Origin of the sequence: Micromonospora sp. URMC 107, from assembly GCF_051386315.1 — a bacterium.
In the GTDB taxonomy this organism is placed as follows: domain Bacteria; phylum Actinomycetota; class Actinomycetes; order Mycobacteriales; family Micromonosporaceae; genus Micromonospora.
This window is the reverse complement of the sequence record NZ_JBPQTK010000046.1, coordinates 1-41,777: the sequence shown is the minus strand read 5'-3', so window position 1 is coordinate 41,777 and position 41,777 is coordinate 1. Positions and strand designations below refer to the sequence as shown.

The window sequence follows — 41,777 nt, the reverse complement described above, 5'->3', positions numbered from 1 at the left end:
CCCGACACCGGTGCCCGCGCGGCGGATGGGCGTGGCCGCCGGCGTACCGCTGCTGCTGGCCGGGCCGGCCACGGACCCGGCGGCGGCGTTCTGGGCCGCGGCGGCCCGGGAGGCCCTGCACCTGGCCGCCCGCGGCCTGCTGCTGCCCGCCGTGACCGCCGCCGGACACGACACCTGGCGGGTCGGAGCACTCACCGCCGACGACGAGGCCCGGCAGGCGCGCCTCGCCGCCGCGATGCCCGCCACCGCCCGCGCCACGCCGGTGCCCGGGCGCACCCCGACGTGGCTGCCCGACCCGGCGCGGCTGCTGCGCGACTTCCTCGACGCCGTCGCCGACACCCTGCCCCGCGACGACGCGGCGACCGGCGCGTGGGCGGCGCCGGCGCCCACGCCGGTCGGGCGGCTGCGCGACTGGGCCGCCCGGGTCGCCGTCGACGCCGACGCGGCGGTACGACTGTCGCTGCGCCTGGAGCACCACGCCGAGCGCGACGAACCGTGGCGGCTGGTGGCGCAGGTGCACCGCCGCGCCACGCCGGGGCTGCTCGCCGACGCCGCCGCGCTGTGGCGCGACGCGGTCCCCGGGTTCCCGCCCGGCTCCCGCGACGCCACGCTGCTGGCCCTGCGCCACGCCGCGCGGGTGTGGCCGCCCCTGGCGCGGCTGCTGGAGACCGCGGTGCCCGACACGTTCACGCCGAGCGACGCGCAGGTCGTCGACCTGGCCACCGGCGCGGCGGCCCGGCTCGCCGCCGACGGCGTCGACGTGCACTGGCCGGCCGGCCTCGACCGGGACCTCACCGCCTCGGCGGTGCTGCGCGCCCCGGCCCGCCGCGCCGGCGGGCCCGGGCCGCTCGGCGAGCCGGGCGAGCTGACGCTGCACTGGCGACTGCACCTGCACGACACCCCGCTCACCGCCGCCGAGCTGGCCCAGCTCGCCGACGCGCACCGGCCCGTGGTGCGGCTGCGCGAGCGGTGGGTCCTGGTGCCCCCGCAGCTGGCCCGCCGCGCCCGCGAACCACACGCCGGGTCGCTGGCCGCGATGCCCGCCCTGCGCGCCGCGCTGACCGGCGCGACGCACGTCGACGGCGAACGCGTCGACGTGAGCGCCGAGGGCTGGCTGGCCGAGGCCGCCCGGCGGCTCACCGACGGCGACGCCGCACCCCCGGTGCCCGTACCGGCCGGGCTCGCCGCGACCCTGCGCGACTACCAGCGCCACGGGCTGCGCTGGCTGGCCGGGCTGACCGCGCTCGGCCTCGGCGGCTGCCTCGCCGACGACATGGGGCTGGGCAAGACCGTCACGCTGATCGCCCTGCACCTGCACCGCCAGGGCGACCCCGCCACCGCCGGCGCCACCCTCGTGCTGTGCCCGGCGTCGCTGCTGGGCAACTGGGAACGCGAGATCCGCCGCTTCGCCCCCGGCACCGCCGTCCGCCGCTTCCACGGCCCCGAGCGCACCCTCGACGGGCTCGACGGCGGCTTCGTGCTCACCACCTGGGCCACCCTGCGCCGCGACGCCGCCCGGCTGGCCACCCGACGGTGGCCGCTGCTCGTCGCCGACGAGGCCCAGCACGTCAAGAACCCGCACGCGGAGACCGCGACGGCGCTGCGCGCGATCCCCGCCGCCGCCCGGGTCGCCCTGACCGGCACCCCCGTGGAGAACGACCTCACCGACCTGTGGGCCATCCTCGACTGGACCACCCCCGGACTGCTCGGCACCCTGAGCGAGTTCCGGGCCCGCTGGGTCAGGCCGGTGCAGACCGACCGCGACCCCGACGCCGGCCGGGACCTGTCCCGGCTGGTCGGGCCGTTCCTGCTGCGCCGACGCAAGAGCGACCCCGGCATCGCCCCCGAGCTGCCCGCCAAGACCGAGACCGACCAGCCGGTCGCGCTCACCGCCGAACAGGCAGCCCTCTACCAGGCCTGCGTCGCCGAACTGCTCGACGCGATCGCCGACGCCGACGGCCTCGCCCGGCACGGGCTGGTGGTCAGGCTGCTCACCGCGCTCAAGCAGATCTGCAACCACCCCGCCCAGTACCTGCGGGAGACCGCGCCGCGACTGGCCGGCCGCTCCGGCAAGCTGGACCTGCTCGACGAGCTGCTCGAGGCGATCCTGCCCGCCGGCGGCGCGGTGCTGGTCTTCACCCAGTACGTGGCGATGGCCCGCCTGCTGCACCGGCATCTGGCCGACCGGGGCGTCGGGGCGCTGCTGCTGCACGGCGGGCTGCCCGTCGCCGCCCGCGACGACCTGGTCCGCCGCTTCGACGCCGGGGATGCCCCGGTGTTCCTGCTGTCCCTGCGCGCCGCCGGCACCGGCCTGAACCTCACCCGCGCCGACCACGTCGTGCACTACGACAGATGGTGGAACCCGGCCGTGGAGGACCAGGCCACCGACCGGGCGTACCGGATCGGGCAGACCCGGCCCGTGCAGGTGCACCGGCTCATCGCCGAGGGCACCGTCGAGGACCGCGTCGCCGCGCTGCTCGCCGGCAAGCGGGAACTCGCCGAGGCGGTCCTCGACGCCGGGCCGGCGGCACTGGCCGCGCTCAGCGACACCGAGCTGGCCGACCTGGTGACCCTCGGCGGCCACCGATGACCCCGCGCGGCTTTCCCGCCTTCGCGCCCGGCCGGGCGCGGCGGCCCCGTACCTGGTGGGGCACGGCGTGGAACCGGGCGTGGGAGGCGGGTGCCCTGGACGCCCGGCCGCTGCGCGCCGGGCGCCGGCTCGCCGCCGCCGGGCACGTCGGTCCGATCACCGTCAGCCCCGGCCGGCTCGCCGCCGCCGTGCACGACGGCGACACCGAGCAGGCGTACGCCACCCGGGTACGCGTCGCGCCGCTGCCCGCCGACGACTGGGACCGGCTGGCCGCCGAGGTGGCCGCCCGCGCCGGGCACCAGGCGGCGCTGCTGGCCGGGCACCTGCCCCGGGACCTGCCCGAGGTGACGGGGGTGCCGCTGCTGCCGGAGCTGGGCGAGGTCGTCCCGGAGTGCGACTGCCCGCAGTGGGAGCACCCGTGCCGGCACGCCGCCGCGCTGTGCCACCAGGTGTCCTGGCTGCTGGACGCCGACCCGGCCCTGCTGCTGCTAATCCGGGGCCGCGACGCCCGCGCGCTCGTGCCCGCCGCGTCCCACGGCGACGGGCCCGCGCCGGCGGGCGCCCCCACCGCGCGGGCCGCCGACGCGGGGACGGCCGCCGCCGACGCGTACGCCCGGGCGGTGCCGTCGCTGCCACCCGCACCGCCGCCGGTGGTGGGTGCGCCCGTCCTGCCGCTGCTGCCGCCCGGCCCGGGCGTGGACGTCGACGCGCTGCGCGCGGCCGTGGCGGTGGCGGCCGGCCGCGCGGCGGCGCTGCTGCGGGGTGAACGGTGATGCCGCCACTCGGGAATCCGTGTTCTCTCCCGACGGCGGCCGTCGGTCAGGCCGGCGGCGGCAGGCCCGCGTCGGCGATGCGCTGGCGCATCGATCGCCGGCCGACCGCGGCGAGCACCTCGTGCAGCAGGTCGGCCAACGGCACGGGCAGCTCCGCGTCCAGTTCGCGTATCGCGGCGCTCGTCGCCGCCCACTCGGCCTCGATCACCGGCAGCAGCTCGCGGGCCCGGTCGCTCAGGTGCACGACGCGCTGGCGGGCGTCCGCGCCGGGGACCAGGTCGACCAGGCCGGCGCGGGCCATCTGGGCCACGGTCTGGCTGGCCGCCGAGTGGGTGACGCCGACGCGGCGGGCCAGGTCGCGGATGGGCAGCGGCCCGTCGGCGACCAGGACCCGCAGCGGTGGCGAGAACCGGGGCCGGTAGTCGGCCAGGCCCCGCTCGGCGTAGACCGTGGCCACGTCGTTGTCGAGTACGTCGAGGACGTGCCGCAGCAGCGTCCCCAGGGCCTCGCGTTCCGGTGCGTCGCTCACCCCGCTAATGTAACAGCGCTGTTGCATTGGAGGGTGAGCGGGAGGAATGGGTGATGGCCGAGCGATATCCCCTGGTAGAGCCGTACGCGCACGGGATGCTCGACGTGGGTGACGGCCAGCTCGTGTACTGGGAGACCTGCGGCGACCCGGGTGGCAAGCCCGCCGTCGTGCTGCACGGCGGGCCCGGCTCCGGCTGCACGCCCGGCTGGCGGACCTTCTTCGACCCGGCCCGCTACCGGGTGACCCTGTTCGACCAGCGGGGCTGCGGTCGCAGCACCCCGCACGCCGCCGACCCGGCCGTGGACCTGTCCACCAACACCACCGACCACCTGATCGCCGACATCGAGCTGCTGCGCGCACACCTCGGCGTGCAGCGCTGGCTGGTGCTCGGCGCCTCCTGGGGCGCATCCCTCGCCCTGGCGTACGCGCAGCGGCACCCGCGGCAGGTCAGCGAGCTGGTGCTGTTCAGCGTCACCGCCGGCACCCGCCGGGAGATCGAGTGGCTCACCCGGGACATGGGGCGGATCTTCCCGGCCGAGTGGGCCCGCTTCCGCGACGGCGTGCCGCCGGCCGAGCGCGACGGCGACCTGGCCGACGCGTACGCCCGGCTGCTGGCCGACCCGGACCCGGCGGTGCGCGAGCGGGCGGCGCGGCAGTGGTGCGACTGGGAGGACACCCACGTCGCCACCGCCCCCGGCCACCGGCCCGACCCCCGCTACGACGACCCGGTGTTCCGGATGCTGCAGGCCCGGCTCGTCACCCACTACTGGCGCAACGGGTGCTTCCTGCCGGAGGGACAGCTGCTGCGCGAGGCGGAGCGGCTGGCCGGCATCCCCGGCGTGCTGCTGCACGGCAGGCTCGACATCAGCAGCCCGCCGGAGGTGGCGTGGCAGCTGGCGCAGGCGTGGCCCGACGCCCGGCTGGAGCTGCTGGACGCCGCCGGGCACGGCTCGGGCAACGGCATGGCCGAGCGGGTCGTGGCGGCGCTGGACGACTTCGCCGACCGCCGCTGACCGGTCGGGGCCGGCTCGCCCCGCTACGCCACGGTCTCCCTGCCGTCGCGCACCACGAACTCGCCGGCGGCGGTGGCGCCGAACCCGGTCCGGCGCAGGGTCAACGCGACGGCCCCCGCGCCGCCGCCGGCCAGCGTCGAGTCGGTGATCCGGTAGGACGCCGGGGTCGCGCCGTCGGCGAACAGGCGCTTGCCCTCGCCGACGACGACGGGGAACTGGAGCAACCGGTAGGTGTCGACGAGCCCCGCGTCGTGCAGGGCGCGCGCGAGCTGCCAGCTGCCGTGCACCTGAAGCTCGCCGCCCGGCTGCTCCCGGAGCCGCCGCACCTGCGCGACGACGTCGCCGCCGCGCAGCACGGTGGTCCTCCCCCAGGCCGCGTCGGCGTCGGAGAGGGTGTTGCTGACGACGTACTTCGGCCCCGTGTTGAGGGCGGTGGCCACCAGGTTGTCGGGGTCGGTGACCTGCGGCCAGTAGCCGCGCATCATCTCGAAGGTGCGCCGGCCCAGCAGGAAGGCGTCGGCCTGCCGGAACCATTCGTCGACGGCGTCGAGCTGGCCGTCGCCGCTGTGCGGCACGAGCCAGCCTCCGCGCGTGAAGCCGTTGCTGGTGTCCTCCTCGGGCCCGCCGGGGCCCTGCATGACGCCGTCGAGGCTGACGAAGGTGTGGACGCTGATCTCCATGCGATGTCTCCCGGGCAGGGCCTGCTACCGACGGATTCTACTGTCAAGACAAAAAAAGTTGTCGGCAGGGTGTGGGTCACGCGGGGCGCGGCTGCACGGCTACGGCACCATCCAGGACAGCAGGGGCGTGGCCTGCAACCCGACCAGCAGACACATCAGGGCGAGCAGCAGCACGCTCGGGCCGAACATCCGCCGGAACAGCTCGCCCTCCCGACCGGTGAGCCCGACCGCGGCGGCGGCGATCGTGAGGTTCTGCAAGCTGACCATCTTGCCGAGCGTCCCGCCGGAGGCGTTGGCCGCGGCGAGCAGGACCGGATCCAGCCCCGCCCGCTGCGCCGCGGCCACCTGCACAGCGCCGAACAGCGAGTTGGACGACGTGTCCGAGCCGGTCAGGGCGACGCCGAGCCAACCGAGGACCGGCGCCAGGACGGCGAAGAACCCACCCGCGCCGGCCATCCAGACGCCCAGCGTCGCGACCTGCCCGGCGGCGTTCATGGTGAACGACAGCGCCAGCAGCCCGACCACCGTCAGCACGGCCCAGCGCAGCTCGAACAGGGTGCGTCCGTAGAGTCCGACGGCCTCGCGCGGCGGCACCCGCAGCAGCGCCACCGTGAGCAGGCCGGCCACCAGCAGCAACGAGCCGGGAGCCGCGAGCCAGGCGAAACGGAAGGTCGTCAGGGGCGACGGGGCACCGGACGCGGTGACGACGTGCAGCCCAGGCCACGAGACCGCGAGCGTGCCCGCGTCGAGCAGCCGCTTGACGGTCGGCACCTGGGAGACCGCGAAGACCGCCACGATCGTCACGTACGGCGCGTACGCCCGCCACTGCGACCCCGCCGGCGCAGGCGCGTCGCGCTCCGGCAGCCCCCCGCCGGCCGCCACGGCCACCGGGCGCCGCGCCACCACGGGCCGACGGGTGACGAGCAGCAGGACGCCCATCCCCGCGAAGGCGGCGGTGATGTCGGCGAGCGCGGCCGTCAACCAGTTCGCCGTGACGAACTGGGCCACCGCGAACGCGCCCCCGCACGCCAGCGCCGGGCGCCACAGCTCGCGTACGCCCCGACGGCCGTCGGCGACGGCCAGCAGGACCAGCGGGACGACGACCGCGACCACCGGGACCTGCCGGCCGGCCATCATGCCCAACTCCGTCGCCGGCAGCCCGGTCACGCCGGCCAGCGTGGTGATCGGCAGGCCGAGCGGCCCGAAGGCCGCAGGCACCGTGTTGCCGACCAGCGCCACGGCGGCCGCCCGGACCGGGCCGAGGCCGAGGGCCAGCAGCATCACCGTGGTCACGGCGACCGGCGTGCCCTGCCCGGCCAGCGCCTCGAGCAGCGACCCGAAGCAGAACGCGATCACCAGCGCCTGGACGCGGCGGTCGTCGCTGATCCGGGCGAAGCCCTGCCGCAGCGTGTCGAAGTGCCCCGTGTGCACGGTCAGGCGGTGGATCCAGATCGCGGTGCCGAACGTCCAGACGAGCGGGAACAGCGCGAAGGTGGCGCCCTGGCCGGCCGCCAGCAGCGTCTGCGGCAGCGGCATCCGCCACAGCCACCAGGCCAGCGCCACCGCCACGCACAGCGCCCCGAACGCCGCCACCCAGGCCCGCGTACGCACCACCGCGAGCAGCACGAACAGGGTGAGCAGGGGAAACGCGGCGCAGGCGGCGCTCAGCGCGAGCGACCCGCCGACTGGCTGCAGGGGTTGCTGGTACATCGGGACCGCCTCGGCTGCGGACGCCCTGACCCGGATGGGTTGGGTACGGCCCATCCCACCGGACGCGGCCACCGCGGCGCCTCTCCCAACGTGCGCAGACCGGCGCGTGGCGGACCGGAGCCGGCCGGTGCACGTCCCGGGGCCGCCGCCCGCCGCGCCCGGCGCCGGTCAGCGGGCCGCGAGCGCGGCGCCGGTCAGCGGGCCGCGAGCGCGGCGCCGGTCAGCGGGCCGCGAGCGCGGCGCGCACCGGGGCGGCCTTCGCGGCGGCCTCGGCGACCTCGGCGTCGGGGTCGCTGCCCCAGGTGATGCCCCCGCCCGCCCACACGTGCACCCGGTCGGCGTCCACGGCGGCGGTGCGGATGGTCAGGCCCAGGTCGATGCGCCCCGGGGCGACCCAGCCGAGCGCGCCCATGCTGGCGCCCCGACCGACCGGCTCCAGCGCGGCCACGCGCTCCAGCGCGGCGAGCTTCGGAGCGCCGGTGACCGAGCCGCCGGGGCAGACCGCGCGCAGCAGGTCCGCCAGGCCGAGCCCGTCGGCGACCGCCGCGGACACCGTCGACTCCGCCTGCCACAGGTCGCACCACCGGCGTACGGCGAACAGCTCGTCGACCCGCACGCTGCCGGTACGCGCGACGCGGGCCAGGTCGTTGCGCTCCAGGTCGACGATCATCACGTGTTCGGCGCGTTCCTTGGCCGAGGCGAGCAGCTCGGCGCGGCCGGCGGCGGTGGCCGGCCGGGTGCCCTTGATCGGCCTGGTGATCAGCCGCCCGTCGGCCAGCTCCACCAGGGTCTCCGGGCTGGCGCAGCCGATCGCCCAGCCCGGCCCGACGAGGGTGCCGCCGTAGCGGGCGCCGGGCAGCGCGGCCAGCCGGCCCAGGGCCGGCAGGGGGTCGCCGGTGTAGCGGGCGGCGGCGTGACCGACGAGGTTGACCTGGTAGACGTCGCCACGGCCGATCGCCGCGCGGACCGCCGTCACGGCGTCGGCGTGCTGGCGGGGCGTCCAGCTCTCCGCCCAGTCGCCCCGCCACCAGGGCGCGCCGGGCGGCGCGGTGGGTCGCGGCGCGGCCGGGCCGTGGCCGTAGACGACCACGGCGACCTCCGGCAGCGCGGGGGCGGGGTTCGCGGCGCCGGCCGGCGCGCCCACCAGGGTCGCTCCGGCGGCGGCGGAGACGTAGAGGGCGGCCCCGCACACCCCGGTCGCGTCGTGGCGGGCGGCGGGGCGGGCCAGGTCGTGCAGCGGCAGGCCGTGTGCGGCGAGGAACTCCTCGGCGCGCGCGGCCGGGTCCCCGCCGTCGGCCGGGCGCCACTGCCAGCGGGAACGCTCGACGAGCGTGCCGCGGCAGCCGGGCGGCGCCGCCGGCACCCGGACCCCTAGCCCTGGAAGCGTTTCCACGACGTCCGGCCCATCGCCCCTCATCCGTTCAGTGGATTTCGCAAAATCCACGCGCATACCTGCTCGATGCCGGCCGCTTTCGCTTGGTACTGTGCGTCACTGGTCATGTGAACCATGACACAGTGCCCCCACAGTCCGGAGATCCCGATGTGCCAGCACCAACCCACCTGCCCCTCCGCCGAAGCGACCGACCGGGAAGCCGCCCGGGTCCTCGCCTGCTTCCCTGAGCAGGGCTGGAGCCTGCTCTGCAACGGTGTCATCGTCTTCGAGGACACCGGCGAGCTGCTCCCCGACGGCAGCAGCATCGCCCCGCACCGCGGCCCCGCCCGACACGCCCTCGTCGCCTGACCTGTCACGCTCCGTCACGCACCTCAGCCGCGTCGACCCAGGCTAGTCCCCCGGTCGGGACACCCCCCGCCCAGGTCGGCGCACCCGCCGGGGCGGCACCACGACCGCCCCGGCGTCACGCGACGTCAGCCCTCGAACGCCTCCGGCCCCGGGCAGGAACACACCAGGTTCCGGTCGCCGTACGCGCCGTCGATGCGCCGCACCGGCGGCCAGTACTTCCCGGGCCGGTCCACCCCGCCCGGGTACGCGCCCACCGACCGCGGGTACGGGTGCGGCCACTCGTCCGCGGACACCATCGCCGCGGTGTGCGGGGCGTTGGCGAGCGGGTTGTCGCCGGCCGGCCACTCCCCCGCCCCCACCCTGTCGATCTCCGCCCGGATGGCGATCATGGCGTCGCAGAACCGGTCCAGCTCGGCCAGGCCCTCGCTCTCGGTGGGCTCCACCATCAGCGTCCCCGCCACCGGGAACGACATCGTCGGCGCGTGGAACCCGTAGTCGATCAGCCGCTTCGCCACGTCGTCCACGCTCACCCCGGTCGCCTTCGTCAGCGGCCGCAGGTCCAGGATGCACTCGTGCGCCACCAGGCCCTTGTTGCCCGCGTACAACACCGGGAAGTGCCCACGAAGCCGCGCGGCCACGTAGTTCGCCGCCAGCACCGCCACCCCGGTCGCCCGGACCAGCCCCGCCGCGCCCATCATCCGCAGGTACGCCCACGGGATCGGCAGGATCCCCGCCGACCCGTAGCGGGCCGCCGAGATCGCCGGCCGGCCGTCGACGTGCGTGCCCAGCGGGTCGCCCGGCAGGAACGGCGCCAGGTGCGCCCGCACCGCCACCGGACCCACCCCCGGACCGCCGCCACCGTGCGGGATGCAGAACGTCTTGTGCAGGTTCAGGTGCGACACGTCCGCCCCGAACTTCCCCGGCTTGGCGAACCCGACCAGCGCGTTGAGGTTCGCCCCGTCGACATACACCTGACCGCCGGCGTCGTGGATTTTCGCGCACAGCGACGCGATGCCCGTCTCGTACACCCCGTGCGTCGACGGATACGTCACCATGATCGCCGCGAGGGCGTCCCGGTGCTTGTCGATCTTCGCGTCGAGGTCCACCAGGTCGATGTTGCCCCCGTCGTCGCAGCCCACCACGACGACCCGCATGCCGGCCATCACCGCGCTGGCCGCGTTGGTGCCGTGCGCCGACGACGGGATCAGGCACACGTCCCGGTGCCCCTCGCCCCGGTCGCGGTGGTAGGCCCGGATCGCCAGCAGGCCCGCCAACTCACCCTGCGAACCGGCGTTGGGCTGCACGCTGACCGCGTCGTAGCCGGTCACCTCCGCCAGCCACCCCTCCAGCTGCGAGATCATCTCCCGGTAGCCGGAGGTCTGCGCGTCCGGCGCCAACGGGTGGACGTGGGCGAACTCCGGCCAGCTCACCGGCTCCATCTCGGTGGTGGCGTTGAGCTTCATCGTGCACGACCCCAGCGGGATCATCCCCCGGTCCAGGGCGTAGTCGAAGTCCGACAGCCGCCGCAGGTAGCGCAGCATCGCCGTCTCCGAGTGGTGACTGCGGAACACCGCGTGGGTGAGGAAGTCCGACGTGCGGGCCAGCGCCGCCGGCAACGCGCCCTCGACCGGCGCGTCCGCCACGGCCACCGGCCGCCCGGCGACGGTGGCCCCGAACGCGTCGCACACCGTCCGCAGGTGCGCGACGGTCGTCGTCTCGTCGCACGACACCCCCACGTGGTCGGCGTCGACCAGCCGCAGGTTCACGCCCCGGGCGGCGGCGTCGGCGACGACCGCCTCGGCGCCGCCGGGCACCCGCGCCAGGACGGTGTCGAAGAACGCCTCGTGGACCACCTCGACGCCGTCCACACCGCGCAGCGCCACCGCCAACCGCACCGCCATGTCGTGGGTACGGCGGGCGATGCCCCGCAGCCCGTCCGGCCCGTGGTAGACGGCGTACATGCCGGCCATCACGGCGAGCAGCACCTGCGCGGTGCAGATGTTGCTGGTCGCCTTCTCCCGCCGAATGTGCTGCTCACGCGTCTGCAACGCCAGCCGGTACGCCGGGTTGCCGTCCGCGTCACGCGACACCCCGACCAGCCGCCCGGGAAGCATCCGCTCCAGCCCCGCCCGCACCGCCAGGTAGCCGGCGTGCGGGCCCCCGAAGCCCATCGGCACGCCGAAGCGCTGGGTGGTGCCGGCAGCGATGTCGGCGCCGATCTCCCCCGGTGCCCGCAGCAGCGTCAGGGCCAGCAGGTCCGCCGCCACGGTGACCAACGCCCCCACGGCGTGCGCCGCCTCGACCAGACCCGCCTGGTCACGCACCGCCCCGGACGCCCCCGGGTACTGCAGGTGCAGGCCGAAGAACTCCGCCGGCAACTCGTCGCGCTCGGTGTCGACGATCCGCACGTCGATGCCGAGCGGCTCGGCCCGGCTGGTGATCACCGCGATGGTCTGCGGCAGAGTGTCGGCGTCGACCACGTACACCGGGCTCTTGCTCTTCGACGCGCGCCGGGCGAGGGTCATCGCCTCGGCCGCGGCGGTGCCCTCGTCGAGCATCGACGCGTTCGCGGTGGCCAGCCCGGTCAGGTCGGTGACCATGGTCTGGAAGTTCAGCAGCGCCTCCAGCCGCCCCTGGCTGATCTCCGGCTGGTACGGCGTGTACGCCGTGTACCAGGCCGGGTCCTCCAGCACGTTGCGGCGGATCACCGCCGGGGTGTGCGTGCCGTGGTAACCCAGACCGATCATCGACACCACGACGGTGTTACGGGCCGCCAGGGCCCGCAGCTCGGCGAGGGCGTCGTGCTCGCTGGCCGGCTCCGGCAGGTCCAGGGTGCCGTGCCAGCGGATCACCTCGGGGATCGCCGCGTCCATCAGCTCCTCGATCGAGCCGTAGCCGACGGCCTCCAGCATCCGGCGCTCGTCGTCCGGATCCGGGCCGATGTGGCGGGCGGCGAACTGCTCTGCGGTCATGGGCGGCACTCCCGGGGGGGCGAGGTCGACAGGTCGGCCTCCCCCTCTGTCGCGCCCGCGAGGCGCTCCACAGTGCCTGCCCACGAGGTCCTTTTGCCTGAGAGGTTCCGGGGAGGATTTGCCCCTTCGGCGCCGCCCGGGATGCTGCTGGGCGGTCTCTCCCACGTGGGTGCTGCCGGCATGGTCAACGCTACCAGCGCCGCCCCGCCCACCGGAGGTCGGCCGCTACCGGCCCACGCCCGTCAGCCCGGCCGCCACCGCACCCGGGTCGGCGCCGCCGGCCGCCCGGTCGGCCAGCGCCGGCAGCAGCCGGCCCAGCGGCGCGTCGACGGTCAACGTCGCGTACCCGTCGCCCCGGGTCGGCCCCTGGTTGACGATCACCACCGGGATGCCGAGCTTCGCCGCGCGCAGCACGAACCGGCGACCCGACATCACCGTCAACGACGACCCCAGCACCAGCAGCAGCCGCGCCCGGCCCACCAGGTCGAAACAGCGCGCCACCCGGGGCGCCGGCACCGTCTCACCGAAGAACACCACGTCCGGCTTCAGCATGCCGCCGCGGCAGAACGTGCAGTCGACCGTACGGAACGCCGCCACCTCGTCGTCGGCGAGATCCACGTCACCATCGGGGTTGACCGCCGCGACCCGCGCGTCGAACCCCGGGTTCGCCTCCCGCAGCCGCCGGTCCAACTCCTCCCGGGACGTCTGGTTGCCGCAGTCCAGGCACACCACCTCGTCGAGGCGGCCGTGCAACTCCACCACCCCCGCACTGCCCGCGGCCGTGTGCAGCCCGTCCACGTTCTGCGTGATGATCCCGTCGACCAGCCCACCGCGTTGCAGCCGCGCCACCGCCCGGTGCCCCTCGTTCGGGGCCGCCCGCGCGATCACCCGCCACCCCAGGTGGCTACGCGCCCAGTAGCGCCGCCTCGCCTGCGCGTCGCGCGTGAACACCTGGTACGTCATCGGGGTGTGCCGCCGCGCCGCGCCACTGGGTCCCCGGTAGTCCGGGATGCCCGACTCGGTGGACAGGCCCGCCCCGCTCAACACCACGACACCCCCGCCGGCCACCAGGCCAGCCAGCGCGTCGACCGTCTCCGTCACCCGTCCATGCTGCCTCAGGCAGCCGCCCTGCGGCGAACACCCGGGCAGCTGCGGCCCCCGCCGACCGGCCGCGCCGCACCGCGACGACGGCTAGTGCCGGGACCACGAATGTTCACGGTGTCGGTCGACACGCCGTCGGCCTGACGGGCGTACGGCGTAATCGGAAGGTCAGCCGCCACCGCCGGTCGGGGCAGGGCGGGACTCAGGAGGGGAGCACGGCGGCCAGGTCGTTGGACGAGATCGGTGAGCTTCCACCTGACCGCATGCGGCCTGTCGGTGTATCCGGCCCACGGAGCCTGCGCGGAAAAACGTTTGGCGTAGCACGGTGGCCGCTGCTAGGTTCTCGGGGCCGTGCGAGAGACCGAGGAGGTGGTACCCGTGAACGTTTCGACATGGGTGCTCTCCTCTGGGGTCACGGTCGGGCGATAGGTCGTCCGGGAGCGCCGTTCGCGAGCACTCCCGAAAGGCACGACCATGCGATTCACTACTGAGCAGCGCCTCGATGACGGGGTCCTCGAGCGCGAATTCACCCTCGGCGAGATCCCCGGCATCCTGTGGACGCCCAAATCCGCATCCGCACCGGTCCCGCTGATCCTGCTCGGTCACCCCCCGCTCGGACTGCGCAAAATGTACCCCCGCCTGGTGGCTCGGGCCCGGCACTGCGCGGCGCAGGGCTTCGCCGCGGCCACCATCGAGCTTCCCGGCAGCGGTGACCGGCCTCGATGGGCCGCCGCCGAGCAGGCCCGCGCCGACCTGCGCCGGGCGCTGGAGGCCGGCGAGCCGGTCAGCGACAAGATCATCGACGCCCTCATCCTCCCGCTCGTCGACAGGGCGGTCCCGGAATGGCAGGCCGCCCTGGATGCCCTCCTGTCGCTGCCGGAAATCGGCGGCCCGGTCGGGTACTCAGGGGGAGTGATCTCCGTCGGCATCCGACTGGCGGTGGTCGAGCCGCGCATCGTGGCCGCCGGGCTGTTCGCCGGGAGCTTCGTGCCTCGCACCATGTTCGAGGAGGCCCGGCAGGTCACCATTCCGCTGCACGTCCTACTGCAGTGGGACGACGAAGGCAACGACCGGCAAGCGGCCCTGGACCTGTTCGACGCCTTCGGCTCCAAGGAGAAGACGCTGCACGCCAACATGGGCGGACACACCGGCGTCCCGCAGTTCGCAGGAGAGGACGCAGCCGGGTTCTTCGCCCGGCATCTGCGCTAGTGCCGTGACCTCGAACGTCTGAGGTGTCGGGGCCGGGCTGCCCGGGTGGCAGGTTGGCCCCAGCGTCGCTGGCGTTCGCTGCGGATACGGGCGCGTTCGCGGCGTTGGGCCGCGAGGACGTCGGGGTGGCGGGCGCTGGCGTTGCGCCAGCGCAGGTCCTTGTGCCGTGCCGCCCACGCACGGATCTTGGTGCCTTTGTGGCGGACAGGTCGTCCAGGACTGCCACCGTCACAGCCTGACCGCCGCAACGCCGTACGCCCGTCAATCCGACGGCGGGTCAACCAACACCGTGAACGTTTCGTGGTCACGGCACTAGGTTGGCAGTATGCGCGTCGTCATCGCCGGAGGACACGGCAAGATCGCCCAGCTGACCCACCGCGAACTCGCCGGACGCGGCGACACCGCCGTCGGCCTGATCCGCAACCCCGACCACGCCGCCGCGCTGCGCGCCGCCGGCGCCCACCCCGTCGTGGCCGACCTCGAACACGTCGGCGTCGACGAACTCGCCGCGCACCTCCACGACGCCGACGCCGTGCTCTTCGCCGCCGGCGCCGGCCCGGGCAGCGGCGCCGCCCGCAAGGACACCGTCGACCGGGCCGCCGCCGTCCTGCTCGCCGACGCCGCGCAACGCGCCAACGTCCGCCGCTACCTGCTGCTGTCGTCGGTGGGCGTGGAGGACGAACCACCCGCCGGCACCGACGAGGTGTTCGCCGCGTACCTGCGGGCCAAGAAGGCCGCCGAGGACGACCTCACCGGCCGCGACCTCGACTGGACGATCCTGCGCCCCGGCCGGCTCACCGACGACCCACCCACCGGGCGGATCACCCTCGCCCGGCACGCACCCCCCGGCGCCGTGACCCGCACCGACGTCGCCCGGGTGCTGGTCGCCCTGCTCTACCATCCGCACAGCGCCGGCGCGATCCTGGAAGTCGTCGGCGGCGACACCCCCATCGCCGACGCCGTCGACGCCGTCGACCGGCGCTGAGCCGACGCCGCTACTCGCCGACGACCGCCCGCCGCTACTCGCCGACCACGGCCCGCAGCTGCGCGCTGACCGCCCCGGCCGCCGCCGCGTCGGCCCGCAACTGCTCCGCCTGCTCCGACAGGTACGCCTGCCACCGGCTCAGCTGCTGCTGCGCCGTCGACACCGCCGCCACCAACGCCGCCTGCCGGCTCTCCATCTCCCGCACCTGCCGCGGCAACTCCTCGCCCCCCGCCGGCCCGGCCACAGCCCCGGCCAACACGTGCGCCTCCGCGATGATCTCCTCGGCCTGCCGCCGCGCGTCGGCGATGATCTCCGCGCCCTCCGCGCTGGCTTCACTGATCGTCCGGTTCGCCTCGTCCTGCGCCCGCACCGCCAGCTCGATCACCATCGGATCCGGCCCCTGCGGAGCGGTGCTGGGCAACGCGCCGTGCCGCAACATCTCCACCTGCCGCGCCAGAGCCTCGTTCTCCCGCCGCAGCCGGTCCACCTCACCGCCCAGCAACGCCACCCGCTCGTCCGCCGACCGGACCAGGCCGGCGACCTGGTCGGCCGACAGCCACCGGCTGCCCCGGAACCGGCGCGCCTCCAACGCGGCCACAGCCCGGGTCAGCTCACCATGCGGATCGGCGACCACCCGATCGCCGTGGTCAATGCTCATCGCGCACCCGTCCAACTCAAGTCACGGGGTGCGGCGGCAGCCGCACCTGTCCAAGTCAAATCGGACGGCGCGGCGGCAGCCGCGCTCGCCAGAGGCGGATAGAGGGAGTGATCGTAGCTCTCGGTCAGGATCCGCTCCGGCGGCACACCCGACGCGGCGAGGGCGCTGATCGTCTCCCGGGTCATCTCCGGGCTGCCACACACGAGCACCTCGGTGTCCCGCCACGGACCCAACCGCGCCGCGGTGTGACCGGCCGTACCGACCGCACCCTGCCACTGCCAGCCGCTCTCCACCGTCGGCACGTACCGCAGCCACCCACCGACCTCACCGGAGCGCCACGACCCCGCCGGAGGCATCCCCGCCAACTCCCGCAACGCCCGGTCGTCATACAGGTCGTCGGGCGTCTTGCCGCCCACCACCAGAGTCGTCGGACGCCCCGGTCCCTGCTGCAACGCCTCCACCACCGCCCGCAACGGCGCCAGCCCCGTGCCCCCGGCCACCAGCAGCAACGGCAGATGCGGCGACCGGTCGTACGACGCCAACGCCTCACCCACCGGCAACCCCAACAGCAACTGGTCGCCCTCGCGCACCCTGCGCACCAGGTGGGTGGAGAACCGTCCCGTCGCACGCACGTGGAACTCGATCGTCCCGTCCGGACGCGGCGCGTTCGCCGGCGACAGATAGCGCCACGTCCGCAACTGCGGCACCTGCACCGGCAACGACTGCCCCGGCAGGTACTCGCACAGGTAGTTCGGGCGGACCGTGAACACACACACGTCGGACCGCCGCCGCTGCACCCTGAGCACCTCCGCCTCCCAGTACGGCGGCGACGTCCGCACCGCCTCCGCCGCCCCGGTCAGCATCAACCGCGCCACCAACTCGTACGCCGCGGCCCACTCCGCGCGCAACGCCGGCGTCCACCGCGGGCCGAGGAACCGCTCCAACGTCAACAGCAACGCCTGTCCGACCTGGCTGTAGTGCCACTCCGCCATCGGCACCGGCCGACCCTGCCGGTCCTCCCCCCGGAACCGGCGGTGGTCAGCCCCCAACCGCTGCGCAAACGACGTCACCACCCGCTCGTCGTCGATGTGGGTGATCACATGCCCCAACGCCGCGAGCAGCTTGTCCTGCTGATACTCCATGTTGGTCGGGAACATCGTGCGGACCTCGGGCGCGATCACGAACAACGTCGCGTAGAAGTGCTTCGCCGCCTCCGGACCAGCCACGCAGAACTGGGCCCAACTCTGGCGTAACGCCGCGACATCCATGCCTCAGCCCTCCTGCCGGCGAGCGACGTCATGACGCTGCCGCAGGGTCGGCTGCGCCACGCCCGACGTCCCGTACGCACGGTCCGCCTGCCACAGGTTCGGGTTCGGGATCCCCTCGTCGTAGTAGCGGTGGTGCACGGCGTGCAACGCCGCCCACCCCACACTGCCGTTGAGCCACGACCAGTCACCATGCACCGGCCGACCCGCCCGCTCCTCGAACTCACAGAACCTCATGAACTGCTCCGACTCGGTGTGTGGATCCGACACCCGCACACCGGCCAACCGGAACGAGTGCAACACCGCCTGGTTGATCACCAACACGGCGTGCTCGCGCCACAGATTGTCCTCGCGCGAGGTGTCCAACCCCAGCCCCCGCGCCACCGGCAGCAACTGGTCGTAGCGGTCCCGGTCACCCATGTTGCGGGTACCGATCTCGTCACTCAGATAGTGACCGTTGAAAGGAGCACAGCTGTAATCCACCCCACCGATCCGCAAGCGCATGTTGCTGATGACCGGCAGAGCATGCCAGCGCAGCCGCAGATCCTCGAACCACGGATGGTCCGGATGCACCAGGGCGACCTCCCGAACGAGATCCCGGGACACCTCCACCACCGTCGGGTCCTCGTACGCCGTCTCGATCACCCACGGCAACAGGTCGAACCGGCCCGGTACCGCCGGCGGACGCCACCCCAGACGCCGCGCCGCATCGGTCATCGCCACCTGCGCCGGATCACCCCGCACCGACCCGTCCTCCAGCCGATGCCCGCAGTACCGGATCAACTGGTCGTTCCAGATCCGCGCCCGCGGACCCACCCCCGGCCGGTCGGGCGCGAACACCGTCATCACCGACTGGATCCGCCCGCCGTTGTCCGCCACCGCCAGGTGCTGCGCCAACTCCTGCGAGATGCCCGCCACCGTCGTCACCCCGCGCCGGTCGCGGACCTTCAGCCCCGCCCACCGGACCCGCCCCACGCAACGCACCGACTGCCGCCAGGCGACCTTCGCCCCGTACGCCAACTCCTCCGTGGTGTGCCGGTACGTGCCGGTCAGCGCGATCTCCTCCCGGACCTCAGCGATCCGCCCGATCAGGCCCGGCAGCCGCCGCTCCGCGTGGTAGAGCTGTAGGAACTCGACGGCCTCCGCCGCGACGTCCTCCACCAGAGGTTCCTGCGGCCGGGAGGCATGAGCCACCGGGCAGCCCGAGGCGTTGCCGTCCACGGCACGCTCACCGGCAGCCAAGACCATTGCGTCGACGTGATAGTCAGTCTGCACTCTTGTCTAAATCCGATCGTCGGGCAGGCGTCGCCGCCGCCTTCTGCGTCGTCCCGTACAGGTTCGCCGCACCAACCCGGCACATCACCGAGGGTGATATGCGCGCAGAAGATCGCGAACGCCGCACACAGGATTCCCGCAGACGCAATGACTGTCAACAAGGCGACTCGTGCCCAAGGCGTCCACTGTCGGCATTTGCCTCCGAGCAGGCCACATTGGACATCACCGCAGCGGCCCCCGGCTCCCCGGAACACCCACGACACGCGCCCCGGCCAGCCGCCGGAGATCAACCAGCCCGACGCCGCGCCCGACGCGCCGCCAACTCGTCACCCACCGGATCCGCCGCCACCGGCGGCTCCGCCGGCGTCGCCGGCTCCGACGGCAGGTGCGACAGGGAACCCTGGATCTCCTTGAACGCCCCACCGATCGCAATGCCGAACACACCCTGGCCACCCTGCAACAGGTCGACCACCTCCTCCGGCGACCGGCACTCATACACGGTCGTGCCATCGGAGATCAACGTGATGCCCGCCAGATCCGCCACCCCACGCGAGCGCAGCGCCTCGATCGCCTTCCGGATGTTCTGCAACGACACCCCGGCGTCCAGCAGCCGCTTCACCACCTTCAGGACCACCAGGTCCCGGAACGAATACAACCGCTGCGTGCCCGAACCCGAAGCGTCACGCACACTCGGCACCACCAACCCGGTACGGGCCCAGTAATCCAACTGGCGGTAGCTGATCCCCACCGCGTGGCAGGCCGTCACGCCTCGGTACCCTACGGCACCGTCACCCTCGGTCGCCCAACCCGGCGGCGCCACACCCGGCTCGTCCAGCTCCGTACCCGGATCGGGATCTCGCGGCTCGTGCATCCGGACAACCTCCCCGCCAGTGCGGTGACACGTCGTTTCCGGGACGTGCACCCCTCGACAACGGCAACCCTATAGCCGCCTTCAGGAATTGCCCCGCAGGAACCGTCGCGACACGCCGCGCCACGACAAACGAAGATCACCCACAGCACCGGAACATCACCGAACGTGACGACCCCGGGCGAAGACCGAAATCAGCCGGCGAAGTCCTCCGGACGCACCTGGTCCAGGAACTCGCGGAACTTCTCCACCTCGTCCTCCTGCTCGTCCGGGATCACGATCCCCGCCTCGCTGAGGACCTCCTCGGCACAACGAATCGGCGCACCGACCCGCAACGCCAACGCGATGGAATCACTCGGCCGGGCCGACACCCGCACCCCGTCCCCCAGCAACAGATCCGCGTAGAAGACGTTCTCCTTCAACTCGGTGATCTCCACCGCCCGCAACGGCGCCTTCAACGCCGCCAACACGTCCCGCAGAAGATCATGGGTCAGCGGCCGGGCCGGCTTGACCCCCTGCTGCTCATAGGCGATCGCCGTCGCCTCGACCGCACCGATCCAGATCGGCAGATAGCGGTCCCCCTCGACCTCCCTGAGCAGGACGATCGGCTGGTTGCTGGGCAGCTCCACCCGAACTCCGACCACGCTCAGCTCGCGCACCGCCGCCTCCGTGTCGTTGTCACCTACGCCGCACCGCGCCCTTCCCTGCACGGTACACGGACCGCGACACGGCCGTCCCATGCGCTACCCGCACACGCCCGCGCCAGAAAGGGGTTACCCCGGCAAGCCTACGACACGCTTCCCGGGGAAGATCTTTCCGCACGGCCCCCGCCGGATCACCGACCCAACGTCGACCGCAACCCCACCCGCACCAACGCCGCATGCAACTGCTGCGACAGCGCCACCAACTCCCGCGCCGTCTCCGCCGCCCGCGCCCGCGCCGCCGGATCACTCTGCCGCGCCAACGGCGCCACCAACTGCGCGAACAGACCGACCTCCCGATCCGCCGCCGTCCGGAAGGCCCGCAGGTGCCGCGGCTCCAACCCGTACGCCGCCAGACCCGCCACCGCCCGCGCGATGATCAACGCGTCGCCGTCGTACCAACCCGGCGGATCCGACACCACCACACCGAGCCGCTCCAACTCGCCCAGCGTCGACTCGTCGATCCCGCTGCGCGCCACCAGATCCGTCCGGCCGAGCCGCACCTGCGGCGACCCGGCCGGCTCCTCCGGCGCCCGCCCCGGAACCTCACCGTCCGGACCCACCGCCACCAACGTCGGCCGCTGCCGACCCGGCGACTCCCCGGACGCGTCCCACTGCGCCAACTGGTCCCGGATCACCCGCAAAGGCAGGTACTGGTCCCGCTGCGCGGTCAGCACGAACCGCAACCGCGCTACATCGTCCCAGCTGTACTTCCGGTAACCCGCCGCCGTCCGCTGCGGCTCCACCAGACCCTCGGCCTCGAGGAACCGCAACTTCGAAATGGTCACGTCCGGGAAATCGACCCGCAGCTGACCCAGCACCTCGCCGATACTCATCAACGGACGGGCGCGGGCCGCCTCGGGCGGCGTGGAGGCCGCAGGCTCGTTCACCCCCGGCCGGCCCCCTCCTCGGGACGCGGACCGGCGATGAACACCACCCGGAACTTGCCGATCTGCACCTCGTCACCATTGCTCAACGTGGCCGCCTCGACCCGCTCCCGGTTCACGTACGTGCCGTTCAGGCTCCCCACGTCCCGCACCGTGAACGTCCCACCGTCACGGTGGAACTCGGCGTGCCGCCGCGACACCGTCACGTCGTCGAGGAAGATGTCACTGTCCGGGTGCCGACCGCTCGTCGTCACGTCGTGATCCAACAGGAACCGGGCACCCGCGTTCGGACCCCGGCGAACCACCAGCAGCGCCATACCCGGCGGCAACGAACCGGACATCCGGCTCGGCACCACATCGGTGTCCGGCCCCTCCAGCACTTCGTCGAGCGAACCGAGATTGAGCGTCGAAGTGACGTCGAGTGGGGGGAACTCGTCGTCTGGGCGCGTCATGGGACCACCTCACGGATCTGTTCGGTCGGCGTCGGGTAATGGCGGGTCTGGCCGCCGGGCACTCCAACACCCGGCGGCTGGCTCCCCGTGCCCGGAAAGGCAATTCCGCAACGCTGAACTATTGGTTCTCGGTCGACTGGGCGAGCCTAGCCAGCGCCGAAATGCAGGGCAACCGGACGCGCGGAACACCCGCCGCGCCCGGAGGGGACGCACTCAGCTCTCGGTGAGCTCACGATACGCGTCCGCGGACAGCAGGCCGTCGACCGCCGCCGGATCGTCCGGGGTGATCTCCAGCAACCAACCCGCACCGTACGGATCGGTGTTGATCACCTCCGGGGTGTCGCCGAGCGCCTCGTTGCGCGCCGCCACCGTACCGCTCAGCGGCGCGTAGATCTCCGACACACTCTTGGTCGACTCGATCTCACCCAACGACTCACCGGCCGCCACCACCGCACCGGAATCGGGCAGCTGGACGTACACGATGTCACCCAGGGCGTCCTGCGCGAAGTGCGTGATGCCGACCCGGACAGTGCCGCCGCCGTCACCCGCCACCCACTCGTGCTCGGCGGTATACCGCAGATCCTCAGGAATCACCAGACGCGTCCTTCATCCATCGGCGCACCGGAGACCCGGTGCGAGCCGCGCCGGTCAGGAGACCGGACGGGCGTGTTCCAGCTTGATCGGCGCGTGCAGCGCCGAAACCTCGGCAGCCTCACGATCCTCGACGATCAACTTACCGCCGTCACCCGTCACCGACGCCACCACCCCGCCGGGAATGTTCAAGGCCGTACGCATCGTCGCCGGATCACCGATCACCGTGATCGTGAACGGACCCGTCAACCGACGCCCGTCCACCACCAACGACCCGCCCTCCCCGTCCAGGAAGAACGTCGAGGCGACGATCCGCACCGTCGCCCGGTCACCACCGGAGATCTGCATCGCCTCCGCGCCCGCGCCCCGCAGCTCCTGCACCGCGTCCAGCACCCGCGACGCCGAGATCGGCTTCTCGCCCGCCTCGAAGCGCACCGAAAGCCCCGGCCCCGTCGCCGGCAACGTCCCCGCCAGGATGCCCAGCTCGTCGGCCCGCCGCGTCGCCTCCTCCAACGCCGCCTGCCGCCCCTGCTGACCCGAACGCAACTGCCGCTGGCTCTCCTCCAGCGTCGCGATGTCCTGCCGCAGCCGGACCTCCCGCGAGTTCAGGTCGTAGAGGATCCGCACCAGGTCCTCCTGCCGCGTCGCCGCCACCGTCGGATCCGTCGACGTCGTCTTGAGCTGCACCACCAGCGTGAACCCCAGCAACGCCAGCAGCGCCGCGATCATCACGCCGGCCGAACTCACCCGCCGCCGCGGCGGCGTCCCGCCGCCCCCGGACACCGGCTGCGCGACGGCACCGCCGGACACCGGCTGCGCGACGGCACCGCCGGACACCGGCTGCGCGACGGAACCCTCGGGCGCCGCGGGCGTGACGTCACCCGAACCGGCGGCGCGGCTCAGGTCCACCGTCTCGCCGTCGTCGGGCTCCCGCACGGCAGGCTCCCGCACCGGCGGCTCCACCGGCGGCGCGGACCGCTCCGGCGCCAACGGGCTCAACTCGTCCGGATCCGGCGCGTCCGGCCGGGGATCGGGCTCCCCCGCCGGACCAGCCGGCCGCCTCGGACCCGCGGGCTGCGGCCAACCCGTGCCCGTCTCCGTGTGCTCGTCGCTGCTCATCGCCACCAACCTACGCCCGGAACAGGTGCCGACGGATCGCCGCCACGTTTCCGAAGATCCGCACGCCGAGCACGACCACCACGCCGGTGGAGAGCTGACCGCCCACCCCCAACTGGTCGCCCAGATACACGATCAGACCCGCCACCAGCACGTTCGAAATGAACGACACCACGAACTGCTTGTCGTCGAAGATCCGGTCGAGCTTCGCCCGCACCCCGCCGAACACCGCGTCCAGCGCGGCCACCACCGCGATCGGCAGGTACGGCTGCAACGCCGTGGGCACCGTGGGGTCGAGCCACACCCCGAGGACCACACCGGCGAGCAACGCCAGCACCGCGATCATCGACCACCTCCGGAGGGGCTGGGAGACGTCCTCGAACCGGCCGGCCCAGGACTGACGGATCCGTCGGCCCCCGACGGCGACGGCGTCGGGCTCACCGAGGGCTTCGCGTAGCGTAGCCGCGGGTCCGGAGCGGCCGGCAGGGTGAGGTCCTCGGCCTCCCGCACCCCGAACGACAACCCGGTGTCCTCGGCCACCTTCCGCATCGTCAACGCGCTGCGACTGTCCTCGTACCGGTCCCGCATCGACCCCGGCCCGATCGCCGACACCTCGTACGGCCCGGTCACCGGCCGGAAGTCCACCAGGATCGCCTGACCCGCCGAGCGGATCGTCGACATCGCCGTCAACCGCTGACCGTTGATCGAGATCGCCTCCGCCCCCGCCGCCCACAGGTCGTTGGCCACACCCTGCAGATCGCTGTAGATCACCCGGGACGGACCCACGTCCGCGCCGGTCACCGCGTCCGGATTCTGCGGCGCGTCCGCCAGGCGCACCACCACGCCGTCACCGCGCACCCGCCCCAGACCGGTGCCCGCCTCCAGGTTGTGCAGCCGCGCCGCCTCCGAGCCACCCAGCGCCGCCGCCCGCTGCCGCGCCACCTCCGCCCGCAGCTCGTCGGCCCGCACCGACAACCGGTCGGTCTCGCTCTCCCGCTGCTTGATCTGCTCGACCAGCCCCGAGCGGGCCTGGCTGCGCCCCGGCTCGGCCTCCAGCGTCTGCCGGTACGCCACCGCGAACAGGAAACCCAGCAGCAGCACCACCACGAGGCTGACGGAGCGCGCCGACCAGCGCCGCCACCCCGGGGCCGGCGCCTGCCGCTCCCGACGCCGGGCCGCCGCGTCGGCGTACCCGGGATCCAGCGGGTTGCGGAACAGCTCGGTGAGGAAGTCCGGGGCGTACACCCGGTCGGCGCGTCCCCGCCCGTCGCCCGGCGTACCCGTCATGCCGGCGCTCCCCCGGCCCGTACCGCCCTGACCAGCCGGTTTGCCTGCACGACGTAGAGCGCGCCGGCCACCCAGTAGAGCACCAGGCCCCACCAGGCCAGGCCCCAGCCGATCGCCCCCGCCACGGTCGCGGCACCCGGCACCGCCGCGGCGAGCAGCAGGACGGGGAAGGCGGCCAGCAGCAGGAAGGTCGCGGTCTTGCCGACATAGTGCACCGGCGGCGGGCCGTACCCGTGCCGGCGCAGCACCGCCAGCGAACCGAGCAGGAGCAGTTCCCGGGCCAGCAGCGCCGCGGTGAACTGCCAGGGCACCACGTCCCGCGCGGTGAAGGCGAGGAGGGTGGCGAGGATGTAGAGCCGGTCGGCGAGCGGGTCGAGCAGCTCCCCCAGCCGGCTGACCTGGCGCATGCGACGGGCCACCCAGCCGTCCACCCAGTCCGTGGTGCCGCCGACGGCCAGCACCACGAGCGCGGCCACGTCGGCGTGCGCGACGAGCAGCAGGTAGAGGAAGAGCGGCACGCCGAGCAACCGGACGAAGCTGATGACGTTCGGCAGCGTGAGGACCCGGTCGCCCACGGCCGACCCGCCCGTGCCGGCGGTGGCCTCCGGGTGCTCTTCCCGAGCCGGCGGACCCGACACCGAACCTCCTCCGCGACGCGCTCCGCCGCCCGGCCGAGGACGGGCGGCGGAGAACGTGGCCGCTGTCGGGCCGGCTGACGCCGGCGTCCCCTGCGATCCCCGTACGGGACCTTCGCCTGACACGGCCCGCGATCGTCACGATCACGGGCCGGCTGATTGCGCTGCCACTATATCGGGCTCCCGGTGCCCGCTCCGGGCTCAGGCTTTCCGTCCCGCCGGTGGCGGCTGCGTCGTGTGTGGCGTGTCACCACGCGTAAGGCATCCTAGGACACTAGTGGGACGATTCGGAATGGCGCTGACGACGGGAAACCCCCGTCAGGCGGTGCGGGTCGAGGAGTCGACCGGCGACTCGACCGTCGCGGCGGCGGCCGCCCGCTCGAAGGCCAGCAGCGCCAGCAGCAGCTCGTGCTGCGCCCGACCGGGCATCCGGTCCAGCACGGCCTGCACCGCACGGTGCCGGCGCTCCTGCAACTCCCGCAGCAACGTCTCGGCGGCGGGGGTCGGCACCAGCCGCACCTCCCGCCGGTCGCGGGGGTCCGGCACCCGGCGCAGTAGCCCGACGGCCTCCAACCGGTCGCAGAGCCGGCTCGCCGAGGACGGTACGACGTCCAGCAACTCGGCCAGGCCGTTGACGTTGGTCTCCGGCCGGCCGCTGATCAGCGACAGCACCCGCAGTTGCGTCGGCGAGACGGCCATCTGGTGCCGGGACACCGCCGAGTCGAGCACACCGACGAGCGCCTCGGCGGCGGCGCCGACCGCCGCGGCGAGATTCGGAGGTCGCTCCACCCGGTGTCCCCTGCGATCGTCCCGCTCGTGCCCTGCCGTGGCGACGACGGCTCTCACCCGTCACCCCGCCCGGCGGAACCACGCCAGTCCAGGCAGACGACGACCGCGTCGTCGCGCAGGTCGGCATCCGCGTGCCAGGCGTGCAGTTCGCGCATCACCGTACCAACTGACTCCGCCGGCGGCTGCAGCCGCGTGGACCGCATCGCCCGCGCCATCGCCCGCTCCCCGTACGCCCCGCGGTCACCGGGATCGGCGGCCCACACCCCGTCGCTGACCACGAAGAGCCGGTCCCCCGGTTCCAGGTCGAACTCCTGGACGTCGTAGCGGGCCTCGGCGAACATGCCCAGCGGCAGCTGCTGCTCCAGGTCGATGGGCGTCACCGTGCCGCCGCGCAGCCGAAGCAGGTGCGGAGAGCCGGCGTCCACCGCCCGCACCCGGCCGGTGACGGTGTCCAGTTCGAGCAGCAGCGTGGCCACGTAGCGGCGACCCCGGTGCTGGTAGAAGACCGTGTCGGAGGCCAACTCGGCCTGCTCGACGAGGCCGCCCCCCGAACGCCGGGCGTTGCGCAGCGCGTTCACGGTGACGGCGGTCAGCAGCGACGCCGCCAGCCCGATCCCGGTGCCGTTGAGCACCGTCACCGTGAGCCGGTCGTCGTCCACCGACCAGTCGAAGTGGTCCCCGCCGACCGTGTACGCCGGCTCCAGCTGGCCGGCGAGCTCGAACGCCGCGTGGCTCACGCCGCGTCCCGGCAGCAGCTCCCACTGCATCTCCGCGGCCATGCTGAGCCGCTCCCGCCGGCGGATCCGGCGGTACCGGTCGGTCTCCCGGTCCGCCGCGCGCAGCACGACGGCCAACTCACCGGCGATGTCCGCGGCCCGCTCGACGACGTCCGGACCGACCGGGCCGGGCAGCTCGACCAGGAGCACGCCCAGCCGCTCCCCCCACACCGACAGCGGCAGGTAGAGCCGGCACGGACCCCCGTCGTCGGCGTCGGTCACCGGCTGCTGGCTGCTGAAGCAGCGCTGCGCCACGGTGTGGCAGGCGAGGAAGCCGCCGTCGGCGAGGTCGGTGTCCAGCACCGGCCAGAGCCCGGTGATCCGGTAGTCGGCGATGAACACGTCCGTCCGGGAGGCGCCGAGCGCCGACCGGATGGCCCGGTCCGCCGCCTCCACCACCCGGTCGGGCGGGGCCGCACGAAGCGCACGCGAGACCTGGCCCGGTGCCTCCAACATGATCACCCTCCGGAAGCTTGCCGTAGGGCAAGCATCATACGGAGGCCCCTCCCCCGTCCTCCGGGCGGGCGGGCGGAAACACGCCGTCGCGGCGCGACGCACGCACGGCGCGGGGCGCCGGCGTCGCCTCGGGCGGCGCCGGCGCTGGCCGGGTGCTGGATGGACGGCCGGTCAGGCCGCCGAGCGGACGGCGAGCCCGCCGTGGAAGGCGTCCGGCACCTGCGCCGGCGGGCCGTCCGGACGCCACCGGTCGATCGGGACGATGCCGTCGTCGGTGGGCGTCCAGCGGCCCAGCAGCCGTGCGAACGCGGCCGGCGGGCGCATCCGGAACGCTGGCCCCATCATCGCGAGGGCCTCCGGGAAGGCGGCCAGTTCCTCGGTGTCGAAGTCGACGGCGAGCAGGCTGCCCGGCGCGGTGGCCTCGTAGAGCTCGTCGAGGGTGCGCGCCAGCGTCTCGTCGTCCAGGAACGCGGCCAGGCCGAGGAAGACCACGCCGACCGGTCTCCTCCCCCACCCCGGCACGAACCGGTGCAGCTGGGCGCGGTCGACCGTGCCGATGTCGGCGGCGTCGCCGTAGCCGTAGCCGGCCCGGTCGCTGCCGGCAAGCAGGCGCTGGCCGAGGCGGATGGTGACCGGGTCGACGTCGGTGTAGAGCACGGTGGCCTCCGGGGCGACCTCGTGCACGTTGCCCATGGTGGGCACCCCGGCGCCGAAGACGAGGAAGCTGTCCACCCCTTGCGCGGCCATCGCCCGGACCGTCCGGCCGAGAAAGGCGCGCAGCTCGCGGAAGACCGGCGCGCACGGCCCGTACGCCTGCTCGAAGTCGCGGGCGGCGGCGACGTCGACCGGGAAGTGGTGCTCCCCGCCGAGCCAGAAATCGATCATTCGCGCGGTGCTCGGCTGGTCCGGCTCATCCATCGACGACGCTCCCTCCCCGGTGGGCGTGGACAGCGTACCCACCGGTCGGGCTGCGCGGTATCGGCCCGCCGACAGGCGGCCGGCCGCGATACTGGCCGGGAACCGGCGGGAGGTGGGCGGTGAACTCGGCGAACGGCGCGGCGGTGGTCGTCGGCGTGGACGGCTCGGAATCGGCGCTGCGCGCCGTGCGGCTCGCCGCCGTCGAGGCGGCCCGCCGACACCGGCCGCTGCGGATCGTGCACGCCTTCATCTGGCCCCTGCTGCACGTGCCCGTCGGCGCGCCCGCCGGGGGCCCACCCGGCGCCGGCCTGCGGCACCAGGCGGAACAGGTCGTCGCCGCCGCGACGGACGAGGCCGAGGCCATGGTGCCCGGGCTGCGGATCTCCGGCGAGATCATCGACGGCGAGGCCGCCGCGGTGCTGCTCGGCGAGTCGCCGTCCGCCGCGTTGATCGTGCTCGGCGACCGGGGGCTCGGCGGCTTCTCCGCCCTGGTGGTCGGGTCCGTCGCGGTGCAGGTCGCCGCGTACGCCGACTGCCCGGTGCTGGTCGCCCGGGGCACCGACCACCCCGACGGGCCCGTGGTCGTCGGCGTGGACGGCTCCGAGACGGCGCGGCTCGCCGCGGAGTTCGCCATCGAGGAGGCGTCGGTGCGCGGCGCGGCGCTGGTCGCGGTGCACGCCTACCGGCACCCGACCTCCACCGGCCCGGGGGACATGCGACCACTGGTGTACGACGACACCGAGCTGCGCTCCGAGGAGGAGCGGGTGGTCGCCGAGTCGCTGGCCGGGCTGACGGAACGGTGGCCGGACGTGCCGGTCGGCCGGGAGACCACCCGGGGCCGCCCCACCACCGTGCTCGCCGAGGCGTCCCGGCGGGCCCAACTGCTGGTGGTCGGCCGGCAGGGGCGCGGCGAGCTGACCGGGCTGCTGCTGGGCTCGGTGAGCCAGTCGCTGCTGCACCACGCCGACTGCCCGGTCGCGGTGATCCGCGCGCCCCGCTGAACCGGTCGCGGGGTTGGTCGCGGCGCGGGCGGGTAGACGACCGCGGTACGCCAACGGCGACGACGACCGGAGGAGGCAGTGATGCCAGGACCACGGCCGGGCAGCAACGCGTACGACAAGCAGCGGGCGCGCATCCGGAACGCGATCGACGATTCGGGACGGCGGGTGCCGGACGACAAGGCCAACGACGTGGCCAACCGGATCCTGCAGTCCGACCGCGGGCAGCGGGGGGTCGTACGGGGTGAGCGGGTCTACGGCCCCAAGGGCGAGCGCGAACCGGGCGACCCGAAGTGAGGGCGGCGGGCCTGGCCGACGGGGCGATCGCCGGCGCGGTCGGCAGCACCGCCCTGAACGTGGTCAGCTACCTCGACATGGTGGTCCGCGCGCGACCGGCGAGCAGCACCCCGGAGCGCAGCGCGGGGCGGGTGGCCGAGGTGGCGCACGTGGGTCTGGGGTCCGGGGACCGGGCGGCGAACCGCCGCTCGGGCCTCGGGCCGCTGCTCGGCTACGGCATCGGCGTCGCCGCGGGGGTCGGGTACGCCCTGCTCGCCCGGGGCCGGCGGATGCCGCTGCCGCTGGCCGTCGGGGTGCTCGGCGGCGGCGTGATGACGATGTCCGACGGCTCGATGACCCTGCTCGGGGTGACCGATCCGCGCACCTGGCGCCGGTCGGACTGGCTGGCCGACATCGTGCCGCACCTCGCGTACGGCGTGGCGGCCGCAGCCACCTGGAACCGGCTGCGACCGCCCGCCTCGGGCCGGGGCTGTTAGCCCCCGGCGCTCTCGTCGTCGGCGACGGGCTCGGTGGCCGGGCCGTACGGGGACACCTGCCCCCGCGGCACCGGCCGCCCCTCGTCGCCGTGCGACGAGCCGCGGTTGAGCGGGTGCCCGGTCGGGCGCGGGCCCTTGCTGTCCTGGCTGGTGGCGCCCTTGTTGTTGCGGCGGAACTCCTCCTGCTGCGGGTTCACCACGGCTCTCTCCTTCCGGGGTCCGACCGTGTCCGACGTCGGTTACCCGCCCGCCCCGGCCGCATACCCGCCGGGAAGCACGCTCGCAGGGGTGGCCGGGCGCAGGGCGGGTACACCCCGAGGATGGGCGACGACCGGAAGGTGGCGCGGGTCCTGCTGGACCGGCGGGGCCGCACGTACGCCGAGGAGGCGGGTATCACGCTCGCCGACCGGCCCGCCCCGCTCTACCAGCTGCTGGTGCTCGCCACGCTGCTGAGCACGCGGATCCGGGCGGGGGTGGCCGTGGCGGCCGCGCGGGAACTCTTCGCCGCCGGCTACCGGACCCCGCAGGCAATGGAGGCGGCGAGCTGGCAGGACCGGGTCGACGCGCTGGGCCGGGGCCACTACCGCCGCTACGACGAGCGCACCTCGACGATGCTCGGCACCGGGGCCCGGCTGTGCCTGGACCGCTGGCGGGGCGACCTGCGCCGGCTGCACCGCGACGCCGGCGGCGAACCGGCCGGGCTGCGCCGACTGCTGACGGAGTTCCCCGGCATCGGCCCCACCGGCGCCGACATCTTCCTGCGCGAGGCGCAGGTGGTCTGGCCGGACCTGCGCCCGTTCGCCGACCGGCGGGCCCTGGCCGGCGCGAAACGCCTCGGCCTGCCCGGCTCGGCGGAGCGGCTGGCCGGGCTGGTCGACCCGGCCGACTTCGGCCGGCTCGCCTCCGCGCTGGTCCGGGTGGCCCTCGGCGAGGAGCCCGCCGGCGAGGTCACCCGCGCCGCCGCGTGACGGGGCTACTTGGCCGTCTTGTCGCCCGGCTTCGTCAGGTGCCACACCAGCAGCGCCGCCAGCAGCGCGAGCACGACGAGGCCGCCGGACACGCCTCGGCCGTCCTCCTCGCTGCGGCCGGTGGTGCCGAAGTAGATCACCGCGAGCCCGGCCAGCACCGTGACGAACGTCCGCATCCCTCGGTCCTTCACACCCGGACGGTAGGACCCGACCCGCCCCGGACGCAGCCGTTTCGTCCGTTTCAACCCGGGTGGGTGTCGGGTCGGGGGCCGGTGGGGAAGCCACGCAGCCGGACCCGGCGGATCGTCCGGCCGGACACCTGCACCACCTCGACGGTCAGCCCCGGCAGGTGCACGGTCTCCCCCGGGCCGGTCGGCAGGTGCCCCAGCCCGGCCAGCACCAGGCCGGCCACCGTCGTGTACTCCCGCGACGGCCGGAAGTGCAGGCGCACGCCGACGTCGGCCAGGTCGTGCAGCGGGAAGTCGCCCGGCACCAGCAGCGCACCGTCCGGTTCCCGGATCACCCCGGTCACGTCCCGGTCGGTCTCGTCGTACAGCTCCCCGACGACCTCGGCCAGCAGGTCCTCCATGGTGATCATGCCGTCGACCCCGCCGTGCTCGTCGACGACGAGGGCGAGCTGCTGGTGGCACTGCCGCAGCTCGCGCAGCGCGTCGGAGACGGGCAGGGTGCCGGGCAGCAGCAGCGGCGGCCGGGCCCGGTCGGCGACCGTCGCCGCGTCCGCCTCGACGAGTTCGCGGATGTGCACCACGCCCCGCACCTCGTCCAGCCCACCCGGCCCGACGACGGGGGCGCGGGAGCGGCCGGCGGCGGCGAGCCGGCGCAGCCCGTCGGCGGCGGGCAACGTCGCGGGGAGCACCGTCACGTCCAGCCGGGGCACCAGGATCTCCCGCAGCGTCCGGCCGGCGATGTCGAACGCGCCGGTGAGGATCTCCCGCTGCTGCGCGGACAGGCCCCGCTGGCTGACCAGCATCTCCCGCAGCTCGTCCTCGGTCATCTCCGTCCGGCTGGCGCGCGGGTCCCCGCCGGCGAGCCGCACCACCCCGTTCGTGGCCTTGCTGAGCAGCCAGACCGCCGGCCGCGACAGCCGGGCCAGCAGGTCCAGCGGGCCGGCGCTGACCAGCCCCCAGCGCTCCGCGCGCTGCATCGCCAGCCGCTTGGGGGCCAGTTCGCCGACGACCAGGGTGACGAACGTCAGCAGCACGGTGACCAGGACGACCGCGACGCCGCGCGCGGCCCCGCCGAGGAAACCCAGCGGCCCGACCAGCGGCTCGGCCAGGGAGACCGCGGCGGCGGCGGAGGCGAGGAACCCGGCGAGGGTGATGCCGAGCTGGATGGTCGCCAGGTACCGGTTGGGGTCGCGCACCAGCCGGGCCAGCCGCTCCCCCGACCCGCTGCGCCGGCCCAGCTGCCGCACCTGCCCCTCGCGCAGCGTCACCAGCGCCATCTCGCTGCCCGACAGGGCCGCGTTGACCAGCACCAGCACCGCCACCAGCGCGAGCTGACCGAGCTGCGCCCCCATGTCAGTCGACCTCCAGGTCGTCGAGGGAGATCTTGTGCGTCATCAGCCACCGGGCCAGCGCCGACATCCCGAACAGCCACAGCGGCGCGGACTCGGTGGTGCCGTTGGTGGCGAAGATCGCGAAGCGCAGGTCCGGCGCCCGGTACGCCTCGATCCGCCATTTGTGCTGCTTGTCCCGCCAGACCGCGGAAGGGTCCATGGCGCCACGCTAGGCGACCACCGGCCCCGCCGGGGCGGCTTCAGGACGGGGCCGTGACCACGACCCGCGCGTCGTCGGGCAGCCGCCGGGTGACGCCGCGACGGTCCAGCAGCTCCAGCAGCGGCACCGCGACCCGGCGGGTGGTGTCCAGCGCCCGCCGCGCGGCGCTGAGCGTGAACGGCTGGGGCAGCCCGGCCAGCACCCGCACGGCGTCGTCGGCCGCGCCGGGCAGCAGCACCACGTTCTCGGCGAGCCGCAGCAGCGCCCCCGCGCGCACGGCCGCGCCGATCTCCCGGGGACCCAGCCCCAGGTCGGCGAGGTGCTCGGCCTCGGGGGCCCGGAACGGGCGGTCGGCGTACTCGGCGCGGACCCGGGCCACGGCCCGGGCCACGGGTTCCGGCAGCGCGTCGGCCGCCGACGCGGTGACCCGACCGGCGCGCAGCCGCAGCGGCGGCCGGACCAGCGCCTCGACCAGCGCCCGCTCGGGCAGGCCGAGGCGCTGGCGCAGCAGCTCGACCGGCGCGCCCGGCTCCAGCGGGTGCTCCCGGGCGTGCCGGGCGACCTCCTCGACCAGCCGGGCGCCGAGGCCCCGCCAGTGCTCCGGGTCCGCCAGCCAGTCGCCGGCCACCGGCCGGCCGGTGCCCTCGACCCCGGTGCGGAGCAGGTCGGCGGCCCGCGCCAGCCCCCGCCGGCGCAGCTCGCCGGCCAGGTCGGGGCGGCCGTCCACCGTCGCCAGCACGGCCGCGCGGGCGGCCGCCGCGCCCCGGCGGGTCAGCGGCGGCGGCGCCACGTCCAGCACGGTCACCCCGCCCGCGACGTGGTGCCGGCCCGGGTCGCGCAGCAGCGCCCGGTCCCCGACCAGCAGCGGCAGCGGGCGGGCCAGCCGCAGCCGGGCGGTATCCGGACCGAGGGGCCGGACCCGGGCCGGCACCGCCGCCGAGCCGATGTGCAGGGTCAGGGTGGCCGGCAGTTGCGCCGTCGGGTCGCCGGCCAGCCGGACGTCCAGCAGGTCCGTGCGGTGGAAGCGGCCAGGGGTGAGCAGCGCGTCGCCACGCCCGAGGCGGTCCCGGGGCGTGCCGCGCAGGTTCACCGCCACCCGGGCGACCGGGGCGACCTCGGGCCGGGCCACGCCGAGGCAGTGCAGGCCGCGTACCCGCACCGCCTCCGCGCCGCCGGCCAGCTCCAGTTCGTCGCCCACCCGCAGCCGGCCGGCGCCGAGGGTGCCGGTCACCACGGTGCCGGCGCCGCGCACGGTGAAGGCGCGGTCCACCCACAGCCGCACCGGGGCGTCGGTGCGCGGGGCGGGCAGCCGGGCGGCGAGCCGGTCCAGCGCCGCGCGCAGCTGCGGCAGGCCGGCGCCGCTCACCGCGCTGACCGCGACCGCGTCGACCGCGCCGAGGGAGGTGGCGGCCAGCTCCGCCCGGGCGCGGGCCGTCGCCGGGCCCGGATCGGCCAGGTCCGCGCGGGTCACCACCAGCAGGCCGTACGACACCCCGAGCGCGTCCAGCGCCGCCAGGTGCTCGGCCGACTGCGGCATCCAGCCCTCGTCGGCGGCGACGACGACCAGCGCGGCGGGCACCGGGCCGACGCCGGCGAGCATGTTCGGCACGAACCGCTCGTGCCCCGGCACGTCGACGAACGCCACCGTCGTGCCCGAGGGCAGCGTGGTCCAGGCGAAGCCGAGGTCGATGGTCATGCCCCGGCGGCGTTCCTCGGCCCACCGGTCGGGTTCCATCCCGGTCAACGCCCGGACCAGGGTCGACTTGCCGTGGTCGACGTGCCCGGCGGTGGCCACCACGAACACGCCTCAGCCCTCCCCGGGCACGCGCAGCACGGCGGCGCGTAGCGCCGCGTCGGCGTCGGGGGGCACGCAGCGCAGGTCCAGCAGCAGCCGCCCGCGTACCACCCGGCCCAGCACCGGCGGGTCGCCGACGCGCAGCGGAGACGCGTACCGCTCGGGCAGGCTGAGCGCCCACGAGGCCAGCTCGACGCCGGGGGCCCCACCGCCGCCGACGACCGCCCCGGCGGGCACCACCTGCGCCTCGCACCCGTCGGCGGCGAGCGCGTCGCGCAGCCGCTCGGTGCGCGCCCGCAGCGCGCCCGCGTCGGCGTGCAGCGCGGCCCGGGTGGGGGTCGCCGGATCGCCGAGGGTGGCGGCGAGCGCGGCGAGGGTCAGCTTGTCCACCCGCAACGCCCGGGCCAGGGGGTGCCGGCGCAGCCGTTCGACCAGGTCGGCGGCACCGAGCAGCAGCCCCGCCTGCGGGCCGCCGAGCAGCTTGTCGCCGCTGGCGGTGACCAGCGCCGCCCCGGCCCGCAGCGTGCTGGCGGCGTCCGGCTCGGCGGGCAGCAGCTCATCGGGCGCGAGCAGCCCGGAGCCGATGTCGGCGACCACGGGGACGCCGAGGGTGGCCAGCCGCCGCACCGGCACGGCGGAGGTGAAGCCGGTGACCTGGAAGTTCGACGGGTGCACCTTGAGCACGAACCCGGTGCGGGGACCGATCGCGGCGGCGTAGTCGTCGAGCGTGCTGCGGTTGGTGGTGCCGACCTCGCGCAGCCGGGCGCCGGTGCTCTCCAGCAGGTCGGGCAGGCGGAACCCGTCGCCGATCTCCACCAGCTCGCCCCGGCTGACCACGATCTCGGCGTCGGCGGCCAGCGCGGTGGCGGCGAGCACCAGCGCGGCGGCGCCGTTGTTGACCACGTGCACCGCGCCCGCGTCGGGCACCGCCGCCGCGAGGGCGTCGAGGGCGTCGCGTCCGCGCCGGGCCCGCCGCCCGGTACGCAGGTCCAGCTCGACGTCGGTGTGCCCGGTGGCGGCGGCGACCGCCGCGACGGCGGCGGGCGACAGCGCGGCCCGACCCAGGTTGGTGTGCAGCACCACCCCGGTGGCGTTGAGCACCGCCCGGGGCGCCGCCGCGGGCAGGGCGGCCAGCGCGGCGTCGCGTACCGCCTCGGGGGTGATCTCGCCCCGACGGGCGCGCTCCTGGGCGCGGTGGACGGCGGCCTTGACCCGCTCCCGGCCCAGGGTGGCCGCGGCGGTTGCCAGCCGGGGGTCGGCGAGCAGCGCGTCGGTGCGCGGCACCCGCCGGCGCGGATCGGCCGCGACGTCCCCCATGGTCCTCACTTCCGCAGCGTGGCGGAGACGGACGGGAATCGAACCCGCCTGGCCCGGATCCCGGACCACACCGGTTTTGAAGACCGGGAGGGGCACCAGCCGCCTGAACGCCTCCACGCAGCAGTGAACCACAGGCCCCGCGGGCGTGCGCGGGAGGGCGTCAGCCCCCGGCGGCGCGGCGCCGCTCGAGGCGCTCGCGTTGCGGCACCACCGTGTACTTCGGATCCTTCGCCGAGGCCACGCCGCCCTCGAAGATGCCGAACCGGGTCGCCACCGAGGCGCCCAGCAGAGCCACCCCGGACAGCGCGGAGAGCGTCCGGCTGCGCCGGCCCAGCAGCGCGCCGGCCACCCCGACCGCCGTCAGGGTCCGCCCGGCGCGCAGCAGTCGACCGGGCCGACCGGTGCGGTAGGGCTCACTGAGCAGCCCGAGGCGGGTCTCCACCCGGTGCGCGCCGTACAGCTCCAGGGCCGCGCCCGCCACCGCCATCCGGCGGGCGGGCCCGGCCTGCGCGGCGGGCGCGGCGATCAGTCCCACTCCCGCGCCGCTGGCCAGGGCGCTGCCCGCGAAGATGACCGGCAGTTCCGGGTACGCCTCGTGCCACGACGGCACGGCCGTGTCGGCCAGCAGCACCCCCGTGTACGTGGCCAGCGCCGGCGCGGTCGCCGCGGCGGCCAGTCCGGCGGCGTGCCCGACCGGCGGCAGCGCCTGGCGGACGAGCCCCGGCAGGCCGCGCCCGGGCAGCCACGACGCGCTCTCGGCGACCGCCGCGAGCCCGGCGGCCGGGCCGAAGGCGCCGAGGATCCAGGTGCCCACGGACATGGGCGAGGTGGGCTTGGCCACCCGCAGCATGTGGTGGAACCGGGCGGGCCGCCCCAGATCCTTGATCAGGAAGACGGTGCTGGCGGTGACCGCCGCCAGCGAGGCGACCCGGCCGGCGCGGCGCAACGCGGGCCGGCCGGTGAGCTGCCCGCCCGCCGCGAGCAGCGACGAACCGGCGGCCAGCCCGCCGGTGAACAGGTACGCGGCGATGTCCCACTTCCAGACCGGCGCCTTGAGGATCGGCCGGCCGTAGTAGGAGGTGAACTCGGCCTCCGGGACGGCCAGCTCCTCGCCGCCGCGCCGGCCCCGCCCGCCACGCCGCCGCCCGCGGCTGGCGGCCTCGGCAGGCGGCTGCCGTTCTCCGGTCTCGGCGTGCGGCTGCCGCGCTCCGGCCGCAACCGTGACGCCCCGCGACACGCCCGCCCCGGCGACGCCACCGCCGGGCTCGGCTCCCCCGCCCGTCACGTCCGGCAGCCCGCCGCCGGGTCCGGCGTCGCCGGCGTCGCTGGCGGGACCGGCGCTGCCGGCGAGGCGGTCACGGAAGCGGCGGAACAGGTCGCCGACCGGACGATCCGCGGTCACGAGGAACCTCCCACGAACGCGGCCACGGCCGCCGCCGCCATCGCCAGCGCGGCCACGCCCGCCCGCTTCCACATCTTCGGCAGGTCCCGGGTGGTGACCACCGGGTCCGGCGGCAGCCCGTACACCTCGGGCTCGTCGAGCAGCAGGAAGAACGCGCCGTCGCCGCCGACGCCGTCGCCCGGGTCGTGCCCGTAGAGCCGCGCCTCGGGTACGCCCCGCTCGTGCAGCGTCGCCACCCGGGCCGCGGCCCGCTCCCGCAGCTCGTCGAGGGGGCCGTACTGGATGGACTCGGTGGGGCACGCCTGCGCGCAGGCGGGGGTGTTGCCCGCGCCGATCCGGTCGTAGCACAGCGTGCACTTCCACGCCCGGCCGTCGCCCTTGCGCTGGTCGATGACGCCGTAGGGGCAGGCGGAGATGCAGTAGCCGCAGCCGTTGCAGATGTCCTCCTGCACCACCACCGTGCCGAACTCGGTGCGGAACAGCGAGCCGGTGGGGCAGACGTCGAGGCAGGCCGCGTGGGTGCAGTGCTTGCAGACGTCGGACATCATCAGCCAGCGGAAGTCGGTGCGCCCCTCCGCGCCCCCGGCGCGCCCCGGCGGCTGTGCCCCGGGCATGCCCAGGAACTCCGGCCCGCCGGCCCGGCCGGCCGTGCCCGTGCCGGCGGGGCCCGTGCCCGTGCCGGTGCTGGTCGCGCCGGTGCTGGTCGCGCCGCCGGTCGTGCCGGTGCTGGTCGCGCCGCCGGTGCCGGTCGCCGAGTCGGCCCCGGTGCCGGCGGCCATCCGCGCGGCCGCGTCCGCCGCGCCCGGCGGCACTCCCGGCTCCGTGCCGCTCGGGTTGCCGACGCCGGCGGCGACGGCCGCCGACGAGGCGCTGACCGACGCGCCCGTCGGCGTGCCGGCGAACGGCGGGCTGCGGTGCCCGGCCGGACGGGGCTGCTCGACGAACGCCACGTGCCGCCACGAGTTCGCGGTCAACGCGCCGGTGTTGTCGTACGACATGCCGAGCAGGTCCAACCCCGAGCCGGGGACGTCGTTCCACTCCTTGCAGGCCACCTCGCACGCCTTGCAGCCGATGCAGACGCTGGTGTCGGTGAAGAAGCCCATCCGGGGCGGGGCGTCGGTCCAGCCGGCCTCCGGGGCGGGATCCAGCGGACCGGAGAGGCTGTGCGGGTCAGGAAGCATCGCGGCCCTCCCCGGCCCCGTCGGCGGCGGGCGACGGCGGGAGCGCCCCCGGGGTGAGCGTCGGGGCCGGCCGGCCGGGGACGATGCCCGCCCGCCGCTGGTAGTCCGCCACCAGGTCCAGCAGGGCCGGGCCGGTGGGCCGCCGACCGGGCCGCACGTCACAGGTACCGATCTTGCTCTCCTGGATCAGCACGTTCGGGTCCAGGGTGATCCCGAACAGATCGTTGGCCGAGTCGCCGGTCACCAGCCCCTCGAACCCGAAGTGGTACGGCAACCACAGCTGGTGGATCACCCGCCCGTCCACGCGCAGCGGGCTGAGCCGGTCGGTGATCAGCACCTTCGCCTCGATCACCGCCCGCCCGCTGACCATGTGCGCCCAGCCCAGGTGCGCCAGGCCCACCTCCGCGGCCAGCTCCGGGGACACCTCGACGAACATCTCCGGTTGCAGCTCCGCCAGGGGCCGCACCGTGCGGCTCATCCCGCCCGCCGTGTGGTGCTCGGTGAGCCGGCTGACCGTGAACACGTACGGGAAGACCTGGCTGTGCTCCTGCGGCGGACTCGGGTTCACCGAGTTCACCGGGTGCGCGTACACCTTGCGGGTGGGGTTGGCCTGCTGCCGGTAGAACGGGTTGCGCACCGGCGACTCGGCCGGCTCGTAGTGCGTCGGCAGCGGGCCGTCGAGCACGCCGCTCGGCGCGTACAGCCAGCCCTTGCCGTCGCCCTGCATGACGAACGGGTCGTCGCCGGCGATCCCCTCCGGGCCGGACGCGCCCTCCGGCGGCCGGTACGTCGGCGGCTTGGTCCGCTCGAAGTCCGGCACGTCGTAGCCGGTCCACTCCCCCGCGTCCGGGTCCCACCAGACGTAGCGCTTCCGCTCGCTCCACGGCCGGCCCTGCGGGTCCGCCGAGGCGCGGTTGTAGAGGGTGCGCCGGTTCGCCGGCCACGCCCAGCCCCACTCGGCGGCCACCCAGTCCTGCTCGTGGCGGGACCTGCGCCGCGCCGCCTGGTTGACGCCGTCGGCGTACACCCCGGAGTAGATCCAGCAGCCGACGGCGGTGGAACCGTCGTCGCGGGCCTCGGCGAACGCCGACAGCGGGCGACCGGTCGTCACCTCGTACCCGTTGATCTCGCGCAGCACCGCCTCGGCGCTCGGCTCGGCGTGCGGGCCGTGCGTGGGGTAGTCCCAGGCCAGGTCGAGCAGCGCCCGGTCGCGCGGCAGGTCGGAGCCGGCCAGCTTCTCCCGCAGCCGCCGCCCGAGGTGGTAGAAGAACCACAGCTCGGAGCGGGCGTCGCCCGGCGGGTCGACGGCCTTCTCCCGCCACTGCAGCAGCCGCTGCGTCTGGGTGAAGGTGCCCTCCTTCTCCACGTGCGAGGCGGCCGGCAGGAAGAACACCTCCGTCTTGCACTGCTCCGGCACGATCTCGCCGGTGGCGACCTCCGGGCTGTTCCGCCAGAACGTGGCGCTCTCGATCATGAACAGGTCGCGGACCACCAGCCAGTCCAGGTTGGCCATGCCGAGGCGCTGCGCCCGGCCGTGCGCCGACCCCACCGCCGGGTTCTGGCCCAGCAGGAAGTAGCCCCGCACCTTCCCGTCGATCATGTTCAGCACCTGCTGGTACGTCCCGTGGTCGCCGGTCATCCGGGGCATGTACCCGTAGCAGAAGTCGTTCTCGGGCGTCGCCGCGTCCCCCCAGTACGCCTTGAGCAGGCTCGCCGCGTAGGCGCGGGCGTTGCCCCAGAAGCCCTTCTGACCCGGATGGCGGATGCTGTCCACCCACGCGTCGAAGGTGGGGTGGTCGGCGTGGTGCGGCATCGGCAGGTAGCCGGGGAGCAGGTTGAACAGCGTCGGGATGTCGGTGGAGCCCTGGATGCTGGCGTGCCCGCGCAGGGCCAGGATGCCCCCGCCCGGGCGGCCCATGTTGCCCAGCAGCAGCTGGATGATCGCGCCGGTGCGGATGTACTGCACGCCGACGCTGTGCTGCGTCCATCCCACGGAGTAGATCAGCACGCCGGTGCGCTCCCGGCCCGAGTTCGCCGCCCACGCCTGGGCCAGTTCCAGGAACTTCTCCCGCGGGATGCCGCAGACCCGCTCCACCATCTCCGGGGTGTAGCGGGCGAAGTGCCGCTTCAGGATCTGGTAGACGCAGCGCGGATGCTGCAACGTCTCGTCCCGCTCGGTCTGACCGCCCACCTGCGCGCCGTGCGACTCGTGACGCAGCCCGGCGGCGGTGTCCCGCTCCTTCGCGGTGTGCCCGCTGCCCGAGTCCGACTCGTGGCCCGCGTACTGCCAGGAGTCCTGGACGTAGCTGCCCGTCTCCGGGTCGAACCCGGAGAAGAATCCGTCGCCGTCCTCGGTGTCGACGAACCGCTCGCTGACGATCGTCGCGGCGTTCGTGTAGGCCAGCACGTACTCCCGGAAGTCCAGCTCGTTCTCCAGGATGTACCGCACCACGCCGCCCAGCAGCGCGATGTCGGAGCCCGCCCGGATCGGCAGGTAGGTGTCGGCCAGCGCGCTGGTGCGGGTGAACCGCGGATCGACGTGGAACACCTTGGCGCCGCGCCGCTTGGCCTCCATCACCCACTGGAAGCCCACCGGGTGGGCCTCGGCCATGTTCGAGCCCTGGATGACGATGACGTCAGCGTTGGCGACGTCCTGCTGGAAGTCCGTCGCGCCACCGCGACCGAAGCTGGCCCCCAGACCGGGGACGGTGGCGGAGTGTCAAATGCGCGCCTGGTTCTCGATCTGGAGCGCCCCCATCGCCGTGAACAGCTTCTTGATGAGGTAGTTCTCCTCGTTGTCCAGCGTCGCCCCGCCCAGGCTGGAGATGCCCAGCGTGCGGTTGAGCGGCCGGCCCTGCGCGTCGACGTCCTCCCAGGTCTCCGCGCGGGCGGCGAGGATCCGGTCGGCGATCATGTCGAGCGCGACGTCGAGTTCCAGGTCCTCCCACTCGGTGGCGTAGGGCCGCCGGTAGCGGACCTTCGTCTGCCGCAGGGGGCTGGTGACGAGACTCTTGCTGGCCGACCCCTTGGGGCACAGCCGGCCCCGGGAGATCGGGCTGTCCGGGTCGCCCTCGATCTGGGCGACCTCGTTGTCCTTGACGAAGACGCGCTGGCCGCAGCCGACCGCGCAGTAGGGGCAGACCGAGCGGGCCACGCTGTCGGCGGTCTCGGTGCGGGCGGTCAGCTCCGCCGACCGGCCGGACTGCGCCGCGGCGCCCCGGCCCAGCGGGTCGGTGCCGGTGAGTTGCCGGTAGACCGGCCAGCCCTGGATGAAGGTCCGCAGGCCCACGCGACACCCCCTCTCCCGGCCCGTCCGACGTCGCCAACATGAACATAGGCCAGGCCGCGCGGGACCGCGACCCGTGCCGCCCGATCACCACCCCGACGGTCGCCGCCCCGCACTCCGCGGCTTCGTGGCGGCGGCAGCGCGGGCTTCTTGGCCGAGGCGGCGCGGGCGGTGCCGTGTCGGGTGCGGGTGCGACGACGAGACAGCGCCGCCCCCGGGCCCGGAGGCTCGGGGGCGGCGCTGGTGTCGGTGTGCAGGTCGCCTCTCGGCGAGTGGCGCGACGCGGCTCCAGCCGAACGGTATTCCGCGAAGGCAATTTAGGTGAGGCCCGGGGACACTGG

General features: G+C 74.7%; 40 protein-coding genes, 1 tRNA gene and 1 riboswitch. Of the genes, 10 read left to right on the top strand and 31 right to left on the bottom strand.

The genetic code is table 11. From position 1 onward, the window contains the following. Both ACSNN9_RS13480 and ACSNN9_RS13475 read left to right on the top strand, forming a co-directional pair. On the top strand, window positions 1-2,590 hold a 2,590-nt coding region (locus ACSNN9_RS13480; RefSeq protein ID WP_436673372.1), incomplete at its 5' end, for a DEAD/DEAH box helicase. Further along, complete coding sequence (locus ACSNN9_RS13475) at window positions 2,587-3,363, top strand: hypothetical protein (protein WP_436673371.1); 777 nt, start codon at window positions 2,587-2,589, stop codon at window positions 3,361-3,363. The genes ACSNN9_RS13480 and ACSNN9_RS13475, both read left to right, overlap by 4 nt. A 46-nt stretch (window positions 3,364-3,409) precedes the next feature. On the opposite strand, the gene ACSNN9_RS13470 is transcribed toward ACSNN9_RS13475, so the two are convergent. Next, window positions 3,410-3,892, bottom strand: a complete 483-nt coding sequence (locus ACSNN9_RS13470; RefSeq protein WP_436673370.1) for a MarR family winged helix-turn-helix transcriptional regulator — start codon at window positions 3,890-3,892, stop codon at window positions 3,410-3,412. 53 nt (window positions 3,893-3,945) lie between these two features. Here ACSNN9_RS13470 and pip point away from each other — a divergent pair, with 53 nt between their 5' ends. Beyond that, on the top strand, window positions 3,946-4,905 hold the full coding sequence (gene pip / locus ACSNN9_RS13465) for a prolyl aminopeptidase (protein ID WP_436673369.1): 960 nt from the start codon (window positions 3,946-3,948) through the stop codon (window positions 4,903-4,905). Between the two features lie 23 nt (window positions 4,906-4,928). On the opposite strand, the gene ACSNN9_RS13460 is transcribed toward pip, so the two are convergent. The 3 genes from ACSNN9_RS13460 to ACSNN9_RS13450 all read right to left on the bottom strand — a co-directional run bounded on the left by ACSNN9_RS13460 (window position 4,929) and on the right by ACSNN9_RS13450 (window position 8,739). Further along, window positions 4,929-5,585: a dihydrofolate reductase family protein gene (locus ACSNN9_RS13460; RefSeq protein WP_436673368.1), complete on the bottom strand. Its 657-nt coding sequence runs from the start codon at window positions 5,583-5,585 to the stop codon at window positions 4,929-4,931. 99 nt (window positions 5,586-5,684) lie between these two features. After that, the gene (locus tag ACSNN9_RS13455; protein WP_436673367.1) at window positions 5,685-7,295 is read right to left on the bottom strand and encodes an L-lactate permease; all 1,611 of its coding nucleotides are present in this window, start codon (window positions 7,293-7,295) and stop codon (window positions 5,685-5,687) included. Window positions 7,296-7,515: 220 nt separating this feature from the next. After that, window positions 7,516-8,739: a chorismate-binding protein gene (locus ACSNN9_RS13450; protein ID WP_436673366.1), complete on the bottom strand. Its 1,224-nt coding sequence runs from the start codon at window positions 8,737-8,739 to the stop codon at window positions 7,516-7,518. 96 nt (window positions 8,740-8,835) lie between these two features. Between ACSNN9_RS13450 and ACSNN9_RS13445 the strand changes: the two genes are divergently transcribed. Then, window positions 8,836-9,036: a DUF5999 family protein gene (locus ACSNN9_RS13445; protein ID WP_089000314.1), complete on the top strand. Its 201-nt coding sequence runs from the start codon at window positions 8,836-8,838 to the stop codon at window positions 9,034-9,036. Window positions 9,037-9,161: 125 nt separating this feature from the next. Here ACSNN9_RS13445 and gcvP read toward each other — a convergent pair whose 3' ends face one another. Continuing rightward, window positions 9,162-12,008 carry an aminomethyl-transferring glycine dehydrogenase gene (gcvP, locus tag ACSNN9_RS13440; protein ID WP_436673365.1) on the bottom strand — a complete coding sequence of 949 codons (2,847 nt, stop codon included), beginning with the start codon at window positions 12,006-12,008 and terminating at the stop codon, window positions 9,162-9,164. A gap of 75 nt (window positions 12,009-12,083) precedes the next feature. After that, a riboswitch (glycine riboswitch) is annotated at window positions 12,084-12,182 on the bottom strand. A 51-nt stretch (window positions 12,183-12,233) separates the two neighbouring features. Next, window positions 12,234-13,109, bottom strand: a complete 876-nt coding sequence (locus tag ACSNN9_RS13435) for an NAD-dependent protein deacetylase (protein WP_436673364.1) — start codon at window positions 13,107-13,109, stop codon at window positions 12,234-12,236. A gap of 474 nt (window positions 13,110-13,583) precedes the next feature. Between ACSNN9_RS13435 and ACSNN9_RS13430 the strand changes: the two genes are divergently transcribed. Together ACSNN9_RS13430 and ACSNN9_RS13425 are read left to right on the top strand one after the other, a co-directional pair. Next, window positions 13,584-14,318, top strand: coding sequence for an alpha/beta hydrolase (locus tag ACSNN9_RS13430; protein ID WP_436673363.1), 735 nt, complete (start codon window positions 13,584-13,586; stop codon window positions 14,316-14,318). Window positions 14,319-14,643: 325 nt separating this feature from the next. After that, a complete protein-coding gene (locus ACSNN9_RS13425) occupies window positions 14,644-15,303 on the top strand; it encodes an NAD(P)H-binding protein (RefSeq protein ID WP_436673362.1) in 660 nt (219 codons plus the stop codon). Window positions 15,304-15,337: 34 nt separating this feature from the next. Here ACSNN9_RS13425 and ACSNN9_RS13420 read toward each other — a convergent pair whose 3' ends face one another. The 15 genes from ACSNN9_RS13420 to ACSNN9_RS13350 all read right to left on the bottom strand — a co-directional run bounded on the left by ACSNN9_RS13420 (window position 15,338) and on the right by ACSNN9_RS13350 (window position 27,977). Continuing rightward, the gene (locus ACSNN9_RS13420; protein ID WP_436673361.1) at window positions 15,338-15,961 is read right to left on the bottom strand and encodes a hypothetical protein; all 624 of its coding nucleotides are present in this window, start codon (window positions 15,959-15,961) and stop codon (window positions 15,338-15,340) included. Continuing rightward, window positions 15,958-17,229: a globin domain-containing protein gene (locus ACSNN9_RS13415; protein ID WP_436673360.1), complete on the bottom strand. Its 1,272-nt coding sequence runs from the start codon at window positions 17,227-17,229 to the stop codon at window positions 15,958-15,960. The genes ACSNN9_RS13420 and ACSNN9_RS13415 overlap by 4 nt, the downstream gene beginning before the upstream one ends. A gap of 3 nt (window positions 17,230-17,232) precedes the next feature. Then, window positions 17,233-18,474 carry a nitric oxide synthase oxygenase gene (locus ACSNN9_RS13410; protein WP_436673359.1) on the bottom strand — a complete coding sequence of 414 codons (1,242 nt, stop codon included), beginning with the start codon at window positions 18,472-18,474 and terminating at the stop codon, window positions 17,233-17,235. Window positions 18,475-18,787: 313 nt separating this feature from the next. Further along, a complete protein-coding gene (locus ACSNN9_RS13405; protein ID WP_357873946.1) occupies window positions 18,788-19,372 on the bottom strand; it encodes a MerR family transcriptional regulator in 585 nt (194 codons plus the stop codon). Between the two features lie 191 nt (window positions 19,373-19,563). Then, a complete protein-coding gene (locus ACSNN9_RS13400; protein WP_101409915.1) occupies window positions 19,564-20,028 on the bottom strand; it encodes a bifunctional nuclease family protein in 465 nt (154 codons plus the stop codon). A gap of 176 nt (window positions 20,029-20,204) precedes the next feature. Then, a complete protein-coding gene (ftsR, locus tag ACSNN9_RS13395) occupies window positions 20,205-20,906 on the bottom strand; it encodes a transcriptional regulator FtsR (RefSeq protein ID WP_357874051.1) in 702 nt (233 codons plus the stop codon). A gap of 50 nt (window positions 20,907-20,956) precedes the next feature. Beyond that, entirely contained in the window at window positions 20,957-21,409 is a 453-nt protein-coding gene (gene odhI, locus ACSNN9_RS13390; protein ID WP_089000305.1) for an oxoglutarate dehydrogenase inhibitor Odhl, read from the bottom strand. Window positions 21,410-21,622: 213 nt separating this feature from the next. Beyond that, window positions 21,623-22,003: a glycine cleavage system protein GcvH gene (gene gcvH / locus ACSNN9_RS13385; protein WP_358085100.1), complete on the bottom strand. Its 381-nt coding sequence runs from the start codon at window positions 22,001-22,003 to the stop codon at window positions 21,623-21,625. Window positions 22,004-22,057: 54 nt separating this feature from the next. Further along, the gene (locus ACSNN9_RS13380) at window positions 22,058-23,119 is read right to left on the bottom strand and encodes a DUF881 domain-containing protein (RefSeq protein WP_436673358.1); all 1,062 of its coding nucleotides are present in this window, start codon (window positions 23,117-23,119) and stop codon (window positions 22,058-22,060) included. A gap of 10 nt (window positions 23,120-23,129) precedes the next feature. Beyond that, window positions 23,130-23,462 (bottom strand): small basic family protein, encoded by a 333-nt coding sequence (locus tag ACSNN9_RS13375; RefSeq protein ID WP_089000302.1) that lies wholly within the window; start codon window positions 23,460-23,462, stop codon window positions 23,130-23,132. Continuing rightward, a complete protein-coding gene (locus ACSNN9_RS13370; RefSeq protein ID WP_436673357.1) occupies window positions 23,459-24,403 on the bottom strand; it encodes a DUF881 domain-containing protein in 945 nt (314 codons plus the stop codon). The genes ACSNN9_RS13375 and ACSNN9_RS13370 overlap by 4 nt, the downstream gene beginning before the upstream one ends. Next, complete coding sequence (locus tag ACSNN9_RS13365) at window positions 24,400-25,041, bottom strand: CDP-alcohol phosphatidyltransferase family protein (RefSeq protein ID WP_436673356.1); 642 nt, start codon at window positions 25,039-25,041, stop codon at window positions 24,400-24,402. Before ACSNN9_RS13365 ends, ACSNN9_RS13370 begins: the two co-directional genes overlap by 4 nt. Before the next feature lie 315 nt (window positions 25,042-25,356). After that, the gene (locus tag ACSNN9_RS13360; RefSeq protein ID WP_436673355.1) at window positions 25,357-25,827 is read right to left on the bottom strand and encodes a MarR family transcriptional regulator; all 471 of its coding nucleotides are present in this window, start codon (window positions 25,825-25,827) and stop codon (window positions 25,357-25,359) included. Window positions 25,828-25,880: 53 nt separating this feature from the next. Beyond that, entirely contained in the window at window positions 25,881-27,059 is a 1,179-nt protein-coding gene (locus ACSNN9_RS13355; RefSeq protein WP_436673354.1) for a PP2C family protein-serine/threonine phosphatase, read from the bottom strand. Between the two features lie 171 nt (window positions 27,060-27,230). After that, entirely contained in the window at window positions 27,231-27,977 is a 747-nt protein-coding gene (locus tag ACSNN9_RS13350) for an SAM-dependent methyltransferase (RefSeq protein WP_436673353.1), read from the bottom strand. A gap of 119 nt (window positions 27,978-28,096) precedes the next feature. Here ACSNN9_RS13350 and ACSNN9_RS13345 point away from each other — a divergent pair, with 119 nt between their 5' ends. The 3 genes from ACSNN9_RS13345 to ACSNN9_RS13335 all read left to right on the top strand — a co-directional run bounded on the left by ACSNN9_RS13345 (window position 28,097) and on the right by ACSNN9_RS13335 (window position 29,748). Then, window positions 28,097-28,978 (top strand): universal stress protein, encoded by an 882-nt coding sequence (locus ACSNN9_RS13345; RefSeq protein WP_436673352.1) that lies wholly within the window; start codon window positions 28,097-28,099, stop codon window positions 28,976-28,978. Between the two features lie 81 nt (window positions 28,979-29,059). Continuing rightward, entirely contained in the window at window positions 29,060-29,272 is a 213-nt protein-coding gene (locus tag ACSNN9_RS13340) for a phosphatidylethanolamine-binding protein (protein WP_101409922.1), read from the top strand. After that, window positions 29,269-29,748, top strand: a complete 480-nt coding sequence (locus tag ACSNN9_RS13335; protein ID WP_436673351.1) for a hypothetical protein — start codon at window positions 29,269-29,271, stop codon at window positions 29,746-29,748. The genes ACSNN9_RS13340 and ACSNN9_RS13335 overlap by 4 nt, the downstream gene beginning before the upstream one ends. Here the strand turns inward: ACSNN9_RS13335 and ACSNN9_RS13330 are convergent. Beyond that, window positions 29,745-29,948, bottom strand: a complete 204-nt coding sequence (locus tag ACSNN9_RS13330) for a hypothetical protein (protein WP_121398373.1) — start codon at window positions 29,946-29,948, stop codon at window positions 29,745-29,747. The two genes, ACSNN9_RS13335 and ACSNN9_RS13330, sit on opposite strands and share 4 nt — an antisense overlap. 120 nt (window positions 29,949-30,068) lie before the next feature. Between ACSNN9_RS13330 and ACSNN9_RS13325 the strand changes: the two genes are divergently transcribed. Next, window positions 30,069-30,716: a hypothetical protein gene (locus tag ACSNN9_RS13325; RefSeq protein ID WP_436673350.1), complete on the top strand. Its 648-nt coding sequence runs from the start codon at window positions 30,069-30,071 to the stop codon at window positions 30,714-30,716. Between the two features lie 5 nt (window positions 30,717-30,721). On the opposite strand, the gene ACSNN9_RS13320 is transcribed toward ACSNN9_RS13325, so the two are convergent. The 9 genes from ACSNN9_RS13320 to fdh all read right to left on the bottom strand — a co-directional run bounded on the left by ACSNN9_RS13320 (window position 30,722) and on the right by fdh (window position 41,439). Next, window positions 30,722-30,892, bottom strand: a complete 171-nt coding sequence (locus ACSNN9_RS13320) for a hypothetical protein (RefSeq protein WP_165947846.1) — start codon at window positions 30,890-30,892, stop codon at window positions 30,722-30,724. A 65-nt stretch (window positions 30,893-30,957) separates the two neighbouring features. Continuing rightward, window positions 30,958-32,256, bottom strand: a complete 1,299-nt coding sequence (locus ACSNN9_RS13315) for a hemolysin family protein (protein ID WP_436673349.1) — start codon at window positions 32,254-32,256, stop codon at window positions 30,958-30,960. A gap of 1 nt (window position 32,257) precedes the next feature. Further along, the gene (locus ACSNN9_RS13310; RefSeq protein WP_350687479.1) at window positions 32,258-32,455 is read right to left on the bottom strand and encodes a hypothetical protein; all 198 of its coding nucleotides are present in this window, start codon (window positions 32,453-32,455) and stop codon (window positions 32,258-32,260) included. A gap of 40 nt (window positions 32,456-32,495) precedes the next feature. After that, a complete protein-coding gene (gene selB / locus ACSNN9_RS13305) occupies window positions 32,496-34,259 on the bottom strand; it encodes a selenocysteine-specific translation elongation factor (protein WP_436673348.1) in 1,764 nt (587 codons plus the stop codon). Window positions 34,260-34,262: 3 nt separating this feature from the next. Then, a complete protein-coding gene (gene selA, locus ACSNN9_RS13300; RefSeq protein WP_436673373.1) occupies window positions 34,263-35,567 on the bottom strand; it encodes an L-seryl-tRNA(Sec) selenium transferase in 1,305 nt (434 codons plus the stop codon). A 19-nt stretch (window positions 35,568-35,586) separates the two neighbouring features. Beyond that, window positions 35,587-35,682, bottom strand: a tRNA-Sec gene (locus ACSNN9_RS13295). Window positions 35,683-35,727: 45 nt separating this feature from the next. Continuing rightward, window positions 35,728-36,969, bottom strand: a complete 1,242-nt coding sequence (nrfD, locus tag ACSNN9_RS13290; RefSeq protein ID WP_436673347.1) for an NrfD/PsrC family molybdoenzyme membrane anchor subunit — start codon at window positions 36,967-36,969, stop codon at window positions 35,728-35,730. Then, window positions 36,966-38,150 carry a 4Fe-4S dicluster domain-containing protein gene (locus tag ACSNN9_RS13285; RefSeq protein ID WP_436673346.1) on the bottom strand — a complete coding sequence of 395 codons (1,185 nt, stop codon included), beginning with the start codon at window positions 38,148-38,150 and terminating at the stop codon, window positions 36,966-36,968. Before ACSNN9_RS13285 ends, nrfD begins: the two co-directional genes overlap by 4 nt. Continuing rightward, a complete protein-coding gene (gene fdh, locus ACSNN9_RS13280; protein ID WP_436673345.1) occupies window positions 38,140-41,439 on the bottom strand; it encodes a formate dehydrogenase in 3,300 nt (1,099 codons plus the stop codon). The genes ACSNN9_RS13285 and fdh overlap by 11 nt, the downstream gene beginning before the upstream one ends. Window positions 41,440-41,777: the final 338 nt, after the last annotated feature.

What these genes read in the sequence shown, in the direction of transcription:
- ACSNN9_RS13340 (WP_101409922.1), top strand. Translation starts at nt 29,060, where the DNA reads ATGCCAGGACCACGGCCGGGCAGCAACGCGTACGACAAGCAGCGGGCG.
- ACSNN9_RS13380 (WP_436673358.1), bottom strand. Translation starts at nt 23,119, where the DNA reads ATGAGCAGCGACGAGCACACGGAGACGGGCACGGGTTGGCCGCAGCCC.
- ACSNN9_RS13315 (WP_436673349.1), bottom strand. Translation starts at nt 32,256, where the DNA reads ATGGGGGCGCAGCTCGGTCAGCTCGCGCTGGTGGCGGTGCTGGTGCTG.
- ACSNN9_RS13325 (WP_436673350.1), top strand. Translation starts at nt 30,069, where the DNA reads ATGGGCGACGACCGGAAGGTGGCGCGGGTCCTGCTGGACCGGCGGGGC.
- ACSNN9_RS13410 (WP_436673359.1), bottom strand. Translation starts at nt 18,474, where the DNA reads ATGGTCTTGGCTGCCGGTGAGCGTGCCGTGGACGGCAACGCCTCGGGC.
- ACSNN9_RS13350 (WP_436673353.1), bottom strand. Translation starts at nt 27,977, where the DNA reads ATGGATGAGCCGGACCAGCCGAGCACCGCGCGAATGATCGATTTCTGG.
- ACSNN9_RS13460 (WP_436673368.1), bottom strand. Translation starts at nt 5,585, where the DNA reads ATGGAGATCAGCGTCCACACCTTCGTCAGCCTCGACGGCGTCATGCAG.
- ACSNN9_RS13310 (WP_350687479.1), bottom strand. Translation starts at nt 32,455, where the DNA reads ATGGACCCTTCCGCGGTCTGGCGGGACAAGCAGCACAAATGGCGGATC.
- ACSNN9_RS13415 (WP_436673360.1), bottom strand. Translation starts at nt 17,229, where the DNA reads ATGGATGTCGCGGCGTTACGCCAGAGTTGGGCCCAGTTCTGCGTGGCT.
- ACSNN9_RS13430 (WP_436673363.1), top strand. Translation starts at nt 13,584, where the DNA reads ATGCGATTCACTACTGAGCAGCGCCTCGATGACGGGGTCCTCGAGCGC.
- ftsR (WP_357874051.1), bottom strand. Translation starts at nt 20,906, where the DNA reads ATGAGTATCGGCGAGGTGCTGGGTCAGCTGCGGGTCGATTTCCCGGAC.
- ACSNN9_RS13455 (WP_436673367.1), bottom strand. Translation starts at nt 7,295, where the DNA reads ATGTACCAGCAACCCCTGCAGCCAGTCGGCGGGTCGCTCGCGCTGAGC.
- ACSNN9_RS13420 (WP_436673361.1), bottom strand. Translation starts at nt 15,961, where the DNA reads ATGAGCATTGACCACGGCGATCGGGTGGTCGCCGATCCGCATGGTGAG.
- ACSNN9_RS13475 (WP_436673371.1), top strand. Translation starts at nt 2,587, where the DNA reads ATGACCCCGCGCGGCTTTCCCGCCTTCGCGCCCGGCCGGGCGCGGCGG.
- gcvP (WP_436673365.1), bottom strand. Translation starts at nt 12,008, where the DNA reads ATGACCGCAGAGCAGTTCGCCGCCCGCCACATCGGCCCGGATCCGGAC.
- selA (WP_436673373.1), bottom strand. Translation starts at nt 35,567, where the DNA reads ATGGGGGACGTCGCGGCCGATCCGCGCCGGCGGGTGCCGCGCACCGAC.
- pip (WP_436673369.1), top strand. Translation starts at nt 3,946, where the DNA reads ATGGCCGAGCGATATCCCCTGGTAGAGCCGTACGCGCACGGGATGCTC.
- ACSNN9_RS13370 (WP_436673357.1), bottom strand. Translation starts at nt 24,403, where the DNA reads ATGACGGGTACGCCGGGCGACGGGCGGGGACGCGCCGACCGGGTGTAC.
- ACSNN9_RS13285 (WP_436673346.1), bottom strand. Translation starts at nt 38,150, where the DNA reads ATGCTTCCTGACCCGCACAGCCTCTCCGGTCCGCTGGATCCCGCCCCG.
- ACSNN9_RS13425 (WP_436673362.1), top strand. Translation starts at nt 14,644, where the DNA reads ATGCGCGTCGTCATCGCCGGAGGACACGGCAAGATCGCCCAGCTGACC.
- ACSNN9_RS13320 (WP_165947846.1), bottom strand. Translation starts at nt 30,892, where the DNA reads ATGCGGACGTTCGTCACGGTGCTGGCCGGGCTCGCGGTGATCTACTTC.
- ACSNN9_RS13405 (WP_357873946.1), bottom strand. Translation starts at nt 19,372, where the DNA reads ATGCACGAGCCGCGAGATCCCGATCCGGGTACGGAGCTGGACGAGCCG.
- odhI (WP_089000305.1), bottom strand. Translation starts at nt 21,409, where the DNA reads ATGACGCGCCCAGACGACGAGTTCCCCCCACTCGACGTCACTTCGACG.
- ACSNN9_RS13445 (WP_089000314.1), top strand. Translation starts at nt 8,836, where the DNA reads ATGTGCCAGCACCAACCCACCTGCCCCTCCGCCGAAGCGACCGACCGG.
- ACSNN9_RS13375 (WP_089000302.1), bottom strand. Translation starts at nt 23,462, where the DNA reads ATGATCGCGGTGCTGGCGTTGCTCGCCGGTGTGGTCCTCGGGGTGTGG.
- ACSNN9_RS13355 (WP_436673354.1), bottom strand. Translation starts at nt 27,059, where the DNA reads ATGTTGGAGGCACCGGGCCAGGTCTCGCGTGCGCTTCGTGCGGCCCCG.